At 38.6% G+C, this 57,671-nt stretch carries 56 protein-coding genes, 1 tRNA gene and 2 pseudogenes (1 of these 59 only partly in view); 33 read left to right on the forward strand and 26 right to left on the reverse strand.

Annotated features, from left to right (window positions below):
• From PSF86_RS16620 to PSF86_RS16635, 4 genes are all read right to left on the reverse strand, one after another.
• On the reverse strand, positions 1–839 hold the 5' portion of the coding sequence (locus PSF86_RS16620) for a cellulose synthase family protein (RefSeq protein WP_277901219.1). 643 nt of this gene lie to the left of the window's left edge; only the first 839 of its 1,482 coding nucleotides appear in the window; its start codon is at positions 837–839; its stop codon lies beyond the left edge, outside the window.
• Positions 840–1,529: a glycosyltransferase family 2 protein gene (locus PSF86_RS16625; RefSeq protein WP_277901220.1), complete on the reverse strand. Its 690-nt coding sequence runs from the start codon at positions 1,527–1,529 to the stop codon at positions 840–842.
• Positions 1,530–1,607: 78 nt separating this feature from the next.
• A complete protein-coding gene (locus PSF86_RS16630) occupies positions 1,608–3,206 on the reverse strand; it encodes a 4Fe-4S binding protein (protein ID WP_277901221.1) in 1,599 nt (532 codons plus the stop codon).
• A 12-nt stretch (positions 3,207–3,218) separates the two neighbouring features.
• A complete protein-coding gene (locus tag PSF86_RS16635) occupies positions 3,219–4,514 on the reverse strand; it encodes an NAD(P)/FAD-dependent oxidoreductase (protein WP_277901222.1) in 1,296 nt (431 codons plus the stop codon).
• A gap of 122 nt (positions 4,515–4,636) precedes the next feature.
• On the opposite strand from PSF86_RS16635, the gene PSF86_RS16640 reads away from it, so the two are divergent.
• Complete coding sequence (locus tag PSF86_RS16640; protein WP_277901223.1) at positions 4,637–5,653, forward strand: glycoside hydrolase family 113; 1,017 nt, start codon at positions 4,637–4,639, stop codon at positions 5,651–5,653.
• A gap of 4 nt (positions 5,654–5,657) precedes the next feature.
• On the opposite strand, the gene PSF86_RS16645 is transcribed toward PSF86_RS16640, so the two are convergent.
• The 8 genes from PSF86_RS16645 to PSF86_RS16680 all read right to left on the reverse strand — a co-directional run bounded on the left by PSF86_RS16645 (position 5,658) and on the right by PSF86_RS16680 (position 12,866).
• Positions 5,658–7,289: a sulfatase family protein gene (locus PSF86_RS16645; RefSeq protein ID WP_407933340.1), complete on the reverse strand. Its 1,632-nt coding sequence runs from the start codon at positions 7,287–7,289 to the stop codon at positions 5,658–5,660.
• 108 nt (positions 7,290–7,397) lie between these two features.
• The gene (locus tag PSF86_RS16650; RefSeq protein ID WP_277901224.1) at positions 7,398–7,940 is read right to left on the reverse strand and encodes a ClpP family protease; all 543 of its coding nucleotides are present in this window, start codon (positions 7,938–7,940) and stop codon (positions 7,398–7,400) included.
• A 98-nt stretch (positions 7,941–8,038) separates the two neighbouring features.
• Positions 8,039–8,923: a sterol desaturase family protein gene (locus PSF86_RS16655; RefSeq protein WP_277901225.1), complete on the reverse strand. Its 885-nt coding sequence runs from the start codon at positions 8,921–8,923 to the stop codon at positions 8,039–8,041.
• A 106-nt stretch (positions 8,924–9,029) separates the two neighbouring features.
• Positions 9,030–9,998 carry an arsenosugar biosynthesis arsenite methyltransferase ArsM gene (arsM, locus tag PSF86_RS16660; protein ID WP_277901226.1) on the reverse strand — a complete coding sequence of 323 codons (969 nt, stop codon included), beginning with the start codon at positions 9,996–9,998 and terminating at the stop codon, positions 9,030–9,032.
• Positions 9,995–10,810 carry a purine-nucleoside phosphorylase gene (locus PSF86_RS16665; protein ID WP_277901227.1) on the reverse strand — a complete coding sequence of 272 codons (816 nt, stop codon included), beginning with the start codon at positions 10,808–10,810 and terminating at the stop codon, positions 9,995–9,997. The genes arsM and PSF86_RS16665 overlap by 4 nt, the downstream gene beginning before the upstream one ends.
• Positions 10,811–10,814: 4 nt before the next feature.
• Positions 10,815–11,423 carry a TIGR04282 family arsenosugar biosynthesis glycosyltransferase gene (locus PSF86_RS16670; RefSeq protein ID WP_277901228.1) on the reverse strand — a complete coding sequence of 203 codons (609 nt, stop codon included), beginning with the start codon at positions 11,421–11,423 and terminating at the stop codon, positions 10,815–10,817.
• Between the two features lie 17 nt (positions 11,424–11,440).
• The gene (gene arsS, locus PSF86_RS16675; protein WP_277901229.1) at positions 11,441–12,496 is read right to left on the reverse strand and encodes an arsenosugar biosynthesis radical SAM (seleno)protein ArsS; all 1,056 of its coding nucleotides are present in this window, start codon (positions 12,494–12,496) and stop codon (positions 11,441–11,443) included.
• Positions 12,497–12,530: 34 nt separating this feature from the next.
• The gene (locus PSF86_RS16680) at positions 12,531–12,866 is read right to left on the reverse strand and encodes an arsenosugar biosynthesis-associated peroxidase-like protein (protein WP_277901230.1); all 336 of its coding nucleotides are present in this window, start codon (positions 12,864–12,866) and stop codon (positions 12,531–12,533) included.
• Between the two features lie 178 nt (positions 12,867–13,044).
• Here PSF86_RS16680 and PSF86_RS16685 point away from each other — a divergent pair, with 178 nt between their 5' ends.
• The 10 genes from PSF86_RS16685 to PSF86_RS16730 all read left to right on the forward strand — a co-directional run bounded on the left by PSF86_RS16685 (position 13,045) and on the right by PSF86_RS16730 (position 22,651).
• On the forward strand, positions 13,045–13,824 hold the full coding sequence (locus PSF86_RS16685) for an HAD-IIA family hydrolase (protein ID WP_277901231.1): 780 nt from the start codon (positions 13,045–13,047) through the stop codon (positions 13,822–13,824).
• Between the two features lie 62 nt (positions 13,825–13,886).
• Complete coding sequence (locus PSF86_RS16690; protein WP_277901232.1) at positions 13,887–15,212, forward strand: sugar porter family MFS transporter; 1,326 nt, start codon at positions 13,887–13,889, stop codon at positions 15,210–15,212.
• A gap of 134 nt (positions 15,213–15,346) precedes the next feature.
• Positions 15,347–15,586, forward strand: a complete 240-nt coding sequence (locus PSF86_RS16695; protein WP_277901233.1) for a MoaD/ThiS family protein — start codon at positions 15,347–15,349, stop codon at positions 15,584–15,586.
• A 73-nt stretch (positions 15,587–15,659) separates the two neighbouring features.
• The gene (moaA, locus tag PSF86_RS16700; protein ID WP_277901234.1) at positions 15,660–16,643 is read left to right on the forward strand and encodes a GTP 3',8-cyclase MoaA; all 984 of its coding nucleotides are present in this window, start codon (positions 15,660–15,662) and stop codon (positions 16,641–16,643) included.
• A 97-nt stretch (positions 16,644–16,740) separates the two neighbouring features.
• Entirely contained in the window at positions 16,741–17,211 is a 471-nt protein-coding gene (moaC, locus tag PSF86_RS16705; protein ID WP_277901235.1) for a cyclic pyranopterin monophosphate synthase MoaC, read from the forward strand.
• A complete protein-coding gene (locus tag PSF86_RS16710) occupies positions 17,144–18,859 on the forward strand; it encodes a ThiF family adenylyltransferase (protein ID WP_277901236.1) in 1,716 nt (571 codons plus the stop codon). Before moaC ends, PSF86_RS16710 begins: the two co-directional genes overlap by 68 nt.
• Positions 18,843–19,631, forward strand: a complete 789-nt coding sequence (locus PSF86_RS16715; protein ID WP_277901237.1) for a sulfite exporter TauE/SafE family protein — start codon at positions 18,843–18,845, stop codon at positions 19,629–19,631. The genes PSF86_RS16710 and PSF86_RS16715 overlap by 17 nt, the downstream gene beginning before the upstream one ends.
• A gap of 85 nt (positions 19,632–19,716) precedes the next feature.
• Positions 19,717–20,940, forward strand: coding sequence for a molybdopterin molybdotransferase MoeA (locus PSF86_RS16720; protein ID WP_338424039.1), 1,224 nt, complete (start codon positions 19,717–19,719; stop codon positions 20,938–20,940).
• A 12-nt stretch (positions 20,941–20,952) separates the two neighbouring features.
• Positions 20,953–21,972 carry an XdhC family protein gene (locus PSF86_RS16725; protein ID WP_277901238.1) on the forward strand — a complete coding sequence of 340 codons (1,020 nt, stop codon included), beginning with the start codon at positions 20,953–20,955 and terminating at the stop codon, positions 21,970–21,972.
• A gap of 70 nt (positions 21,973–22,042) precedes the next feature.
• A complete protein-coding gene (locus tag PSF86_RS16730) occupies positions 22,043–22,651 on the forward strand; it encodes a nucleotidyltransferase family protein (protein WP_277901239.1) in 609 nt (202 codons plus the stop codon).
• Positions 22,652–22,763: 112 nt separating this feature from the next.
• Here PSF86_RS16730 and PSF86_RS16735 read toward each other — a convergent pair whose 3' ends face one another.
• Both PSF86_RS16735 and PSF86_RS16740 read right to left on the reverse strand, forming a co-directional pair.
• Positions 22,764–23,063 carry a type II toxin-antitoxin system RelE/ParE family toxin gene (locus tag PSF86_RS16735; RefSeq protein WP_277901240.1) on the reverse strand — a complete coding sequence of 100 codons (300 nt, stop codon included), beginning with the start codon at positions 23,061–23,063 and terminating at the stop codon, positions 22,764–22,766.
• Positions 23,063–23,311, reverse strand: coding sequence for a type II toxin-antitoxin system ParD family antitoxin (locus PSF86_RS16740; protein ID WP_277901241.1), 249 nt, complete (start codon positions 23,309–23,311; stop codon positions 23,063–23,065). Before PSF86_RS16740 ends, PSF86_RS16735 begins: the two co-directional genes overlap by 1 nt.
• A gap of 300 nt (positions 23,312–23,611) precedes the next feature.
• On the opposite strand from PSF86_RS16740, the gene PSF86_RS16745 reads away from it, so the two are divergent.
• From PSF86_RS16745 to PSF86_RS16785, 9 genes are all read left to right on the forward strand, one after another.
• The gene (locus tag PSF86_RS16745) at positions 23,612–23,812 is read left to right on the forward strand and encodes a hypothetical protein (protein WP_277901242.1); all 201 of its coding nucleotides are present in this window, start codon (positions 23,612–23,614) and stop codon (positions 23,810–23,812) included.
• A gap of 58 nt (positions 23,813–23,870) precedes the next feature.
• The gene (locus tag PSF86_RS16750; RefSeq protein ID WP_277901243.1) at positions 23,871–24,167 is read left to right on the forward strand and encodes a phage integrase N-terminal SAM-like domain-containing protein; all 297 of its coding nucleotides are present in this window, start codon (positions 23,871–23,873) and stop codon (positions 24,165–24,167) included.
• A gap of 74 nt (positions 24,168–24,241) precedes the next feature.
• The gene (locus tag PSF86_RS16755) at positions 24,242–24,649 is read left to right on the forward strand and encodes a tyrosine-type recombinase/integrase (protein ID WP_277901244.1); all 408 of its coding nucleotides are present in this window, start codon (positions 24,242–24,244) and stop codon (positions 24,647–24,649) included.
• A gap of 233 nt (positions 24,650–24,882) precedes the next feature.
• Positions 24,883–25,791, forward strand: coding sequence for a J domain-containing protein (locus PSF86_RS16760; RefSeq protein ID WP_277901245.1), 909 nt, complete (start codon positions 24,883–24,885; stop codon positions 25,789–25,791).
• A 10-nt stretch (positions 25,792–25,801) separates the two neighbouring features.
• Complete coding sequence (locus PSF86_RS16765) at positions 25,802–26,092, forward strand: chaperone modulator CbpM (RefSeq protein ID WP_277901246.1); 291 nt, start codon at positions 25,802–25,804, stop codon at positions 26,090–26,092.
• A 186-nt stretch (positions 26,093–26,278) separates the two neighbouring features.
• Positions 26,279–27,079, forward strand: a complete 801-nt coding sequence (locus PSF86_RS16770) for a hypothetical protein (RefSeq protein ID WP_277901247.1) — start codon at positions 26,279–26,281, stop codon at positions 27,077–27,079.
• A gap of 44 nt (positions 27,080–27,123) precedes the next feature.
• A complete protein-coding gene (locus tag PSF86_RS16775) occupies positions 27,124–27,747 on the forward strand; it encodes a hypothetical protein (protein ID WP_277901248.1) in 624 nt (207 codons plus the stop codon).
• A gap of 73 nt (positions 27,748–27,820) precedes the next feature.
• The gene (locus PSF86_RS16780) at positions 27,821–28,864 is read left to right on the forward strand and encodes a hypothetical protein (RefSeq protein WP_277901249.1); all 1,044 of its coding nucleotides are present in this window, start codon (positions 27,821–27,823) and stop codon (positions 28,862–28,864) included.
• Positions 28,865–28,939: 75 nt separating this feature from the next.
• Positions 28,940–29,566: a hypothetical protein gene (locus PSF86_RS16785; protein WP_277901250.1), complete on the forward strand. Its 627-nt coding sequence runs from the start codon at positions 28,940–28,942 to the stop codon at positions 29,564–29,566.
• Positions 29,567–29,616: 50 nt separating this feature from the next.
• Here the strand turns inward: PSF86_RS16785 and PSF86_RS16790 are convergent, their stop codons facing one another.
• Positions 29,617–30,348, reverse strand: a complete 732-nt coding sequence (locus tag PSF86_RS16790; RefSeq protein WP_277901251.1) for an MIP/aquaporin family protein — start codon at positions 30,346–30,348, stop codon at positions 29,617–29,619.
• Between the two features lie 5 nt (positions 30,349–30,353).
• On the reverse strand, positions 30,354–31,847 hold the full coding sequence (gene glpK / locus PSF86_RS16795; protein ID WP_277901252.1) for a glycerol kinase GlpK: 1,494 nt from the start codon (positions 31,845–31,847) through the stop codon (positions 30,354–30,356).
• Between the two features lie 320 nt (positions 31,848–32,167).
• On the opposite strand from glpK, the gene PSF86_RS16800 reads away from it, so the two are divergent.
• The 3 genes from PSF86_RS16800 to PSF86_RS16810 are packed head-to-tail and all read left to right on the forward strand — an operon-like array spanning position 32,168 to position 36,598.
• Positions 32,168–33,229 carry an HAD family hydrolase gene (locus tag PSF86_RS16800; RefSeq protein WP_277901253.1) on the forward strand — a complete coding sequence of 354 codons (1,062 nt, stop codon included), beginning with the start codon at positions 32,168–32,170 and terminating at the stop codon, positions 33,227–33,229.
• A gap of 29 nt (positions 33,230–33,258) precedes the next feature.
• Positions 33,259–34,095, forward strand: a complete 837-nt coding sequence (locus PSF86_RS16805; protein WP_277901254.1) for a hypothetical protein — start codon at positions 33,259–33,261, stop codon at positions 34,093–34,095.
• A gap of 49 nt (positions 34,096–34,144) precedes the next feature.
• On the forward strand, positions 34,145–36,598 hold the full coding sequence (locus PSF86_RS16810; RefSeq protein ID WP_277901255.1) for an arylsulfatase: 2,454 nt from the start codon (positions 34,145–34,147) through the stop codon (positions 36,596–36,598).
• 122 nt (positions 36,599–36,720) lie between these two features.
• Here PSF86_RS16810 and PSF86_RS16815 read toward each other — a convergent pair.
• A tRNA-Phe gene (locus tag PSF86_RS16815) sits at positions 36,721–36,796 on the reverse strand.
• Between the two features lie 180 nt (positions 36,797–36,976).
• Between PSF86_RS16815 and PSF86_RS16820 the strand changes: the two genes are divergently transcribed.
• From PSF86_RS16820 to PSF86_RS16850, 7 genes are all read left to right on the forward strand, one after another.
• Positions 36,977–37,705, forward strand: a complete 729-nt coding sequence (locus tag PSF86_RS16820) for a type III pantothenate kinase (RefSeq protein WP_277901256.1) — start codon at positions 36,977–36,979, stop codon at positions 37,703–37,705.
• Positions 37,705–38,955, forward strand: a complete 1,251-nt coding sequence (gene bamG / locus PSF86_RS16825) for a BamG family beta-barrel-assembly machinery protein (RefSeq protein WP_277901257.1) — start codon at positions 37,705–37,707, stop codon at positions 38,953–38,955. Before PSF86_RS16820 ends, bamG begins: the two co-directional genes overlap by 1 nt.
• A gap of 41 nt (positions 38,956–38,996) precedes the next feature.
• Positions 38,997–40,364 carry a tetratricopeptide repeat protein gene (locus PSF86_RS16830; RefSeq protein WP_277901258.1) on the forward strand — a complete coding sequence of 456 codons (1,368 nt, stop codon included), beginning with the start codon at positions 38,997–38,999 and terminating at the stop codon, positions 40,362–40,364.
• A 1-nt stretch (position 40,365) separates the two neighbouring features.
• Positions 40,366–40,953, forward strand: coding sequence for an LPS export ABC transporter periplasmic protein LptC (gene lptC / locus PSF86_RS16835; RefSeq protein ID WP_277901259.1), 588 nt, complete (start codon positions 40,366–40,368; stop codon positions 40,951–40,953).
• A gap of 91 nt (positions 40,954–41,044) precedes the next feature.
• Complete coding sequence (locus PSF86_RS16840; protein ID WP_277901260.1) at positions 41,045–41,245, forward strand: hypothetical protein; 201 nt, start codon at positions 41,045–41,047, stop codon at positions 41,243–41,245.
• Positions 41,246–42,520 (forward strand): hemolysin family protein, encoded by a 1,275-nt coding sequence (locus PSF86_RS16845; RefSeq protein ID WP_277901261.1) that lies wholly within the window; start codon positions 41,246–41,248, stop codon positions 42,518–42,520. It abuts the gene before it with no gap.
• A 175-nt stretch (positions 42,521–42,695) separates the two neighbouring features.
• The gene (locus PSF86_RS16850; RefSeq protein WP_277901262.1) at positions 42,696–44,801 is read left to right on the forward strand and encodes a peptidylprolyl isomerase; all 2,106 of its coding nucleotides are present in this window, start codon (positions 42,696–42,698) and stop codon (positions 44,799–44,801) included.
• 152 nt (positions 44,802–44,953) lie between these two features.
• Here the strand turns inward: PSF86_RS16850 and PSF86_RS16855 are convergent, their stop codons facing one another.
• Both PSF86_RS16855 and PSF86_RS16860 read right to left on the reverse strand, forming a co-directional pair.
• Entirely contained in the window at positions 44,954–45,892 is a 939-nt protein-coding gene (locus PSF86_RS16855) for a GYDIA family GHMP kinase (RefSeq protein ID WP_277901263.1), read from the reverse strand.
• A complete protein-coding gene (locus PSF86_RS16860; RefSeq protein WP_277901264.1) occupies positions 45,870–47,210 on the reverse strand; it encodes a hydroxymethylglutaryl-CoA reductase, degradative in 1,341 nt (446 codons plus the stop codon). The genes PSF86_RS16855 and PSF86_RS16860 overlap by 23 nt, the downstream gene beginning before the upstream one ends.
• Positions 47,211–47,426: 216 nt before the next feature.
• On the opposite strand from PSF86_RS16860, the gene PSF86_RS16865 reads away from it, so the two are divergent.
• The 3 genes from PSF86_RS16865 (at position 47,427) to PSF86_RS16875 (ending at position 52,714) form a co-directional block, all read left to right on the forward strand.
• A complete protein-coding gene (locus tag PSF86_RS16865) occupies positions 47,427–49,634 on the forward strand; it encodes a S9 family peptidase (RefSeq protein ID WP_277901265.1) in 2,208 nt (735 codons plus the stop codon).
• A gap of 27 nt (positions 49,635–49,661) precedes the next feature.
• A complete protein-coding gene (locus PSF86_RS16870) occupies positions 49,662–51,053 on the forward strand; it encodes a peptide MFS transporter (protein ID WP_277901266.1) in 1,392 nt (463 codons plus the stop codon).
• Between the two features lie 80 nt (positions 51,054–51,133).
• Positions 51,134–52,714 (forward strand): peptide MFS transporter, encoded by a 1,581-nt coding sequence (locus PSF86_RS16875; protein ID WP_277901267.1) that lies wholly within the window; start codon positions 51,134–51,136, stop codon positions 52,712–52,714.
• Between the two features lie 20 nt (positions 52,715–52,734).
• On the opposite strand, the pseudogene PSF86_RS16880 reads toward PSF86_RS16875, so the two are convergent.
• From PSF86_RS16880 to surE, 7 genes and pseudogenes are all read right to left on the reverse strand, one after another.
• Positions 52,735–53,117, reverse strand: a pseudogene (locus PSF86_RS16880) (hypothetical protein).
• A gap of 157 nt (positions 53,118–53,274) precedes the next feature.
• Positions 53,275–53,493: a hypothetical protein gene (locus PSF86_RS16885; RefSeq protein WP_277901269.1), complete on the reverse strand. Its 219-nt coding sequence runs from the start codon at positions 53,491–53,493 to the stop codon at positions 53,275–53,277.
• Between the two features lie 8 nt (positions 53,494–53,501).
• Positions 53,502–54,400 (reverse strand): annotated as a pseudogene (locus PSF86_RS17920) (ComEC/Rec2 family competence protein); the annotation flags it as partial.
• Positions 54,401–54,796: 396 nt separating this feature from the next.
• Positions 54,797–55,315: a C40 family peptidase gene (locus PSF86_RS16900; protein WP_277901270.1), complete on the reverse strand. Its 519-nt coding sequence runs from the start codon at positions 55,313–55,315 to the stop codon at positions 54,797–54,799.
• Between the two features lie 24 nt (positions 55,316–55,339).
• Positions 55,340–56,452 carry a lipid-A-disaccharide synthase gene (gene lpxB / locus PSF86_RS16905; protein ID WP_277901271.1) on the reverse strand — a complete coding sequence of 371 codons (1,113 nt, stop codon included), beginning with the start codon at positions 56,450–56,452 and terminating at the stop codon, positions 55,340–55,342.
• A gap of 18 nt (positions 56,453–56,470) precedes the next feature.
• Complete coding sequence (locus tag PSF86_RS16910) at positions 56,471–56,752, reverse strand: hypothetical protein (RefSeq protein WP_277901272.1); 282 nt, start codon at positions 56,750–56,752, stop codon at positions 56,471–56,473.
• Positions 56,745–57,524 (reverse strand): 5'/3'-nucleotidase SurE, encoded by a 780-nt coding sequence (surE, locus tag PSF86_RS16915; RefSeq protein WP_277901273.1) that lies wholly within the window; start codon positions 57,522–57,524, stop codon positions 56,745–56,747. Before surE ends, PSF86_RS16910 begins: the two co-directional genes overlap by 8 nt.
• Positions 57,525–57,671: the final 147 nt, after the last annotated feature.

Here is a 57,671-nt window from a genome sequence, read left to right on the forward strand (position 1 = left end):
TGTTGTGTTCTGGCAGCACTAATTATTACTGGAAGTTCTGCCGGGGTTTCTACATCTTCTAGATATAAAAACTTCCAGTTTTTAAGCTGAGCCCGATAACTAAGGTCAAGATCTTCGGTAAGCGTATCGCTTTGCCAATTACCGGCATCTATGATACAGTTTTTTCGCCAAATCCCGGCCGTGCCGTTAAAATTTATAAAATGGTTCTTGGCACTTCGCCCCACTTGCTCAATAGTAAAATGTGCGTCCAGTGCAAAGGCCTGTATTTTGGTAAGCAGGGAATAATTTCGGTTAATGTGCCCCCATTTGGTTTGTACCACGCCAATTTTTTGGTTTTTAAAATAAGGGACTGTTTTTTTTAACCAATCTGCCTTCGGAAGAAAATCGGCGTCAAAAATGGCTATAAAGTCTCCTTTGGCAATGGCAAGCCCTTCTTTTAGGGCACCGGCCTTAAACCCAATCCTGTTGGCTCGGGTAATGTGTTTTATGTCGATCCCCCGGTGACGTAGCTCTTTTATTTTTTTTGAAGTTTTTTCAATGGATTCATCGGTAGAATCGTCCAAAACCTGTATTTCGAGTTTTTCCGCAGGATATTCAATTTCACTGATGTTCTCCAACAACCGCTCTACCACATAGGCTTCATTGTATATAGGAAGCTGTATGGTAACATTAGGGATTTGTTTTGCACCAGAAAAATCGAACTTGGGCATATTTTTTTTCTGCCTTCGGAATTTTAGATAATTCAGCAGTAAATTTAATTGCGTTATGCTATAAAACAGTATAAGCAAAAGTGCAATTATGTATATGGTCAATATAATATATGATGCAATTTCAATCATTTATTTTAAGCTGTATTTAAAAATCCATCCTAATATTTTTACTCCTGCCATAACAGTTCCTTTTACGGTTCCCGATACTTTGGATACCCCGATTCTGGCTTTGTATTTTACAGGAACTTCGGTATATGTGAAGTTCTTTTTTAAAGCTTTTAACTGCATTTCCACTGTCCAGCCATAAGTTTTGTCCTGCATTTCCAGAGCGAGCAATTTATGGTATTTAATAGCCCTGAAAGGGCCTAGATCGGTATACCGGGCATTAAAAAAAAGCTTCATTAAAAAGGTAGCCAACCAATTGCCGAACACCTGTTGGGGCGTCATGGCGTTTTTGGCCCTGAATTTTTTTATCCGGGCACCAATAACCAAATCTATATCGTCTTCAATAATTGGAGCAATTACTTTGGTTAGTTCTTCGGGATAATCAGCATAATCGCCATCCAGAAAAACAATAATATCGGGTGTTTTATCCTTTTTGGCAATATATTCCATTCCTCTTAAACAGGCATATCCGTAACCTTTTCTGTTTTCTTTTAAAACGGTAGCCCCTGCCTTTTTTGCTATGTTTTCGGTATTGTCGGTCGAGTTATTGTTAACAACAATAATTTCTTCAACCACGTTGGGAATTTCTTTTATAACCTGCGCAATTGACGCTTCTTCGTTATAGGCGGGGATAATTACTTTAATAGTATTCATTAAAATCATCTTAACAGTCGGGCAAAGGTATTGTCATATATATTAGTCGCAAAAAGGAGCTGTTTGTTTCTTTCTGTATTATTCATTTTGTTTGATGAGGTCCAACAGATCAACATCGTTGCCAAGCAACACGGCATCATTGTTAATTCGCCCTTTTTGGGCACCATTTTCCAGTTTTAAAACCCCACGTGGGCAAACGGCAGAACAAATACCGCATCCCACGCATGAAGCACGAACAATGTTTTGTCCTTTTTGGGCATAGGCCCTTACGTCAATGCCCATTTCGCAGTACGTAGAGCAATTTCCGCAGGAAATGCATTGCCCGCCGTTGGTGGTGATTCTAAATTTGGAAAACAAGCGTTGTTGCAACCCTAAAATAGCGGCCATTGGGCAGCCAAAACGGCACCAGACCCGATTCCCGAAAATAGGATAAAACCCTGTACCGATAACTCCTGAAAAAATAGAGCCGATTAAAAAGGCATAAGTACTCCTTAAAGTTTCGGGATTGAAAATAAAAACACTGTTTCCAAATACATAATGAATGCCAACCAAGCCTATTATAATGGTTAAATACCCAATGGCACCATACTGTGCATCTTTTTTAAGTTCTTCCCGTTTAAAAAACCATACCAATGCAAATAGAACGCCTAGAAACACGGCAACGCTTATCAGGAAAATATCTTTGTTTAGCCAGTATTTGTCGGCATCATAACTTAAATAACTGTGTATTACGGCAGTTGTCATTAAAACCGAGAAAACCAATACGCTATGCACCACCCAACGTTCCACTTTCCAGGCAAAAAGACTCTTGTCTGACAATTGCCTGAACGAATCTCCCGAAGTTTCGGCAAGTCCGCCACAACCGCAAACCCATGAGCAATACCATCTTTTTCCGTAGAAATAAGTAAGTATGGGCGTAATGATAAGGATGGAAACAATGCCAAGTACAAGCAGTGCCATCCCGATATCGCCGGAAGTTATAAAACCATCAATTCTATATTGGTCGAAATTATAATAATTAAGCGGCCAAATATTCTTTAAGTCGTAATAAGGAATATTGTATGCTTCATCGTTATTTAAGCGTGCCATTAATTCGGGGATGATAAACGCAAATGCCAATTGAAAAAACATGACGCTGATGGTCCTGATAATTTCGTATTGATTGTGTCTGTATTTCCAGATAAATTTAATTCCGAAGGCAAAAATAGAGGTGGTATAAAGTGTTCCGTATACAAACCATTGACTGGCCGGGTTCCCGCTTAAAAGCTTACTTAGCGGATCGAAAAGTGCAATCAAGCCTGTATTGGCACCGTTGTTGTTTAGTCCTAAAAACTGAGGGAAAAAATATAAAATTATGTAAAATCCGGTAAGGGAAATCCCCAAAACCCATGCGAGAAACCCCCGTGAGGAAATCGATTTAAACCAAACACCGTCATTTTTAATTCCGGCCGATTTATGAGCATAGGCCCCATAAGAAAACAATATAATTCCTAGTGTGATTGAAGTTAACGAAATGGTTAACCAAATGGATTTGTCTGGAAAACTAATATTGAAGATGGCAAGCAATAAAACCATTAAGCCAAACATGCCCATTAATACCGAAATTTTTTGAACAACTGATAAGGAAACAGGCGGTTCTCCTGCTAAAGACATATTGCGTTGTATTGTATTACTCATAATAAAGACGATTTAGGCAAGTTGTAATTGGTTCTTAAAATGTAATTGAATGTCTGAATAGTATGTATGGTAAAATTCAGGGTCGAAATGCGCCTTTTTTAAATTTTTAACGACAAAATCTATTTCTTTTTCTTGATGAATCCATTTGTTTAAAACTTCATGCCTCATTCTAATGCCAAATGTATTGATTCCAAGAACGGCGCGCGTGTTTTTATGGTAAGCAATATTGATGCATATATTCCCGTTGGGATGTTCCCAATAAAATTGTTTTTCGTATAGTTTTGGTTTTGCCCAGACCCAGCCATAGGTTTGGTATTCAATATCCAAAAATTTGGCAGAATTAAACCAAATGCCTGGCCGGTATGCGATTTTGTTGCCACAAATGGTTTGTGCAACCACTTCGCCCATCATACGCCCGGTGTACCAAACTGCTTCAATGGGTTTGCGCAAACCGGTGGGTTCCATTTGTTCGGCACAATCACCAATGGCATATACGTTTGGGATATTTGTCTCCAGGTATTTGTTTACTTTAACGCCTCTACCTGTTTCAATATCGCTGTTTTTTAAAAAAGCTACCGATGGCGATACACCTGCCGTTAATCCTACAAAATCACAGCTTATTTCTTCTCCTTTTGAGGTGATAATGCTTTTTACACGTCCATTTTCATTTGCTGAAATTTCTTTTAATTCGGTTTCCAGCTGCACATTTATATGATGCTTTCTCATATGGCGTGTAACCAAATCGGCTTCTCCTTTTGGTAGTACGTTTCCCCAAAATGCATGTTCCCTTACTAGAAAAGTTACGGGAATTTTTCTGGTAAGCAGCATTTCGGCAAGCTCAATTCCTATTAATCCGCCGCCAACAATAACAGCATGTTTACATAGTTTATTATTGGGCGCATTTTCTTCCAGAAGCTCCAAGTCCTGTTTAGAATACAATCCCTGAACCCCTTTAAGGTCTTGCCCCGCCCAACCAAATTTGTTGGGTTTGGAACCCGAAGCAATAATTAAATCGTCGTAGTTTAATGATGTTCCGTCTTGAAACAACAATTTTTTTTCTTGAGCAAGTACTTTGGTCACATACCCTTGTTTGAGGGCTATCCGGTTTTTTTCCCAAAACCAATTTTCATAAGGTTGCGTATGCTCAAACTTCATGTGCCCCATGTAAACATACATCAAAGCAGTTCTAGAAAAGAAATATTTAGATTCTGCCGATATAACAGTGATTTTATAATCGCTTAGCTTTCTAATGTGCCGTGCAGCAGTAATTCCGGCAATACCATTTCCAATAATTGCTATGTGTTTCATTCTTGGTTGTATGTAAAATATACGTCGTAATGCAAGATAAGAACTTATGCACGGATTCTAATTTAGAAGCATTTTAAATTGATTTATTCTTAATTTAACGAGATTTATTGTTGAAAATGAATATGATAAAAAGGTTAAAATTCCTCTTGATAAGTGCCGTTTTACTGATTATGGGGTGTAAAACAGATGTGGTTCCTATTGAAAAGAAGATTCATGGTATAAGTTTGGTGGCTTCAAAAGATTCATTATTGCTGCCGGAAGCATTGAAAATAAAAAATATACATGCCAATTATGTGTCGCTAATGCCGTTTGCTTTTTTAAAAAATATAAATCACCCAGAAATAGTATATAACAATGACAAACAATGGTTTGGAGAAACATCGGCAGGAATAAAACAACATAAAGAACTTTTAGATTCCTTGCATATCAAGGTGTTGTTGAAACCACAGCTTTGGGTGTGGAAAGGACAGTTTACCGGCCATATAAAAATGGATGGTGAAGCACAATGGATAGCACTGGAAGAACAATACCGAAATTATATTTTACACTTTGCCAAACTTGCCGAGCTGCTTCATATAGATGTTTTTTGTATAGGTACCGAGCTGCATGAGTTTGTGATAAACCGGCCTGAATTTTTTAAAAAACTGATACAGCAGATAAGAAACCTATATCATGGCAAGCTAACCTATGCCGAAAATTGGGATGTATACCAAGAAGTACCTTTTTGGGGAGAACTCGATTATATTGGTATTGATGCTTACTTTCCCGTATCCAATAAAAAAACACCTTCGTTGAAAACTTTAAAAGAAGGATGGAAGCCTTATAAACAAGCAATGGAAGAGTTTGCTGCCGATATCCAAAAACCAATCATTTTTACAGAATATGGCTATCGAAGCATTGATTTTGCGGGAAAAGAACCTTGGAACCATGAACCGTCTAATTTGCCCGCCAACTACCAAGCACAAAACAACTGCTTGATGGCACTTTATCAAACCATATGGAACGAGCCTTGGTTTGCCGGGGGATTTCTTTGGAAATGGTTTCCCAAAGGGGCAGCACACGTAAGCAATCAAAACCGGTTTACCATACAAAATAAGCCGGCGCAAGAATTGGTGAAAAATAGTATGGTGCCCAAATAACGGATTAAAACTCTTTTCGTCCTTCCAAATACTTTTTAATATATAAAGAATCCAGAGCAGTACTGTCTTTATACTTTCTTCGAAGCACTGTTAGTTTTTCTTTTAGTTCTTTAACAATATCTTGATAATCGGGGCTGTTGTATACATTGTTCAATTCATGCGGGTCGTTCAACCGGTCGTACAATTCCCATTCATCTACATCGTAATAAAAATGAATAAGTTTATATTTCTTGGTTACAATTCCGTAATGGCGTTTTACCATGTGCACCGCCGGGTATTCGTAATAATGATAATAAGCAGCATCACGGGACCAACCGGAACCATTGCCGTTTAAAATTGGCAGCATGCTTTCGCCCTGCATATCATTGGGTATTTGTATGCCGGCAATATCAAGGAAAGTAGGGGCAAAGTCTAAATTTTGCACCATATCATCATTTTGGCTTCCTGGTTTTACAACGTCCGGCCAGCGTACCATTAATGGGGTTTTAAAAGATTCTTCGTAAATAAAACGCTTGTCGAACCAACCATGTTCACCCAAGTAAAAACCTTGGTCGGAGGTATACACCACAATGGTATTTTCTGCCAGTCCTGTTTCATCTAAATAATCGAGTACCCTGCCCACATTGTCATCAACCGAAGCAATGGTGCCCAGATAATCCTGCATATATCGCTGATATTTCCACTTCATTTTTTCTTCGGCGGTCATTTTTGGCCAATGTTCTTCAAAATCTTTGTTGATGCTGTCTATTATGGGGTCGTATAAAGCTTTTTGTTCGGCGTTCATACGGTTGTAAGGATAGGTAAACCCTCCGGGAATAGGTTCCATTTCAGGCGTAACTTTTCCCATTCTTTCCAAGGTTTCCGGTCTTATTTTGCTGTCGTGCCCATAGCGCATGTGGTAAAGAATGTTCATCTCTGCGGTCTTGGCTGCCGTTCCTCTGTTTTTGTAATCGTCGAACAAAGTTTCGGGTTCGGTGAAGGTTTTTTTGGTGTATTCTTTAAATTTCTCTGGGCTGGGCCACCAAGGGCGGTGTGGCGCCTTATGGAGGTACATCAACATAAAAGGTTTGTTTTTGTCGCGTTCTTTGTCCAACCAGCTCAGCGTAAAATCGGTAATAATATCGGTAACATAACCAGTGACGGTGGTGTCTCCTTCTTTTGTTATAAATTTTGGGTTAATGTAGTTTCCCTGCCCGGGAAGTATTTTAAATTCGTCTATCCCCTTTGGGTTGTTTCCAAAATGTAGTTTCCCAAACATGGCAGTTTGATAACCTGTTTTTTGGAACAACTGTGGAAAAGTAACGTTGGTAGTATCAAACGGGAAGTAATTATCTACTTTTCCATTGATGTGGCTATGCTTTCCAGTAAGAATAACGGCTCTGGAAGGAGCGCAAATAGAATTGGTAACCGATGCATTGGTAAACAAGATCCCTTCTTTAGCTATGCGGTCTATATTGGGCGTCTCTATCAGCTTGTTGGAATAAGCGCTAATGGCTTGATACGCATGGTCATCGGCCATAATAAAAATAATGTTGGGGCGTTGACTGTCCTGTGCGGTATCTTGTTTGGTGGCTTCATCCTTACAGGCAATTACTGTCAATAAGGAAAGCAAAGGAAGGATGTTTTTTAAACGCATGATATGGTTTTGGTGTTTTTGGCAGTGGAAGATAGTTAAAAAGCTACTTGAAACAAAAAATGCCAACATCTAGTTGGCATTTTAATATATTAAATAAGGTCTAGCAAACTATTTTACAATTCCGTCTACAATTCCGTATTCAACCGATTCGCCGGCATCCATCCAGTAATCACGGTTAAAATCTTTCATTATTTTATCAAAAGGTTGCCCGCAATTGTCGGCAAGAATCTGTGCGCCGATCTCTTTGGTTTTAATAATCTCCTTTGCTTGTATTTCAATGTTAGATGCTTGCCCTTGCGCCCCTCCGCTTGGTTGATGGATCATTACACGGGCATACGGATATACAAACCGCTTTCCTTTCTCTCCGGCAGATAGCAGAATAGAGCCCATTGAAGCTGCTAAGCCTGTGCAAATGGTAGAAACCGGACTCTTAATCGACTTCATGGTGTCGTGAATGGCAAAACCAGAGGTTACATACCCACCCGGACTATTGATAATGAGTTTAATTTCTTTGTCACTCAAAGCATCAAGGTACAGTAGTCTATCGATAACGTGTTTAGCCGATTTATCATCTACTTGTCCCCATAAAAATACTTTACGTTCTTCTAGAAGCGTAGCGTCTATTTTATCCTGAATTTTATTTGTTGCCATGTTTTTCTTTTTTCCTTTTCAAAGGTACTTATATTTTTATATAAAATGAATGCGTTAAAAAGTAAAAGGGTAAAGGTTTATATAATTTTAAAAGAAAATCAACTTTCTTTTTTCTCATTTAATGGATATATTTCCTGTTGAATAAAATTTTTAGGAAAAGTTTCATCTCCATAAAAACCAAGCTCAATATCCCTACCATCAAAAGGAATGTAATTGGTTTTAAAAATATAATCCCAAATGCTGAGCGTAATCCCGAAATTTACCCCATAATTGTTTGGGATTTTTTTACTATGATGCCAGATATGCATTTTTGGATTGTTGAAGATATATTTAAACGGACCATAATCCCAACCGATATTAGCATGGTTTAAATGCCCGATGGTAATATTGAAAAAATGGACAATGGCCACGGCCTCTATATTAAAACCTCCAATAATGGCAATTGGAACGTATAGGATGGATTTGTATACCACGGGTTCCATCCAATGGTAACGGAAGTGCGCGGCAAAGCCCATTTCTTTTACCGAATGATGCGTTTTGTGAAAATTCCACAAAATGGGCACCTGGTGCAAAAGTATATGCGTGCCCCATTGCACAAAATCGGCAACAATAAAGAAGATAAACAAACTCAACCACCAAGGAAGTATGGACATATCTACAAGTTGGAAGCTTTGAACCGATAAGCCTGCCGTGCCCAACAAATCGTTAAAAAACATTTCGGCAGTGTTGGACAGGGCAATAAGCGCAATAAGGTTTAACAAAAAGAAATTAAAGAACAAATAGAAAGTGTCTAGCCAAAAATCTTTTCGAAAAATCTTTTGGTTTTTCCGCCACGGAAATAAAATTTCCAATCCCCATACCGCAAACGAAATTAGTAGAAGGCCGTAAAAGTAATTCTCCCAATGGAAACTGGTGATTTCGGAGACTAGGTAATTAAAGTATCCCGAATAGGAGTTTTTTATGATTTCCAAATATTTGTTCATATGTTACTTGAACAACTTGTTATGTTAAAGTTTCAAATATATACAAATGTCATGCTGGCACATAAGAATGATTATGTTTGAGATATGGTATATACATAATGTTTAATTAACAACATCCGCCGCCATCGTAATGCCATGTAGATGTTGAAATATATATATCATCTCTTCCTAAATTCTTTAAAGCATGGGCTGTTTTGTCGCACACGGCCAATGGCTGATTTTGAAGCAGCACATGTCCTTTTTTATCATCAAAATAATCGTCTTCACCAAAATAAATGGCGCTCTTTCCGGTAAAAATGCAAGGCCCGTCCTTGGGCATGGGGTCTTTAATGGCTGCCACTTCAATCGATTCAATAAAAATCAGTTCTTCTGTATGGTAATGTTTGGGGTCAAGGATCCGGTAAGGTTTTCTCGCACGGATTTCGATGGTTCCAAATCCTGCATCGGTAAGCATTTTTACATAATCGGCAATTGGCAAACTTCCGCTAAGGCATAAAGCACGTAACTTTTCGTCATTTCTCAATGTATCGTTCATGGGTTGCTCGCAAATGGGATCGCTCATAACCAAACGCCCGTGTGGCTTTAAAACACGATACATTTCTGCAATGGCTTTCTTTAGCTCGGTTTCCTTAAAAATATTGAACAGGCAATTTTGAGCAGCTACATCAATGCTGTTGTCTTCAACCGGAAGGTGGAGCGCATCTCCTTTTTTAAGGGCTACAAAATTACTTTTAAACCAATTGTTTTGAGCTTCGGCTTCTTTAAAATTTTTACGTGAAGCTTCCAGCATTTCATCAACCACATCAATACCAATAACGCCACTTTCCTGACGCGAGAAATAGGCAAACTGCAAGAGTTCCATGCCGCCGCCAACACCCACATAAAGAATTTTAGGATTGTTGACCAGGTCTTTGGAATGTACCGTGCTGCCGCAGCCATAATTCATTTCTTGCATGATTTTCGGGATTTTTAGCCCCGGGAGCTCCCAAACGGGGTTGGTGGTACAGCACAGACCTATATCTGAGGTAAGTGCGGCATCTCTGTATACATTTTTTGTGGTTTCTAAATAACTCATAACGATTTGATCAATTCTCTAAAAAGCGTAATCATTTTTGGTTCTGCTTCGCCTGCAATCCTAATAATTTCTTCAATATTTACAGGTTCAAGGTTATCGGGATCGCCTTCATCGGTAATTACGGAAATTGCAGCAATGGGAAGGCGTAAATGGTTGGCAACAATCACTTCGGGAACGGTGCTCATCCCAACGGCATCGGCACCGATAATTTTTAAATAACGGTATTCTGCCTTGGTTTCCAGTTGCGGTCCCACAACCGATGCATACACTCCTTTTTTAAGTGAAATGTTTTCTTTTTTGGCGGTTTCAATTAGCGTATTGCACATTTCAAGATCGTAAGGCTGGCTCATATCCACAAAGCGGTCGCCAAACCGTGCTACGTCTTTAAAGGTCAATGGAGAACCCCCTTGTAAATTAATATGATCTTCAATAAGCATCAAGTCGCCTTTTTTAAAATCTAAATTAATAGACCCGGCTGCATTTGATATTAAAAGCTTTTTAACTCCCAGAGCGTGCATGGCACGAATAGGATAGGTAATATCTATAAAATCGTAGCCTTCGTACAAATGAAAACGCCCCTGCATAACCACTACTTTTTTGCCTTCTAGTTCTCCATAAATAAGTTTGCCGCTATGAAACTCTACTGTAGCTAATGGAAAAAAAGGAATATGGTTGTAGTGCGCCGTTATTGGGTTTTTTATTTCATCCACCAGTTTCCCGAGCCCCGTGCCAAGTACAATACCTATTTCCGGATTATCGAAGCCTTTTGAAATTAAATATTCGGTGGTTTCCTGTAATTGCTTTTGCGTCATAATCTTAATTGTTTATAAATTCTTGGAATGCGGGATGTTCCTTGATATCGTTGTATTCATCGATATCGTTGAGTTCTTCCAGCAAAGCTACGTCAACTGTTTTTAAATCTTCTAAAGTATCTCTTAAAACCGAATTTGTTCCCCATTTTTTATGCTGAAACAGCTCGGCATGCATTTTTTTTAATCCCAAAAGGTAATAGCCGCCGTCTTGAGCCGGGCCAATAACTGCGTTGTGTGTGTTTAGCTTTTGAAAAGCTTCTTCAATGTGGTTTGGGGTAATGTCGAACATATCGCTGCCAATAATGACTGCATTTTTGTATCCCTTGCTAAAATTTTCTTTAAAGGCCTGCATCATCCGTTCGCCCAGGTCATTTCCTTTTTGAATTTTTTTACTGAAATATGCCGGGCTCCAAACAGCATCTTCAACAATATCCTCAGAATAATAAACTACTCTGTCGGCTTTGACCTTGGCAGTAACTTCTGCTGTTTTTTTTAGTAACAAAGTATAAATTTCCAAAGCTTTTTTGTTGCCTATTGTTTTGGCCAATCGCGTTTTTACTTTTCCCAGTCGTGGGTTTCGGGTAAAAATAATGAGAATGTTTTTCTCTTTCATTATAAATGTACTTGGTTTTAGGCAACTGTTCCCTGGCAACTACTTCCGGCTCCGGCGGTACAGCCATAACAATGTTGAGAAATAACGATGTCGCGGTTGTTCAGTAACGCTTCGTTGTATTTGCTAATATGCTGCACTTTGCTGTTTACTTTAAGGTCGAGCATTTGGTTAAAATCGCAATCGTACAGCCATCCGTCCCAACTTACAGAAATGGTATTGGTACACATTACATTGGCAACTGCCGAAGGATTGAAAGCTTCAACTAAAGAATACATGTAATCTTCATAATTATCAGAAGCGATTAAATATTCCAAAAACCTCGAAATGGGCAAATTGGTAATGGCGAATAAGTTGTGAAAATGTATACCGAACTCATCTACCAAAGCTTTTTTAAAGTCTTTTTCCATAGATGCTTGATCGGTGGGCAAAAAAGCACCCGCTGGGTTGTAAACCAAATCCAGCTTTAAATCGCTGTCGGGCATGCCATAACCAACGGAATTTAACCTTTTTAAAGCCTCAATGGATTTGTTAAAAACGCCTTCGCCACGTTGTTTATCGGTTTTTCCTTTGGTCCAATGCGGCATGGACGAAACTACATGAACATTATGTTTTTTAAAGAATTCCGGTAAATCATGGTATTTTTTATTGGCCTCGATAATGGTAAGGTTGCTACGCACAATAAAGTCTTTTATACCAACTTTGGAAGCTTCCTCGACAAACCAACGGAAATTGGGGTTCATTTCGGGAGCACCGCCGGTAAGATCGAGCGTGTGCGCTTTGGTGGTTTTTATAACATCCAGGCATTGCTGCATGGTTTCTTTGGTCATGATTTCCTTACGGTCCGGGCCTGCATCTACATGGCAATGCGAACATACCTGATTGCACATGTAACCCACGTTAATTTGAAGGACTTCCAATTGCTTTGGCCGTAATGCGGGCAACCCTGTCTTTTTAACCTTTTGCTTAAATGTGGGCAATTCTCCATTGGCAAAAATACCATTGGATAATATTTCGAGTTGTTTTTCGGTTTTTGCGAGTTCGTTTGCTCGTTTATGTAGCGACTGTGTCGACATGTTTTAACTTTTTAAAATAGGAAGCCGGTATTTTTTACATTGATAATTTTTCGTATTTGTTCATCATTTGTACGCCATGTACCAACGTAGCCCCACTTTCTATGGCGGCCCCGGCATGCACGGCCTCCATCATTTCTTCTTTGGTAATACCGCGTTGCAGGCCATCTTTGGTATATGCATCAATGCAATAGGGGCATTTTACCACATGTGCCACTGCCAAAGCAATTAACGATTTTTCCCTGGCAGTCAAGGCACCTTCTTCAAAAACTTTTCCGTAGTAATCAAAAAACTTATTTCCAAGTTCTTCGCTCCATTCGGTAATCTTTGTAAATTTTTTTAAATCGGAAGGATTATAATATGTTTTTTCCATAGTTTGAACGGTGTTAATAGTAATATGATAATTATGTTTTTTTATTGGACGTTTTAATTTGATTTTCTTACACAAGAAAATTATATGTCGTAATTTAGTTCCATAGGTCAACAACTCCGAAACATTTGATGCCGAAGCTTGTTGAGTAAAGGTATAAGAAATAAAAAAGATATAATAGATGAAGAAAGGATTTTTAATCGACATGGATGGCGTAATTTATGGCAACGACACGCTAATTCCCGGAGCAGATACGTTTATTAAAACTTTGCAAAAAGAAAAAATCCCCTTTTTGTTTATGACTAATAACAGTCAGCGTACGCCCTTGGATGCAGTCAATAAAGTTGCCCGCATGGGAATTAAAATTAAAGAGGAAAATGTGTATACCAGTGCTATGGCCACGGCATATTTCCTGTCGTTTATGAATCCTAACGGAACGGCATACGTGTTGGGCGAAGGTGGCTTGATTACCAGTTTGCACCAGCACGGCTATACCATGGTAAACCAAAATCCCGATTTTGTAGTGGTAGGCGAAGGGCGCAATTTTACATTGGAAATGGTAAACAATGCAGTAGATATGATCTTGTCTGGAGCTAAATTTATTGCAACCAACCTGGATCCGTCCCCAATGAAAAAAGGATGGGTGAACTTGGGGATTAAAGCCATTGTAACCATGATTGAAGAAGCAACAGGAAAAAAAGCCTTTTCGGTAGGAAAGCCAAGTCCGGTAATGATGCGCTCTGCACGAAAATATTTAGGCTTGGAAGCCCGGGAAACCATTATTATTGGAGATACCATGGATACCGATATTCTTGGCGGCGTGCAATTGGGGTATACCACCATTTTAACCCTTTCGGGGGTTTCTAAAAAAGAAGATCTAAACAATTATGCGTTCAAGCCGGATATGATTATCAATTCGGTTGCCGATCTCGATCTTGAAAAAGCCTTGCAGCTACAATAAAATTTCTATCTTTAGCGCTAATCAACCAAAAATGGAACATTCCGTTTAAATTAGAAGCACCTATGAACAAAGTTTTACAATGGGCCATCATCATTTCGCTTGGTGGCTTTTTGTTTGGATTCGATACCGCAGTAATCTCAGGAGCCGAACAAGCCATACAACAGGTATGGGAATTAAACGATTTAAAGCATGGGTTTGCCATTGCGGTAGCCTTGTATGGAACCCTGGTGGGGGCAATATTCGGGGGGATCCCTTCAGATAAAATAGGAAGGAGGAATACATTGCTTTGGATTGCGGTTTTGTTTTTAATATCGGCAATTGGGTCGGCTTTGGCACCCGAAGTATATTCGTTTATCGTTTTTAGGTTTTTAGGCGGTATTGCCGTTGGCGCATCTTCGGTAACAGCGCCCATTTATATTTCAGAAATTTCGCAGGCCAAGAACCGTGGTAAATTGGTAGCTTCGTTTCAGCTTAATTTAGTATTGGGTATTTTAATGGCCTATGTTTCAAATTACATCATTAGTTTGCTTAATTTGGAAAGCTCATGGCGTTGGATGCTCGGTGTCGAGGCTATTCCGGCATTGGTATTTGCCATTTTAATAAAAAAATTGCCACGCAGCCCGCGTTGGGTATTGGCAAAACACGGTGCCGAGGAAGAAGCTTTTAATACGTTGCAGACAATTAATGCCGAAAATTGCCATGAAGAATTATCAGCAATTAAAAAATCATTAAAAGACGATACAGAAACTGCTTCTGCCAAAAGTTTCTTCTCTAAAAAATATAGTTTTGTGATGTTGCTGGCATTCCTATTTGCCTTTTTCAATCAATTATCCGGAATCAATTCGGTTATTTATTATGCACCGCGAATTTTCAAGGATGCAGGACTGGGAGCCGAATCGTCTTTATTTTCAACGGTTGGTGTTGGAATTGTAAATTTGATTTTTACGTTGGTTGGAATGTACTTAATTGATAGGAGCGGGCGCAAAAAACTTATGTACATAGGCTCGGTAGGTTATATAGTTTCCCTGTTTTTTATTGGAAGGGCATTCGATTTGGAAAATACCGAAGGAGCTATCGTTCCCATGCTTACTTTTCTTTTTATCGCTTCGCATGCCATTGGGCAAGGTGCCGTTATTTGGGTGTTTATTTCAGAGATTTTCCCCAATAAGGTCCGCGCCTACGGAATGTCGCTAGGAAGTTCAACGCACTGGGTTTTTGCCGCTTTAATTACTAATTTCTTCCCTTACTTTACAGAAAGGGTGGGGCCGGCGGTTATATTTTACTTTTTTGCCGGGATGATGGTGCTGCAATTGCTTTTTGTTATCTTTTTAATGCTAGAAACCAAAGGGAAATCGTTGGAGGAATTATCAGATAATTTATTGAAGTAAAAATGTAAACTTCATAAAAAATAAAACAACATTTTAAAATAATACAATAGGAATGTTAAATAAGGTTTAATAGATTTTTAATTCCTTCGTTTTTAATTAACTTATGCTGATAAAACAAGAAAGCAGAAAGAAACATGCAAGTATTATTGTTTGGTATAACGAAAGAAATTATTGGTGAGGAGGTATTAAAAATTCCTTCGGATGCCGTAATTGGTAACGTAAGCGAGTTAAAATCGTTTTTAATGAAGAAGTATCCAGCGCTTGCTAATTTATCTTCCTTGGCCATTGCGGTAAACAGTCATTATGCCGAAGACGGAGCCTTGGTTACCATAGACGATGAGGTTGCCTTAATCCCGCCCGTAAGCGGAGGATAAAACAACGTTTGAAAATGGAAAGCTTTTAAAAATTGAATTTGTAGAATAGAAAACCAAAACCAGAAACAAACAAATGCTTATAGACAACCATAACAGGGTAATAAATTATCTGCGATTGGCAATTACCGATCGTTGTAACCTGCGTTGTAACTATTGCATGCCGGCAGAGGGGATCGATTTTGCCAAGCGGGACAATATATTTACCATGGACGAACTGTGCCGGTTAAGCAGTATTATGGTTTCACAAGGCATTACCAAAATCCGGTTAACTGGTGGGGAACCTTTTGTTCGCAAGGACATTATGGTGCTTTTTCGGCATTTGGCAAACTTGGAAGGTTTGGAAGAAATTTCGGTCACCACCAATGCCACATTGATTGGCCCGTACATAAAAGAGTTAAAATCTTTGGGAATTAAAGACATCAATGTGAGTTTGGATGCCATCCGAAAGGAAACTTTTGAACGGATTACCCGACGGAAACAATATGATGTTGTTTATGAAAACCTGATAAAATTAATTGAAGAAGATTTTAATGTCCGCATTAATTGCATTGTTTTGGAAGGGCAAAACGAAGAAGAAATCCTTCCGCTTATTGCATTGACCAAATATTACAATGTATCGGTTCGGTTTTTGGAGGAAATGCCGTTCAATGGGGGCTCAAAGCAATTTAGTTCCATTCAATGGGATTATAAAACGATTTACCGCTACATTGAACAACATTTTGATGAAATTAAAAAATTGGAATCGCCATCAACATCGACTTCCATGAATTATAAAATAGAAGATTACAAAGGTACATTTGGGTTAATCCCTTCATTTTCTCGTACTTTTTGCGGTAGTTGCAACCGCTTGCGTATTTCGGCCATTGGCGATGTTATTACCTGTTTGTACGGAAAGCCCAGAATGAACATCCGCGATATTTTACGTGGGGAAAATTCTGAAAAAAAAATAAAGGAACATATCTTGGCAGCCATAGGAAGCAGATCTAAAACCGGATTTGAAGAACAACAAAAATACAATGGGGTATTTAACAATTCCATGACTTCCATTGGAGGATAATAGATGTTGAAAGTTGTAAGGTTATAAAGTTAAAAGTTTGAAGGTTTTCAACCTTGCAGGAAACCAAAAACCAACGAACAACAACCAACGAATAGCAATGAACAAACTATCACATATAAACAAACACGGCGAAGCCACAATGGTAGACGTTTCTGGGAAAGATAAAACCGAGCGTATTGCAACGGCTTCGGGTCTGGTTGTTTTTCCTCAGGATGTTTTTAATCAACTGGAAGAGGCTCAATTTTCAAACAAAAAAGGAAGCATCATGCAAACTGCGGTTATCGCGGGAATTCAAGCGGTAAAAAAAACAGCAGACCTTATTCCGCTTTGTCATCAATTATCATTATCCAAAATTAATATTGACATTCAGCCTATAGAAAACACTTTGAGAATAATATGCACGGTAAAATGCAATGAGCGTACCGGAGTGGAAATGGAAGCATTAACGGGAGTTTCGGTCAGCACTTTGACCATTTACGATATGTGCAAAGCATTGTCGCATGACATCAAAATTACCAATATTCAATTGGAAAAAAAGTCTGGTGGAAAAAGTGACTTCAACCGGTAAGTTATACGGATTGGTCCTTGCCGGCGGAAAAAGCACCCGAATGGGAAAAGACAAAGGATTGCTCAATTATCACGGAAAACCACAAAGGGAATATCTTTATAATTTATTAAAAGTGTGCTGCAACAAGGTTTTCATGAGCGTAAGAAAGGAGCAGGCACAGGAATTTAGCCATGAAATAAACCTCATTGTGGATAAAAACCTATATCCGGGGCCTTTTAACGGTTTATTGAGCGCTCACCATTTGGACAAAAATGCTGCTTGGCTGGTTTTGGCATGCGATCTTCCTTTAATTGATGAAAAAGCAATAAAACAGCTTGTTTTATCACGAAATGCTACTAAATATGCAACCGCTTTTAAGTCTTCTAAACAATCATTTCCCGAACCTCTATGCGCTATTTGGGAGGCCGATGGATTAAAAAGAGCTGAAAACTATTTAGAAGAAGGAAAATTGGCTTCTCCAGTAAATTTCTTGCTGAATAATGATGTGGAAATTGTGAAACCAGTGCAAGAAGATGTACTTTTAAATGCAAATTCAGAAGAAGATTATCTGGAAATCATCAATAAACTGAAAAAATTGAAGGAAAATAGATACATACGGCAAACCATCTTAAAAAGTTTTGGAGAAGAAGCGCAAGAAAAGCTGAAACAATCTGCAGTTTTGGTTGTGGGTGCCGGCGGTCTCGGAATTCCGGTTTTGCAGTATCTCAATGCCATGGGCGTAGGTACTTTGGGAATTGTGGAAAACGATATTGTCGATCTTTCCAATCTTCAACGGCAAGTACTTTATGCTGAAGCCGATGTGGGCTTGCCTAAACTAGAGGTTGCCACAAAAAAACTGAAAGCCCAAAATATAGAAACCCAAATAAAAGGATACCCCACATACCTAAGCAACAAAAATGCATTGGAAATTATAAAGGATTATGACGTTGTGGTAGATGCAACCGATAATTTCCCTACGCGCTATTTAATTAACGATGTTTGTGTAATGCTAGAAAAACCCTTTGTTTATGGAGCATTGCACGAATTTGAAGGACAAGTGAGCGTTTTTAATTACCGGGGTGGCCCTACATACCGCTGTTTGTTCCCTACCATGCCCGGAAGGGGAGAAATGCCCGATTGTAACGAAAATGGGGTTTTGGGCATAATTCCCGGAATTATAGGAAACCTTCAGGCATTGGAAACCGTAAAAATTATAACGGGTATTGGAAGACCGCTTTCAGGAAAATTATTGATTTTTAACGGTCTTCAGCAACAATACCAGCAAATTATGTTCAAGGCGGTAAAAGAAAACCTGCACCGTACCCAATTGGAAACCAATTATGAAGAAGTTTTATGCGAAATGGATGATTTAATTTCGGTCATCGAGCTTCAAAATATGTTAAACAGCAATGCGGAGCTTCAAATTATAGATGTTCGTACTTCAGAAGAATTTAAAAACTTCAATATAGATTCTTCCTATAACATTCCGTTGCAGGAATTGAGCAGGCGAAAGCATGAAATAGATACTTCAAAAGAAGTGGTTCTGGTATGCCAATCCGGTATCCGAAGCGCAAAAGCCTGTAAATATTTAAAAGAACAGTTCAATAGAAATTTCCGTGAACTTGAAGGCGGGATTAATAAATATTTAAAAAATGCAATTAACATTTGATTCGTTACTTATTCTTTCGCTCAGTTTTTTTATCATAGCCGTGCTATATTCTTCGGTTGGTTTTGGCGGAGGAAGCAGTTACCTGGCATTACTTACCCTATTTTTCGCAAGCTTTTTTGTTATTCGTTCCATTGCCTTGGTATGTAATTTAATGGTGGTGTCGGGAAGCACGATTTTGTATTATAAAAAGGGGCATTTCGACATAAAAAAGTTTATTCCCTTTGTGGTAGCCAGTATTCCATTGGCTTATTTAGGGGCGTCTTTTAGGTTGAAAGAATATGTTTTTTTCATTATTTTAGGAATAGCATTAATGATTTCGGCCATATTGTTGGCCACACAAAGTTTAAAGGAAAAAAAACGCAAAACACGGCTTACGGCCAAGAAGTATCCCATTTGGGTAACCTATGCTCTAGGGGCCGGAATAGGTTTTTTGTCTGGCTTGGTAGGCATTGGTGGCGGAATTTTCCTAGCACCGATACTTAACCATATGCGATGGGATTTTTCAATTAAAATTGCAGCTTTGGCCAGCTTTTTTATTTTGGTGAATTCCATTTCTGGCATTGCAGGGCTCGTAACCAACCAGATGTTTATTTTTCCTTGGAAGGAAGGTTTAATATTGTTGGCGGTCGTATTTATTGGTGGGCAAATAGGAATTAGGATTAGTTTGAACAAATTAAGCGGAAGAGGCATTAAATTGCTGACCGCTGTTTTGGTGTTTATTGTAGGATTGCGCGTAATGTTGAATAACGGATTGGGATTGATAAACATATAAGTGCAGGTACGCGTGGCGGTCCGACCGTTTTTACAAGTAAACCTCTTGCATGGTTTTAAAATCATGTAGGTATAAAATGAAGAGAATGGATAAAAATACAGACAGCATGATTTCTTTTAAAGAGGCTTATAAAAAAGTTTTAGAGCAAAAAGAGTTCTACGGAACCGAAAAAGTGCTGTTTACCAGTAGCTTTGGCCGTGTTTTGGCAGAAGATATCCTGGCCGACAGGGATTTTCCTGCATTTAACAGGGCTACAAAAGACGGAATAGCAATACATTATTCGACAATCGAACAGCAACGCAATGCATTTCCCATTGAAGGAATCGTGGCTGCCGGAACCCAGCAAGCCAAACTGAAAGATGTATCGCATTGCTTGGAGATTATGACGGGCGCCGTTCTTCCCGAAAACACCGATACCGTCGTGATGTATGAAGATATAAATATTGGAAACGGAACGGCAACACTTCAAAAAGAAGTAAAAAAAGGTCAGAACATACATTGGCAAGGCAGCGATACAACCAAAGGAACCGTGGTAATAAAAAAAAATACTCAAATAACGGCAGCCGAAATAGGCATTTTGGCCGCTGTGGGAAAAGTGGAGGTGTTGGTGAAAAAACTTCCAAAAGTTACGTTGATATCAACCGGAAACGAATTGGTTGCGGTTCATGAAACACCGTTGCCGCACCAAATACGGGAATCCAACATGCTTTCGTTGCATGCCCTTTTGGAAGCCAATAAAATTACACCCCAACACTTCCATTTAAAAGATGATAAAGAAGCGGTTACAAATAGCTTGCGGGAATTGCTACATAGCAACGATGTACTTATTTTAAGCGGGGGTGTATCCAAAGGAAAATACGATTATATTCCGGAAGCCTTTGAAGCATTGAAGGTAGAAAAGGTATTTCACCGGGTAAAACAGCGTCCCGGGAAACCCTTTTGGTTTGGAGTGCATCCAAAAACAAAGACCGTTATTTTTTCTTTCCCGGGAAATCCAGTGTCTACCTTTGCCAATTATCATGTGTATTTTAAGGCATGGCTTGCGGCTTGCATGGAATTGTCAAAAAAAGCGATGAAAGTTGTTTTGGGCGAAGCGATTTCCAATGAGGTTCCGTTAACCGTTTTTAAAAATGTAAAGTTGAATGATGAAAATGGGAAAAAAGTAGCTTTTTTAGTCACAACAAATGGTTCTGGGGACTTAATGAGCTTGGCAGAAACCGACGGATTTATTCAGTTGCCACCGCAGGAAACGTTTGAAAAGGGAACGGTTGTTCGGTTTGTACCAACTCGAAATGAGTTCTATAAATAAAATAGCGCAATTATGATGCACGAGCTACAACATATCGTTACGTTTTATAAAAAAGCAAAAACCAAAGGCGAGCGTTGTGTACTGGCTACCGTTGTTGCCTTGGAAGGTTCTTCTTACCGAAAGCCCGGCGTACGTATGCTAATACATGAAAATGGAACCATGATAGGAGCCGTAAGTGGCGGATGCGTAGAAAAGGAAGTGCAAAGACAAAGTTTATCGGTTTTTAACGATGATATTCCAAAATTAATAACATATGATGGGCGTTACCGATTAGGGTGCGAAGGGATTTTGTATATTTTAATTGAACCTTTTGATGTTTCCAATGAATTTTTGAGTGCTTTTGATGAAGCTATAAACAAACGTAAAGCACTGCACTTGCATTCTTTTTTTGAAGCAAAGGACGGAGCGGATGTCCGATACGGTACTTTGGTAACTTTCCCGGGTGATGCCGTTTTTCCCTTTAACCAAAAACTTTCAAGGGTTTCGCCAGCTTCGCTCGATGTTTTTGTGCAAACATTAAAGCCATCGTTAAAATTACTTGTTATCGGAGCCGAGCATGATGCCGTTCAATTATGTGCAATGGCATCGTCATGCGGGTGGGAAATAACCATTGTAGCTCCCGAAACCGACCCGAAAACATTGGAAAACTTCCCCGGGGCCAAAGCTATTGTCAATACAAGGCCCGAAATATTCGATCCTGCCATAATAGATAATCAGACGGCGGTAGTATTAATGACACACAGCTACTCCAAAGATTTACAGTATTTATTAAAATTAACCAATAAAAAGCATAGGTATTTAGGGATTTTAGGTCCGTTAAGAAGAAGGGAAAAGTTGTTTAACGAACTTACCGAACACCAACCGGACATAGATCTCGATTTTTTTGAATCGGTTCACGGACCAGCAGGGGTTAACATAGGCGCAGAAACACCACAGGAAATAGCCGTTTCCATAATTGCCGAGATATTATCGGTTTTTAGGGAACAAAAAGTAATTCCGTTAAAAAACAAAAAAGGACGAATACATACATGATTAACAAACAACGACAAGGAACTAAAGAAACGACGCAAACACTGAGTAAAAAATAACGAACGGACCAAGAATGAAACCAAAAATAGCCATAATAATCCTTGCAGCAGGGGCTTCCAACAGGATGGGGGTTCCAAAACAATTATTGCCATGGAGAGACAGAACGTTGTTGGAGCATAGCATACGTATTGCAACTCCAATTTTTGAAGATGTATTTGTGGTGTTGGGCGCAAATGCCAAATTAATTGAGCAGCAAACAACCTTGAACGTCCCTATTTTAAAGCATGAAAACTGGAAAAATGGTTTGGGAAGTTCCATCGCTTTTGCGGTAAAAGAATTAAAGCATCATCATTTTGACGGGATTTTGTTTGTTTTGGGCGATCAACCTTTCGTTACGGGCAGGTATTTAAAAACACTTCAACATACATTTCAGCAGGAAAGTCAAAGTATTATTGCTTCTCAATTCAGGAAAAAACTTGGGGTGCCGGCAATTTTTCCGCAGAAATATTTTAATTTATTGGAAGAATTAAACGCAGATGAAGGCGCTAAGCAGATTATAAAGGAAAACGAGGACAACGTTATTGCCATTCCCGCGGGAGACTTTGTAATGGATATCGATACAAAACAAGATTACGAGAAGGCACATAAATTGTTTTTCGGGGAGGGAGGCAAAATGACATGAGTTTTGATATAAGTTTAAATTTTAAAGATTAATTTTTTCTTACATCTAACAATTTAACCACAGGTCCCGAAGGGTTTTGCAACGGTTACCATCTTTGTTAGCTACAGCCATTTTATTCATTCAGTCTAGATTCAATATCCATTCTCTGATGCAAAATTCTGATGATTTCAATCTCACTACTCTTTCGATTGATTTTATAAAAAATAAAGTGCGATTTTATTTGGGAATGGAAATATCCTTTTCTTATTTGACCGTAATCTTTTCCTGATTCTGGATTTTCAGCCAAATATTCAATTTCATCCATTATTAAGTTAAAATACCTGTCTGCCTGTTCTAGCGACCAATTTTCATAAGTGTAAAGCCATATATTCTCAATATCTTGATTCGCCTCTTGACTGATGTTATAATTCATTATTCAGCCAAATGTTTTTGATGAAGGCTTTTTAAGCGTTTTTCCCGGTCAAAATTTTCTACAAAACCTGATTTTTCTCCTTTTTTTAGCTCTTTGATAAGCTCAGCTCTTTTGGATTCTTCACGCTCAAACATTCTCAAAGCAGCCCTTACGACTTCACTTGCAGAAGAATATTTTCCTGTTTTTATTTGTCGGCTGATGAAATTGTCAAAATAATCTCCAAGTAAAATAGATGTGTTTTTAGCCATAATTCTAAAATTATTTATTACAAATATACCAACTATTGGTATAAAATCAAAATGATATTTTTTCGGATTTCGTTTGGGTTGGTTGCAGCTAACAGTCCGGGGCTTCTTGTTGTTTCGCCCTAAGGCGAAACAACAAGAAGCCCACAGAATCACACAAATATAGATAATATCCGTTTTTAATACAACACTTTTTTAATGGATATAAATAATCATGTTATCAGAAGGTTATAGCGTATTTTTAATTTTTATCATTCATTATTTTATATATTATATTCGTATATTTACTAAATAAAAAATATAATGGAGACTCGTCTATATCCATACCAATTTGGATATCATAGGGAAAAACCGGTTATTTTTGTCAAGTTCCCGTTTGACCTTAAGCTTAAAGATGCCTTGAGAAAACAATTCCCTTCGGCCAAGTGGAGCAATACCAATAAGGCTTGGTACTTGCCCGATTTACCGGCGGTAAGGACTGTTTTGGGGCCTTCCGAAAAATAACATAGGGCAAAAAAAGGAGTTGCAGATCCATCCTATTAACCGGGAGGCCTATGCAAAAATGAGAAACCAGTTGGAGCTCAAGGCATATAGCGCCAATACCATCCGGATGTATTTGAGCGAATTTGCACATCTGTTAAAACTCTTGAATGATTATCCGGTAAAAAGGCTTACTTCCCAATGTTTAAAAGATTATTTTCTGTATTGTTTAAAACAGGAAAAAATGTGCGAACGAAAAATGAACGGTAAAATAAATGCCATTAAATTTTACTTTGAACAAGTATTGCACCAGCCCAAAATGTTTTTTGACATTCCGCGCCCCAAAAAACCGTTAACATTACCCCAAAACACTAAATAAAAGTGAGATAAAACTCCTTTTTAAATAGGTGAAAAACCCCAAAACCTCTACTCATTCTAAAACTTTGTTACGGTATGGGGCTCCGGGTAAGCGAAGTTGTCCATTTAAAATTGGAAGACATAGATATTCGCGATCGTTATGTGCTTATAGCTTCTGCCAAAGTGAAGAAAGATCGCTACGTTCCGTTATCCGAGTCGGTTTTAGGGCTGTTCAATCAATACCGGAAAATATATAAGCCTGAAAAGTTTTTGTTTGAAGGCCAATATGGTGGGGCATACTCGAAAAGTAGTTTGCAGCATGTTTTTAGAAAAGCAGTGAAAGCTGCCGGCATTAGAAAAAAAATAGGCATACATGGGCTACGCCATAGCTATGCTTCCCATTTATTGAAAAGCGGTGCAGATATCCGGTTTATCCAGGAATTACTGGGGCATAATTTTGTCAGACCACTCAAATTTATACACATGTGGCACATAGTTCGCTAAAATCGGCGCAAAACCCCCTCGATTTTCTGTAGAATAAAAGGTAACGGATTTACTGCATGCTACAGATAAAAGGTAGCCAAAATTAAATGTTTTAAAAAAATTTTAGGCGAAAAGTAGTTTTATTTTTGGTTGGGTTCTTTAAATATAAACCGATTCATGTTTAATATAAAATACGTATTTTTAATAAGTGGAATTTGTAAAATTCGGTTGAAAAATATAGCTAAACGTTAAATATGGAATTTATTGATTACTACAAAGTACTCGACCTCGATAAAAGCGCTTCTACAGCCGATATAAAAAAAGCCTATAGAAAGTTAGCCAGAAAATACCACCCGGACTTAAACCCGAACAACAAAGAGGCCGAAATAAAATTTAAACAGCTTAATGAAGCCAATGAAGTATTGAGCGATCCCGAAAAACGAAAAAAATACGATCAATATGGAAAGGATTGGCAACATGCCGAAGAATTTGAAAAAGCCAAGCAACAACAACAATATAGCGGACGCCAACAATATTCCTCGGGCGATCCATTTACGTATTCAGGAGGCGCATCAGAAGAAGACTTTTCAGATTTTTTCGAATCGATGTTCGGGAGCAGGGGTTTTGGCAGGCAACAGCGGCAAACCAAGTTCCGCGGACAGGATTTTAACGCCGAGCTTCAATTGGACCTCCGCAGTGCATACACCACACATAAGCAAACACTTACCGTAAACGGAAAAAATATCAGGATTACCATTCCGGCAGGTATAGAAAACGGCCAGACCATAAAAATTAAAGGACATGGCGCACCGGGCGTAAACGGTGGCCCACATGGCGACCTCTACATAACTTTTTCTATAGCAAACAATACAGCCTTTAAACGGGAAGGCGCCAATTTGTACAAAACCGAAACCATAAACTTAACAACCGCCGTACTTGGCGGAGAGATTACCACCGAAACCTTTGATGGCAAGGTAAAGTTAAAAGTGGCCCCAGGAACCCAAAACGGCCAGCAGGTAAAATTAAAGGGAAAAGGATTTCCAGTTTATAAAAAGGAAGGCGCTTATGGCAATTTGTACATTTCTTATCAAATACAAATGCCAACCAAGCTTACCGATGAACAAAAAGAACTGTTTGAAAAATTAAAAAAAACAAATCTTTAAAATCATAACGATGGCATCAAAATATATCATATCAATATCCGAGTTTTGTAACAATTATGGTGTAGACGAAGTTTTTGTAATGCATTTTACCGAAGCAAAGTTAATTCATCTAAAAAAAGAAGGAGAAAAACAGTTTATACAAGAAGACGAATTGCCAAAATTGGAAAAAATGGTAAGGTTGTATCATGATTTGGGGATAAATCTGGAAGGTTTGGAAACCATAGCTCACCTTTTGGACCGAATTGATGAAATGAACAAGGAGCTACAATCCCTTAAAAATAGGTTACGGCTATATGAATAGTAATCTGCCAAAAACCATCACTTTTATTTCCCCATTTAAAAAACAACCATAACCTAAATATTGTATATTTGTTTTAACAAGAACATTTATTCTTCCCCTTTCCTATAAAAAACGGCAGGTTTGCCCATACAGGCAACTGTACGTGCTTAATGAAATTTATAGATAACCAATCAATTTAGTTTTACTATGAAAAAATTAAATCTATCACTATTGGCGGTATTATTTTTTTCCATGGGAATGGGTTTTGCACAAGACGCAGACAAACAGGCAAGTGCCGCACAGGCCAACAACCCCTTGGCAAATATGACGGCACTTAACTTTCAAAATTATTATGTCCCAAAATTATCCAATGCCCCAGACGAGGCTTATATGAATACAAGTTGGGTTAGGTTTGCCAAACCCTTTGCAGGAGGTAAATTTTTGTTGCGGGTATCTTCGGCATTAAGTACCATTGCAATGCCAAATATGGCCACGGGAGTTGTTAATTCAACTAGTGGTCTGGGAGACACCAATGCATTTGTTTCATATAGTTTTGTGTCCAATGCAACAACTACGGTCGGGGCTGGGCCTATGGTAACGGCACCCACCGCCACCGATGAAGTACTGGGCACCGGGAAATGGCAAGGTGGTTTTGCCATCGTGGCCTTTATTGCAAAATCTCCTGTTTTTCAATTTGGAGGGCTCGTAACATGGCAGGCTTCTTTTGCCGGACAAAGCGATAGGCAAGATACCAATGGCGCGGCAATTCAACCTTTTTATTTCTGGCAACTTGGTAAAGGCACTTATTTAAGGGGTGCACCCATATGGTATTTCGATTTTAAAAGTAATGCTTATAGCGTGCCAATGGGCTTAGGTATCGGGAAAGTGGTTAATGTTGGTAAAACAATGGTAAACTGCTTTGTTGAACCGCAATATTCTATGCTTACAAGTGGTACACAGCCACAGTTTCAGTTATTTGCTGGTATAAATTTACAGTTTATGGAGTAAATGAAGGACTTGAAGGATTACATTACAAGTTAAACAAGCTTTTCATGAAAATATTTAACAGGTCTACAAATGCAGTTATTATAGGCGGGGTGTTTTTTTTAACGCCATTGCTTATTTTAATAATATTAATTAGTCATGCCCTTAAACTGTTATTTCCCATTGGGAGAAAATTGGTAGACCTGCTTTCCATACATTCGCTGTTTGGCGCGGCAACTGTAACTATAATTACCGTTTTTATTTTGCTGTTAATATGCTACATAAGCGGGTTTTTGGTACAAAAAGGCTTGGTGAACGATTGGGGGCAGAAAATGGAAGATAGACTGTTTTTACTTTTCCCCAGCATGCAAATGTTAAAATACCGTTTGTTGGGCGATAAGCCAAAGGCAAAGCATAAAAGAAGCGAAAACTGGAAAGCAATATTGCTACAAGAAGAATTGTATTACCGCGTTGCGTTTATTACAGAAACCAAAGATAATTATTACAGCATATTTATTCCCGATGCCCCAAAATTGGATGCCGGGGAAGTAAGGTTTTTTTTAATTAAAAATTGCAGGTATATCCCTATTTCCATGAAGGAAGCCATGAAAGCACTCAACAGTTTTGGTAGAGATGCCAACTTTGGTGGGGAACTATTGGAAAAGCCTGATAAAACAATCGAAAAAACCTAGTTAGATAGTATAACCTTAGTTTAAAACAGTATTAGCGATATACAAAAAATACCATATATTGAAAATAAACCGAATGAAAGTCCCAAAATCAACAAAAACTTTAAACAACATACTAATTATATGTAGCCTTTTTCTGTCACACGGTCTTTTGGCTCAGGATGTAGCCATTAAAAAGAAGGACCAAGCACATATAGACAGTTTAAAAAGCACGCCATACCCTTATTTTTTGCCTATTTATGGAGACCGCGTTCAAAAATTGGGGCACGATTTGCCATTGCCTTTTGGTATTATGGTAAATTATGTGGGTCAGGAAACAAGGTTGGACATCACTAATATGCAACTTAGCTTTGACGGTAGCGAGTTTGTTCCCATGGAGTTCATTCAGTTTGATACGGTAAAAAACACGGCGCATGTGGTAAACGTTAGGGCAGATGCGTGGATATTTCCATTTTGGAATGTATATGCACTTTATGCGCGGACCCAAAGCAGTAATAATATTGAACTGATATCTCCTTTTGAATTTGAAATCCCTACAGAACCAACGGCAGATACTTATGGAATGGGAACCGTATTGGCCTACGGATCTGGAAATTATTTTGCTGTGGCAAACTTCAATGCAGCTTGGTCGCATATAAGTTCGTTAAACGAGCCCGTTTTTGGTACTGTAACCTCATTCAGGGTTGGGCGCAGTTTTGGCTTCAGGAAGCGTTATCACAATATCAATTTAAGCATTGGGTTACAGCATCAATATTTGGCAAGGAATTCAACGGGTTCATTACCCTTAAAAGATGTTTTTTCGAGGTTCGACCAAGCAAAACTTCAGGAAATCAAAGACGAAATAGGCGATGCTGCTCATAATTGGTACGACGACTTACGGCCTTCGCAAAAAATTATAGTTGATAAATTGGTGACCGAAATAGATAATTGGCTGGCAGGAAGGACGCCAGGCGATGCCAAATTGGGCTATCGTTTTGACAAAGAACCACTGGGAAGTGTTTCCCTTCAATTGGGGGTGCAGTACAATCATGGTAAAAGTTGGTGGTACCGAATGGAAACCGGTATAGGACGCGGGCGGGTCCAAATCTTGCTATCGGCTAATTACCGATTCGGACTTTAAGGGAATAATTAAGAATTGAAATACAGATAAAAATGAATATTAAATCAAGACGCTATGAAAAAAATATGTTTTATTATGATGTTTCTGTTAGGTATAGGAGCCGTCTTTGCACAAGATTTTAATGTGACAGTTTACGGAAGTTATGTTTTCGATGATAGCTTCGACTCGTATTACGATTACAATGCATATTACAACGGAAAAATTAAAGGAGGCTTGCAATGGGGGATAGGTGGTGAATACAAACCAAGCCCTTATATGGGGGTAGAGTTAACATATTTCCGCCAAGATACCGATTCGCCTACCACCTACCAAACGCTTTATTCCAATGGGGTGCAAAGAACTAACTTCGATTTGGGCATTAATTATTTAATGTTGGGCGGGAATAGATATTTTAGCAGTCCTAATGCGCCTTTTCAGGGTTTTGGAGGGTTAATGGCTGGAGTTATGTTTGCCAACTTGCATAATCCGGACCTCGATAGGGACTCTGATGTTACTAAATTTAGCTGGGGCGCAAAACTCGGAGGTATTTATTGGATGAGCGATTATGTGGGGATAAAGCTCCAAGCACAATTATTATCGGCTGTACAAGCTGCCGGGGGCGGGTTTTATTTTAGTGCATATGGTCCGCAAACGGGCGTGACTACCTATTCGACCATTTACCAATTTAGTTTGGGCGGCGGACTCGTTTTTAGTTTGAATTAAAATTGAAATTAATATAACTGAAAAAGCTACTTTGTGCAGCTTTTTTCATTTTATTTCAGAAGTAAAAAAAGAATTGCTGCTAAAACAGCTCCTGTAATTGGGCCCACAATGGGAATCCATGCATAATGCCAATTGCTTGATCCTTTTCGGTCAACGGGAATAATAAAATGGACAATTCGTGGCCCTAAATCACGAGCCGGATTTATGGCATAACCTGTTGTGCCGCCAAGCGATAAGCCAATAACCCATACCAAAAAAGCAACGGGAACGGCACCTAAAGAACCCATGCCGATTGGAGTTTGGGCATGATCCCCCATAGTGGGGTCGGTGAAATAGAAAATAGCAAAAATCAACACAAAAGTTCCAATAACTTCACTTAACATATTAGAAAATGTATTTTGGATGGCCGGGGAAGTACAAAAAGTTGCAAGCTTGGTTGCCGGGTCTTCGGTTTCGTCATAATGGTTTTTATACATAAGCCATACGGTAAAACTTCCCAGTATGGCGCCAATAAGCTGGGCTGTAATATAAACGGGAACCAGGGCCCAAGAAAACTTTCCGGCAACGGCTAGCCCAATTGTTACGGCTGGGTTTAAGTGTGCGCCGCTGTATGGGGACGCAATGACAACGCCTATAAAAACGGCCAAGGCCCAACCCGTGGTAATAACGATCCATCCGGATCCATGGCCTTTTGTTTTGTTTAAAATAACATTGGCTACCACTCCATTTCCTAGGAGGATAAGCATAAAAGTTCCTATAATTTCTGCTGTAAATACCGACATATTTATTAAGATTGTTTAGACCAAGCATTCGTGGCACGAATTGCCTTTTGCCATTCTATGAGTTGCTCTTCAATTTTTTTATTTAACTGCGGAAGGTATTGTTTGTCTACGGTCCACTTTTGTTTAATTTCTTCCATGTTCTTCCAATAGCCAACCCCTAGGCCGGCCAAGTATGCGGCCCCAAGTGCAGTTACTTCGGTGGTGCCGGGTTTTACTATTTTGGTATTTAATATATCCGATTGGAATTGCATTAAAAAATTATTGGTCGTAGCACCACCATCTACCCGAAGTTCTCTAATGGAAATTTCTGCATCGGCTTCCATGGCCTTGAGCACGTCGTATGTTTGAAAAGCTATACTTTCCAGAGAAGCCCTCACGATGTGGTTTAGATTTGTGCCCCGGGTAATGCCTACCATTGTTCCCCTTGCATGCTGGTTCCAATAAGGTGCTCCCAAACCGGTAAATGCAGGAACAAAATAAACGCCATCTGTGCTATCGACACTCGTTGCCATTTTTTCTGATTGTGAAGCCGATTTAAGAATACCCAGTCCGTCACGGAGCCATTGCACAACAGCTCCCGCAATAAAAATACTTCCTTCAAGTGCATAATTAATTTGGCCCTCAATTTTCCAGGCAATGGTAGTAACGAGCCTGTTTTTGGATACAATGGGCTTTTCGCCAATGTTCATCAGCATAAAACATCCGGTGCCATAGGTGTTTTTTACCATACCGGATTTGGTGCACATTTGTCCAAACAAAGCTGCATGTTGGTCGCCGGCAATGCCACTAATGAGGATTTTCTTTGCAAATAAGGCCCCCGATGTTTCTGTAATGTTTCCACTGGAATCGCATACTTCGGGCAACATAGATTTTGGAATATCAAAGAGTTCCAATAATTCGTCGTCCCAATTCAACGTATGGATGTTGTATAAAAGCGTTCTGGAAGCGTTGGTAACGTCGGTAATATGTTTTTCGCCATTGGTAAGGTTCCAAACCAACCAAGAGTCTACAGTGCCAAAAATAAGGTCGTTTTTATTTGCCATCGCTCTGGCTCCTTCAACATGGTCTAATATCCATTTTACCTTCGTGGCCACAAAATAGGCATCTATAACCAGACCTGTTTTTTTTCTTATGATATCTTCCCAACCTTCTTCTATAAGTTGATCACAATAACCGGAAGTTCTTCTGTCCTGCCAAACAATGGCATTGTAAATAGGTTCGCCCGTTTTTTTGTTCCAGACAATAGTGGTTTCACGTTGGTTGGTAATTCCAATTGCCGCAATTTCATTGCTAGTAATTTTAGCTTTAGACACAGCTTCGGCGGCAACAGCAATTTGAGAGGACCAAATTTCATCCGGATGGTGCTCTACCCAACCCGGTTTTGGGAAGATTTGGGTGAATTCTTTTTGTGCAGTTGCTTTTGAGTTTCCTTTTTCATCAAAAACAATGGCACGGGAGCTAGTGGTCCCTTGGTCGAACGCTAAAATATATTGTGACATTGGCGGTGTTTTAATTTAAGTTTTGGCATTAGCGCTTGTCAATTTCGTAAAAAAATATTATTTAAATAACGATTCGAAAAAAATATGTTTACAAATTCAACGACTTTGTGTTGGGATTACAATTTTAATAGTATCTTTAATAAGTGTAAACAAGTAAATTACAAACAAATAGATGCTTTAACTTTTATTTTTTTGTAAATGATAAATTTCCCCCTCCTGCGAGATTCCCCTCAAGCTTCAATAAAAAGCAATGCTTCATTATGTAAATTTTAATGAAAGTATTGAAAGATTGTAAAATATATTTTTCAAATAAAAGAGCTATGAAAATTGAAATTAAACCACTAAAAGTTTACTTGTTGGGGCTTATGGTAGTGCTTGGCACTCTATTGTCATGTCAAACCAAAACAGAAACTAAAACAGACACAGAAACAATACCTGTTTCTAAACCTATTGCGGCGGCCGATCCCTTGCCGTCCTGGAATAACGGGAAAACAAAAAAAGCCATTATGGATTATGTAGAAGAAGTAACCAATGAGAATAGCGAACGTTTTATTCCGAAGGTAGACCGAATTGCCACTTTTGATAACGATGGCACTTTATGGTCGGAAAAACCCATTTATTTTCAATTCTTTTTTGCCATCGATAGGGTTAAGGCCATGGCAGCCGACCATCCGGAGTGGAAAAACAAGCAACCTTTTAAAGCAGTTTTAGAAAATGATATGCCAACATTGATGAAACAAGGAGAAAAAGGACTTCTTGAAATAATTATGGCAACACATGCAGGGGTGTCTACCGATGAGTTCGAGGCAATAGTGAAAGACTGGATTGCTACGGCGCAACATCCTGAAAAAAAGAAACCTTATACCGATCTGGTATACCAACCAATGCTGGAACTTTTAAACTATTTAAGGATGAACGATTTTAAAACCTTTATAGTTTCTGGCGGCGGAATTGAATTTATGCGCCCATGGGCAGAAGAAGTTTATGGGATACCAAAAAATCAAGTTATAGGAAGCAGTATCCAGACCCAATACTTCTATAATGATGGCAAACCGATAATAAAAAGATTGGCAAAAATAGACTTAATAGACGATAAAGAAGGAAAGCCTGTAGGGATAAACAGATACATAGGCCGTAAACCAGTGTTTGCAGGTGGAAACTCCGATGGCGATCTGCAAATGTTAAGATGGACTGATGCTAATGAATACAAAAGCTTCAAATTATATGTGCATCATACCGATTCCATAAGAGAATGGTCTTACGATAGAAAATCGCCCGTTGGAACATTCGATAAGGCACTTGACGAAGCTAACGAAAAAGGGTGGACCATAGCCAGTATGAAAGACGACTGGAAAGTTATATATCCTTATGAGGTTAAATAACCCAAACCATATATTAACATCTTCGGCCAATGTACATAGCTATTAAAACATACATTACTTGCATCTTGCTAATTATGGTATCACCGTTCATGTTTTCGCAGGAAGACAATAATGAACAAGAAGTCACAGGGAATCAAGATGGTAAAACTTCTGTAGAACTATCACAACAGGTAATTAACCCGACCACTTTGGCATGGCAACTTCAGTTGGAAGAGTTTGTGATTTTTGACACCGAAAATACCGATGGGATAGCACAAAACTTTAGGTTAAGGGGAATAATCCCATTAGAAAAAGGAGCTCTTATTCCACTGCCCCAGCTTATTAGGGTTATTGCTTTTTTGAATACCGCTCCCAATGGAGTTACTGGTTTAGGCGATATTACTTTAAACCAATTCTTTATTATTATGAAAGAGCAATGGGGGCAATTTGGTGCGGGGTGGAATTTAACTGTTCCAACTGCTACCGCACCCGAATTAGGCTCTCCTCAATTACAAATTGGCCCGGCATTTACTGTTACTTTTACCGATTTAGGGAACTGGCAAATGTATTGGATTTGGGAAAATTTCTTTTCCATAAGTAAAAACGATGAATTTGGTTCTAACAACTTTGCAGTTTTACAACCCAATATTTTCTATACGTGGCCCAATGGGGTATATGCAGGGATGGAGCCCGAATGGCAAATAGATTACCAAACCGGAAAGGTTGCCATTCCTATGAATTTTAGAATCGGGTACATCTGGTCTGGAAAATTAAAATACAACGCCTATATCGAACCTGAAATTATGGCTTACCGATCAGATGATTATGCAAGAAACCTTACCAATTGGGGCATGCGACTCGGTTTTAGATGGTATATCCCTATGTGAAAATTTATTGTAAACTTAAAAATGTATCCAACTATAAAATTATATAATTATGAAAAGAACACTAAAAATTGGTTTTGTTTCCTGTCTTGTGCTTTTATGTTTAGCTTTATGTACATATAGCTGCAAACAGTCTGATCCTGATGCTCAAGACATAGGACAATCATCATCTGCAACAGACGATGGTTTTAAAGGTAAAATAGAATTGGACATTCGGGATTCAAAATCCGATTGGGCTGCTTACACACCTAAATCTGCTCCTAAGGGAGCTCCCAATATTTTATTTGTATTGTACGACGATACCGGGCTGGGAGCTTGGTCGCCATATGGAGGGCGTATTAATATGCCAACACTGGATAGGTTAGCTGCAAATGGATTAACCTATACGCAATGGCATACCACAGCCTTGTGTTCGCCTACACGCTCTACTATTCTTACCGGTAGAAATCATCATTTAAACGGGATGGCATCTATTACCGAAACAGCCGATGGTTACCCGGGGTCCAATGGGCGTGTCCCGGATGATTGTGCTCCTTTTGCACAAATACTAAGAGACAATGGTTGGAGTACTTTTTGGATTGGTAAAAACCACAATGTTCCCGAGCAAGATATAGCTCCGGGAGGAAGTCGTTCAGAATGGCCTACACAAAACGGTTTTGATCGTTTTTATGGTTTTCTTGGAGGTGAAACCAACAACTGGTACCCCGACTTGGTTGAAGACAATCATTTTATAGATCAACCTTATTCACCAGAAGAAGGTTATCACTTGTCTAAAGACTTAGCCGATCAAGCTATTAAAATGTTACGTGACAAAAATGCTACCAATCCATCAAAACCGTTCTACATGTGGTTTAACCCAGGGGCAAATCATGCACCGCACCATTCTCCAGCTGCATATACTGCTAAATATAAAGGAAAGTTTGACGATGGTTATGATGCTTACCGCCATTGGGTGGTAAAGCGTATGAAAGAAAAAGGAATTATCCCTGAAGATACAGGCATGGCCGACTTTAACCCACTGCCGGAAGATGTAGCAAATCCAGGAGATTATGTGCGTCCATGGGATGAATTGAATGCAGATGAAAAGAAACTATTTTCAAAAATGGCCGAAGTATATGCCGGGTTCTCCGAATATACCGATGCACAAATAGGGCGAATTATTGATTATTTGGAAGAAACCGGGCAGTTAGAAAACACTATTGTGCTTTATGCTGCAGATAACGGTGCTTCGGGTGAAGGAAGCCCTAATGGATCGGTGAACGAAAACAAATTTTTTAACGGATATCCCGATGAGTTATCAGAAAACATGAAGTATTTAGATGTTCTGGGTAGTCCAGATACATATAACCATTTCCCAACAGGGTGGGCAGCTGCCTTTTCGGCACCTTTTAAAATGTTTAAACGTTATTCGCAATATGCTGGGGGAACCAACGATCCTTTGGTGATTTCTTGGCCAAAAGGGATTAAAGCAAAAGGAGAACTTCGTCATCAATACCATCACTCGGTAGATATTGTGCCTACTTTGTTAGAGGTATGCGGCATTGAGTTTCCAGAAGAATACAATGGTACAAAACAAACTCCATTATCTGGAATATCTATGGCATATACTTTTGATGCAGCACCTAACGACCCGACACATAAAGAAGTACAATATTATGCCATGCTAGGTACTCGCGGTATATGGAAAGATGGCTGGAAAGCTGCTGCGGTACATGCACCTATTAGTGGTAAAGGAAATTTTGACAAAGATCAATGGGAATTATATCATGTTGCCGAAGATAGATCGGAAACCAATGATTTGGCAGAAGAAAACCCTGAAAAATTACAAGAGTTAATCGACGAATGGTTTAAACAAGCAGAGATTAATAAGGTGCTGCCACTGGACGATCGTAGTGCTGCCGAATTATTAACTATTGAAAGACCTTCGCAAGAAGAAAAGAAAGACCGCTATGTATATTATCCTAATACGGCGCCTGTACCCGAAGGCGTTGCTGTAAATGTTAGAGGTAGAAGCTACAAAATATTGGCTAATGTAGAAATAACCGATCCCAATGTAGAAGGGGTGTTGTTTGCCCATGGTTCTCGTTTTGGTGGGCATTCCCTCTTTATAAAAGACAAAAAGCTGTACTACGTATATAATTTCTTAGGTATAAAACCCGAACAAGTATTTACCTCTAGCACGACACTGAAGCCGGGCAAATATACATTAGGGATGGAGTTCACTCATGAAAAAGCAGGAGAGAACGGAGAATCGCTAGGAAATACAAAGCTCTATATAAACGAAGATGTGGTAGCAGAAGGGGCTATGCGGACCCAGCCGGCTAAATTTACCTTATCGGGAGACGGGTTGTGCGTTGGTTACGATAGTGGAGATAATGTAAGTAACCTATACGAATCGCCAGGCGAATTTGAAGGAGGCACCATTCAAGGCGTGGGAGTTACGGTAGAAGGAACACCTTATGTGAATCTTGAAGCTGAAGCTAAGAGAATAATGATGGGGCAATAAAATTGCTAACCAACTTACATAAAGTAATAGGAGGCTAAAAAGATATTCTTAGCCTCCTATTTTTATTATTTTAATAAACCATACAAACCAAAAAACCCGAACAAATTTGTTCGGGTTTTTAGTGGTGGTGCCTCCAGGAATCGAACCAGGGACACAAGGATTTTCAGTCCTTTGCTCTACCAACTGAGCTAAGGCACCAGTTAATATCAAATCGCAACCTAAAACTTTTGTTTCTTTGCTTTACCTTCCAATAGCTGTCGGGATGGGCAGAAATGCCAGTTGCTTGATTGCGGGTGCAAATATAGATGCAAATTTAATATTTGCAAAACAATTTTTAAAAAAATCGGTTTCGTAAATTTACAACTTTAAAATTTAACAATGAATTTAATAATCGATGTAGGGAACTCGTTTGTCAAAATAGCTGTTTTCAAAGAAGATAGGTTGCTGGTGGTGGAAAAATCATCAGAAGGAACTTTTATAAATAAAATTTCAAAACTGTTCCAAAGTTACCCTTCCGTAAAGCAAATCATGGTTTCTTCCGTAGGGAAACTGTCGCATTTGCAAACAAAGGCATTGTCGGTATTTGCCCCGGTATCGGTGCTAGGTACCAACACCAAAGTACCGTTTAAAAATGCATATGCCACGCCCAATACCTTAGGAATGGACAGGGTAGCGCTCATAGCGGCCGCTTACTACAAATACAAAGGCGAAAACTGCCTTGTTATAGATGCCGGAAGCTGTATTACCTACGATTTTATTGATAAAAAAGGAGTGTACCATGGCGGTGCCATTGCCCCCGGGTTGCATATGAGATTAAAGGCAATGCATACTTTTACGGCCAATTTACCACTTATAGATTCATTAGAATTTACCGACTTTATAGGAGACTCCACTAAAGGCTGTATGATTTCTGGCGCAGTGAATGGTTCTGTTAACGAAATTGAAGCTACAATCCTACAATATCAAGAAAGATTTAAAGATTTAACAGTTATTTTAACAGGTGGAGATAGTCATTTTTTGTCTAAAAGATTAAAAAGTAGCATATTTGCCCATCCGAATTTCCTCTTAGAGGGAATTAATTATATTTTAGAACTCAACAAACACTAATGATTAAACAGATTTTTATTGTAGCTGTATTGTTTATTTGTAGTTACAGTTTTGCACAGGAAGGAAGTGTGTCCCCTTATTCTTTTTACGGAACCGGCGATCAACGTTTTAAAGGGACGGCAGAAAACCGGTCAATGGGAGGGATTAGTGTTTATACTGATAGTATCCATTTAAACGTAATGAACCCCGCATCTTTGGGAAAATTGCGCTTAACCACTTTCTCGGTTGCCGGAAGTTACAACTCGTCGAGCCTAAAAACTGTAGATGCCAGTGAAAGTGCATCCGATGTAACTTTTGATTATTTGGTGCTGGGTATTCCGCTGGGGAACAATATGGGGATGAGCTTTGGGCTAATACCATATACTTCCGTAGGTTATAAAGTGCAATCTATAGACGAAACGGCATCGCCTGCCAAATCTAGCCTCTACGATGGAGAAGGAGGCCTTAACAAGGCACATTTGGCTTTTGGATATAACTTTTTGAAAAATTTCAGTATCGGGGCCAAGGCAAATTTTAACTTTGGAAAGGTTACAAATACAGCCGTTTATCAATATGAAGGCATACAATATGGAAGCAGAATTAGAAATGAATCGGAATATAGTGGATTTGATTTTAATTTTTCCTTAAATTACGGCGCAGAATTAACAGATGCTTTAAGCTTAAAGTCTTTAATAGGTTATACCCCAGCCACAAAAATTACTTCAAGTAATTCAAGAATAGTAACCACTGTTCCTGCTAGTGTAAATGGGTTTTATGAAGTCGATTTAGCAAAGTATGGGCTTAATTCCACGTATTTGCATTTACCCGAGTCGTATACCGTTGGTTTAGGAGTGGGTAAAAAATACACTTGGTTTATAGGTGGTGAATTTGAATATATAAACAGTAGCGAGTTTAAAAACGATTTTGTAAACCCTGTTAACGGTGCCTATGAAGATGGAGAAAGATTCTCCGCCGGAGCATTTTGGACGCCCGATTACGATTCTTTTACAAGTTACTGGAAAAGAATAACTTATAGGATTGGTGTTAGAAATGAAAAAACCGGCTTATTGGTAAATAATGTCCCCGTGCACGACTTTGGCATGTCTTTTGGATTAGGTTTGCCAATGAATGGTTTCTCCAATGCCAATGTAGGTGTTGAGTTTGGGAAAAAAGGAAGCACTTATTTAGGTCGCGTGGAAGAAAACTATTTTAATGTTTTTATAAGTTTGTCGTTAAACGACAGATGGTTTAGACCAAATTACATAAGATAAAAAATAAAAAAAATAATACGTTAACCTATAAAATTAAATAAATGAGAAAGAAGATTTCAATACTGGTTGGTGTTCTAGGGGTTGCTTTTGCTACTTTCGGGCAGGCTCAAAACCCGGAATGTCCACAAAACCTATCGATTTTTGCAGAACACGCGAAAGTAAAGAATTACGATGCCGCTTACGAACCATGGAAAATGGTATACGAAAATTGTCCAACACTGCACTATGCAACATATTTGTACGGAGAGCGAATCTTGAAAGATAAGCTGGAAAAAGATCCGGCAAACAAAGATACATACATCGCCATGTTGGAAGATCTGTATGCAACATCATATAAAAACTTTCCTAAAAGATATACCGAAACAGGTAGCTTGATAGATCTTGCCTTGTTAAAATATGATAACAAAATAGGTACAGATCAAGAGATATACGACCTTTTGGATAAAGCATTTAAAAACAATCCAGAAGAATTTAAAAACCCTAAGGCATTATACCTGTACTTCTCTACATTGGTAGACATGAATGCCGCCGGGAAAAAAGACCTTCAGGAAGTATTTGATACCTACGACGCCGTAACAGGTAAAATTGCAGAGGAAAACCAAGAGCTTGGAGAAACTATTGTAAAATACGTAGAAAAAGAAGACGCGGGTACCTTGACAAGTAAGGAGAAAAAAGTGCTTGATGCCGCAAGGAAAAATGGTGAAAACTACGAAAAAATAAGTGGTAGTATCGATGCCAAGCTAGGTAAATTGGCAGATTGCGATAACTTAATCCCTCTGTACCAAAAGAATTTCGAAGCCCACAAAACCGATGCCAATTGGTTAAAGAGCGCCGCAGGAAGAATGGATTCGAAAGACTGTACAGGCGATCCACTTTTCGTAAAACTAGTAGAAGCGCTTGACAAAATAGAGCCATCGGCAAGTTCAAAATACTATTTGGGTTCTTTGTATGAAGAACAAGGAAATAGTTCAAAGGCATTGGAGTTTTACAAGCAGTCTGTAGATTTGGAAACAGACCCTATCAAGAAATCAAAAAAACTCACGAACATTGCTAATAAAGCAGCCAAAAAAGGACAAAAGTCTACTGCTAGACAATATTGTAACGAGGCGTTGCAGTTAAACCCTGCAAATGGTACGCCTTACTTAATCTTGGCCGGGCTATATGCAAACAGCGCCAACGATTGTGGTAGTACTTCTTTTGAGAAGAGGGCCATTTACTGGAAAGCAGCGCAAGTTGCCAGAAAAGCAGGCCAGGTAGACCCATCGTTAAGTAGCAAAGCCGCTCAAACTGCCGCAAGTTACGAAGGTAGGGCACCAAGCAAGCAAGATATCTTTAGCTCTGGTATGGCCGGAAAAACAATCCAGTTTAGCTGTTGGGTTGGTGGAAGTGTAAAAGTTCCTAGCTTATAAGATGCAACAAAAGTTAAAATATAGATTATTGAACATTGTCACAGTTATTGCTGTGACAATGTTTTTTTCATGTGAAGGTAATTTAAAAGAAGTGCAAAAAATGACCGCACAGAATAAGATGCCTGTTGGCGTTGCTGAAGATTTTGTGCTAAAATATACCGATTCCACTAAATTAAAAGCAGTGGTAAGCGGACCTTTATATGAAGATTATACCAATCAAACCTTTCCGTTTCAGGAATTTCCCAAAGGGGTCCATGTGGTTTTTTACGACGATTCCAACCAAAAAAGCACCATAACGGCCAAATATGCAATTTTTTATTCCAAGTCCGATCTTGTAGACATGAAAGGAGATGTGGTGCTAAAAACCTATGACGGGAAACAATTATTGGCCGACCAGTTGTTCTGGGACCAAAAAAACCAATGGATTTTTACCGAAGGCCCTTATACATTTAATAGCCCCGACTTGAACATGACGGGCATAGGCATAGATTTCAACAAAGAGTTCACGGTGGTAAATTCTCATGGAAACTCGGGAACGGCAGTTGTTAAAGAAGAAACCAAAACCGAAGAAGCCCCAAAAACCGAATAGTTTCTTTAATTACTTAAGGGGCAAAACACACATATATCCAACTTTTCTTTATTTTTGAACAAAGAAATTCTATTTTCTATTATTTACAGTTATGAATACCAAGTATTTTAAGATTTTTGAGATTGCTTATCTTATCGTTGCCGTTATTTCTATTGTTGAAGTTGTTCAGGTTTGGGGAACAAACCGAAACAGGGCATACCTTTTTCTGTTTTTTGCAATAGTTTCCCTGGGGATGTTTTTCTTTAGAAGGTATTACCGCAAAAAATTCAGCGATAGGCAAAATAAAGAATAAATGGAAATGGCCATTTTAATCATAATCGTCTCGCTCTTACTCTCTGCTTTCTTTTCGGGGATGGAAATAGCCTATGTTTCATCCAATAAAATTCATATAGAAATAGAGAAAAAGCAAGATGGCCTCTTGGCAAAAGTCCTTGCAAAACTTACTAAAAAGCCTTCAAAATTTATTGCGACCATGTTGGTGGGCAATAATATCGCTTTAGTGGTTTACGGTATCTACATGGGGGACCTGCTGATTGATTATATTTACCCGTCGTATGTTGGCGCAGAAAGCCTCCCCTTCGATGTAATATTGGTCCAAACGGTTATTTCAACACTCATTATATTAATTACCGCCGAGTTTTTGCCAAAAGTTTTTTTTCAGATTTATGCAAACAGCCTGCTTAAATTCTTTGCGGTGCCGGCATACTTTTTTTACATAATTTTCTCATTTATATCATCGTTTGTTATCTGGATTTCAGACATTGTCCTTAAAGTATTTTTTAAATCGAAAGGGGACGATGTGCAACTGGCTTTTAGCAAAGTAGAATTAGGCGATTATATTTCAGAACAAATGGAATCCGTAGACGAAGAAGACGATGTAGATTCCGAAATTCAGCTTTTTCAAAACGCCCTGGAGTTTTCAGAAGTAAAAGCAAGGGAAGTAATGGTGCCCCGAACAGAAATAACAGCAGTAGAACTGCACGAATCGCCCAAAGGGCTTGGCAAACTTTTTACCGAAACCGGCTATTCAAAAATACTGGTGTATAAAGATACCGTAGACGATATTATAGGGTATGTGCATTCCTTCGATTTGTTTAAAAAACCACAGGGGATCAAAAATGTAATGATGCCCGTTGAATATGTGCCCGAAACAATGCTGATAAGTGATGTGCTCGAAGTGCTAACAAAAAAACGAAAAAGCATAGCGGTAGTTTTAGATGAATATGGCGGGACATCCGGGATTATGACCGTCGAGGATATTGTGGAAGAGCTTTTTGGGGAAATTGAAGACGAACACGATAGCATTGTCTTGCAGGAAGAACAAATAAGCGAAACCGAATTTAAGTTTTCGGCAAGGCTGGAAGTAGATTATTTAAACGAAGAATACAAACTTGACCTTCCCGAAGAAGAAAATTACGAAACGCTGGGAGGACTTATCGTTAACAGGATCGGGGAAATCCCGGCAAAAGGAGAAGTGGTAACGATTGATAATTACCAATTTACCGTACTGGAAGTTGGTAGCACCAAAATAGATTTGTTGCACCTCAAAGTGTTGGAAGAAGAATAAAAATCATCAGGTTGAATTAAAATGGGAAAAGCCAGTCAAGGCATTTTGGATTATTGATGAAACATAATTTTCCGATATATCAAACAAAAAGCGCAATAATTGCACCTTCAGGTTTTTATTATTCCAAAAAAGTGGTATTTTCGCCCACATTAATTTTATAAAATAGTATTGATAAATGGCAATTCTAGAAAAAATTAGAAGTCGGTCTTTATTTCTTATCCTTGTAATTGGATTGGCTTTATTTGCATTTGTTATTTCCGGTATTTTTAGTAAAAATTCCGGTACCGGAAAATCAACTGTTGGAGAGGTAAATGGAGAACCTATTTTACGTCAGGATTTTGCGTACAAGGTGGAGAACATGTCGAGAAGATATGGCGCAAATGCTACTACGGTTCAAGTGGTAAATCAGGTTTGGAACCAGGAAGTGAGAGGAATTGTGCTTGGTCAACAATACGAAGATCTTGGGATAAATATTGAAAAAGACCAAATATTGGAAGTAGTAAAAGCAAATCCAGCTTTTGCTTCAGACCCAACGTTTCAAAACGAAGCCGGGGTTTTCGACGAAGGTAAATTCATAGAATTTATAGCCAACCTAAAGGCAAACAATCCAGCAGGGTATCAGCAATGGAAAATGCAGGAAGATGCCCTTATCAATGCATCAAAAGAACAATCTTACTTTAACCTTATCAAAGCGGGAGTAGGTTCTACTTTAAAAGAAGGAGAACTTGCCTATCACTTGGAAACCGATAAGGTAGATGTAAAATATGTAAAAATACCTTACACATCCATTCCTGACAGTACCGTAAATGTTTCCGATAGTGAAATAGAATCGTATGTCAAAAAACATGAAAATGAGTTCAAGCAGGAATCTTCAAGAGACGTTCGTTATGTGTATTTTGAAGAAAAAGCATCTGATGATGACGTTAAGGAAATAGAAAACGACCTTTCCAAGCTTTTAAAGAATTCTATTGTTTATAACGAAGCAACAAAGGCTGACGATACAGTAGCCGGGTTTAAAACAACAACAGATTTAAGGGATTTTGTAAATAGAAATTCCGACATTAAGTTCGACACTACATATGTTACCAAAGCACAGCTTCCGGCAGCATTTGCAGATACCCTTTATAACCTTCCGGTGGGTGGGGTTTTTGGCCCGTATAAAGACGGCAATTTCTATAAACTTAGCAGAATGGTCCATAAAAAAGAAGGTGGATCTGTAAAAGCCAGTCATATTTTAATTTCATACGATGGGGCAGGTGCCCAGCCAAAAGAATCTAGAACAAAAGAAGAGGCAAAAGCAAAAGCCGATGAGATTTTGGCTAAAGTAAAGGCCAACCCAGATGATTTTGCCGCACTGGCCAGGGATAATTCTGAAGACCCCGGTTCTGCTTCCAAAGGTGGAACATACGATAATATTCCAGAAGGGCAAATGGTTCCGGCTTTCAACGATTATATTTTTGATAATCCTATAGGCTCTATTGGTGTAGTTGAAACCCAATTTGGATACCACGTTATTAAAATAGACGACAAATACGATGTGGTTCAAATAGCTACCATAGCTAGAGAAATTGAACCTTCAGAGAATACAATAAACGATTTGTTTACCGCAACCACCAAGTTTCAAATGGCGGCTGTTTCCGGAGATTTTCAAGAAGAGGCAAAATCTTCAAATTATACGGTTCGTCCGGTAAACCAAGTAAAGGCGCTCGACGAGAACATTCCTGGAATTGGTAACCAACGAGGCATTGTGCAATGGGCTTTCAATGCCGATACCGAAGTAGGCGATGTTAAGCGATTTAACACACCAAACGGGTACGCTGTAATACAACTTACCGGAAAAAGAAAAGAAGGCCTGGCCACAGCAAAAGATGCTTCGGCAAGGGTATTGCCAATATTAAGAAAGCAAAAGAAGGCGGCCATGATAATGGAACAAAATGCAGGTAAATCCATAGACGAACTTGCCAAAAGCAATAATGTTAATGTTTCTGGAGCCACGGGGCTTACCATGAAAACGCCAACCATTTCTGGAGCCGGAAGGGAGCCAAAGGTTGTTGGGGTAGCCATGGGATTGTCTGAAGGCGAAAACTCATCGCTTATCGAGGGAGAAAACGGCGTGTTTATGGTGTCGGTTACCAAAAAAGAAATTGCACCTTCTTTGGATAACTATGCAACGTATGCCAATTCCCAGAAAACATTAAATAGAAACAGGGCAAATTTTGCAGCGTACAATGCTTTAAAAGATGCCGCAGATATTGAAGACGAAAGAGCCGATATTTATTAATAATCGAACTTAGGTTAATAGAACATACTTAAGCTAACTCAAATAAATTAAGTAGAGAGGGCTCCCTTACCGGGGAGCTTTTTTTGTTGCAAAAAAGCTGTGAGTTTAGTTGCGAATTTAGCTTAACATGCATTACTATATCGAAACGCATGTTAACTCAATATTATTTCCTGATAAGTAAATATGGTGTTATATCCTTTATTCTTAAAGTAAGGGCAAACATTTTCTTTATTGCCGGTAACCAACATAAAATCCCCGCCCCAAGCGCCTAAACTTTTTATGGCGCCCTTGTAATCTTTAAATAAACGTTGTTTTATGGGCGGTAAATTAATGAGGTCTCCAATTATATTTTCGTGTTCTTTAAGTAATTCTTCAAAAAGGGAAAGCGTTTGTGCTTGCTGTATTTTTTTGGTGAGCTCAGAAATAGCTTTTACCGAAGCACTTTTTTTGCCGGCTTTAGTGACCTTTTTATAGTGTTCAATTCCTTCCCGGCTGTTTTGCTTTTTGTTTAGATGAACAAAAAAAAGATGCTCCTTAAAAGGTGAGTTAAATTCAACCGGGATTATTTGGGGGTGTTTGTTGGCAACTTTGTAATTAATGGCAGTATTGTTTTGTGCGCATGCTATATCGTAACCACTGCCCGAAAAACTGTTCCACAACAATGCAAAGGCATCAACTTGTGCCCAAGATGCAATATTGTTGATCAATGTAGAAGATGATCCCAAACCCCAATTTTGTGGAAATTCAAGTTTTGTAACGGCTTCGATCCCTTCGGCATTTTTTAAAAAGCCGGGGTTGAGCTTTATGGCTTCGGTAAGGATGGCAATCAGGGTTTTTGCTTTTTGGGGGTCGCTGGTTTCAACAATGCAGTTTACAGAGAATCCCTTCAACTTAAAAAAATCTATTTTAGCCGAAAACCAAACATTGTCTTTATGGTCAAGGGCTTTCCAGGACAGTAGGTCGTGGTTGGTTTCCACGACGGTTAATGTTTGCCCGGACCTGCACGGTAAAGCCAAGCTTAATGCCCCATCCAGTACCACATATTCGCCTGTTATTAATAATTTCCCGTTACTTCGGTATTGATGAGTCATTCTTGCTTCTTAAAGAATTAAATTCATTAATCACATTGCTGTGAGTAATGGTTTTGTCTTTATAAAATTTAATGAAATATTTTTTTTCTTCTTCTGAAGCGCCTAATTGATTAAGAATGTTCAAAAGATGCATTTTCATGTGTCCTTTTTGTATGCCTTCGGTAATGAGAGAACGAACTGCGGCAAAGTTTTGTGCGAGTCCAGCAACGGCCACGATTTTCATTAATTCCTTGGCAGAAGGGTTTTCCAGTATTTCCAGGGATAGCTTTACGAGTGGATGTAAATTTGTGAGCCCGCCAACGGTGCCCAACGCCAAGGGTATTTCAATCCAAAAATAAAAAGTGTCCCCGTCAACACGGGCATTGGTCAAACTTTGGTAGGAGCCATTTTTACTTGCATAGGCATGCACGCCTGCCTCAACCGCCCTAAAATCGTTTCCGGTTGCCAAAACAACGGCATCAATGCCGTTCATGATGCCTTTATTGTGCGTAACTGCCCGATGCGGGTCTGCATTGGCAATAGCAAAGGCACGGACAAATTTTTCGGCAAATTGTTTAGGTGGCATGTCCTTGTCTTCATTTAGATCTTCAATTTTACAGCTTACTTCTGCCCGTACCGTGCAATTTGGTACGTAATTAGACAAGATGCTCATTACTATCTGGATGTCTTTTTCTTCCGAAGTAAAACCGTCAAAATTTTGAGCTTCTTTTTTAAAAGTTTTGGCAATTGTTTCCAGACAGGAGTTGATAAAATTAGCCCCCATAGCGTCAAGCGTTTCAAAAGAGCAATGCAACTGGTAATAATTATCGAGCTTGTTGGTTTTGTCCCGAAGTTCTATAGAGGTTATCCCGCCACCGCGTTTTTGCATGTTCTCCGTAATGCTATTGGTGGCTTTAAAAAGCTTGGGCTGTATGCTGTTGAAGAAATCATTCAGTTTGGCAAAAGCCCCGGAATACATAAAATGTACTTGTCCAATTTTTTCGGTGCCCAAAACATTGGCTTTAAAACCGCCTCTTTTTTGCCAATATTTAGCTGCTTTTCCTGCCGCCGCTACTACCGAACTTTCTTCAATTGCCATGGGAATGGTATGGTATTGGCCATTAATTAAAAAGTTGGGGGCAATGCCCAACGGAAGGTAAAAATTAGTAATGGTATTTTCTATAAACTCATCGTGAAGCACCTGTAATTGCTCGTTGGTGTTCCAATATTGTTTAATGGTTTTTATGCCTTCTTCTTTGTTTAAAAAGTGTTGGTCGGCTAACCAGGTAATCTTTTCTTCTTTAGAAAGTTTAGAAAATCCGTTTACGGGTAATGTCATTTTGTTGTTTGCTAATTTACCGCAAATATAAGGATTAAGAACAAAGGCTTGTTTTACCGTCCACAATAAAGAATGGGGAATTGATGAGGAAACGAAGTGCTTTTATCTTTAAAAGTTTTCAATTTAAGCCACAGGGCAATGTTTAACGCTAAAAGTTGCGGAATTTGTGAAATTTTTAGTAAACTTGACGGTTTTTTAATCAATACATAACAGTTAATGAAGAGACATTATACGTTTATCCTACTTTTTGTTGGTTTGATATCCCTCACAACCGCTCAAAATCAGAAAATTACATTAGAAGAAATATGGGGAGGTGCATTTCGTACTGAAGGCATGGACGTGCTGCATTCCATGAAAAACGGGAAGCAGTACACGGTTTTAAACTTCGATCGAACCGCCAAAAGTTCTTCCATAGATAAATATAATTACCAAACGTTGGAAAAGGTAGAGACAATTGTTTCTTCTTCAAACTTGGATGGAATCGACAATTTTTCATCCTATACATTTAGTAAGGACGAGTCCAAATTAATCCTCGCTACCAATGTTGAACCTATCTTTAGGAGATCGAGGCTAGGGAAATATTATGTATATGATATTGCATCGAAAGAATTAAAACTTATTTCTGAAGATAAAATCCAGGAACCTACTTTTTCTCCCGATGCTTCTAAAGTGGCTTATGTTTTTAAAAACAATATCTACATAAAAGACCTAAAAAACAATACAACAGTACAGGTAACCACCGATGGCGAAAAAAATAAAATCATAAATGGCGTAACCGATTGGGTTTATGAGGAAGAATTTTCCCTGGTAAGGGCTTTCGATTGGAATAAAACCGGAACGCATTTGACATTTATCCGCTTTGACGAAAGTAAGGTGCCGGAATTTTCCATGGATATATATGGCGAGACCTTATATCCTACAGAGCAAGTTTTTAAGTACCCAAAAGCTGGCGAGGATAATTCGGAAGTTAGCTTGTTTACCTACGAGCTGGGTTCGAAAAAGACCCAAAAAGTCGATCTTGGAGAGGCTTATTACATTCCTAGAATTCAGTGGACCAATAACGAAGACGTATTGAGCGTACAGGTAATGAACCGTCATCAAAACGATATAAAACTGTATTTCCACAATCTTAAAAAAGGGACAAATGTAGTGTTGCACGAAACCGATAAAGCTTATATAGATATTACCGATAACCTAACTTTTTTAAACGACAATAGCTTTATATGGACAAGCGAGAAAGATGGGTTTAATCATATTTATCATTACAGCAAAGAAGGAAAACTTCTCAACCAAGTAACCAAAGGGCCTTGGGAAGTAACCAATTATTACGGGTACGATGAGAAAACCAACCGCGTATTTTATCAGTCTGTAGAAAACGGCTCTATTAACAGGGACGTATATGCTGTCAAGCTTAACGGAAAAGATAAAGAAAGGTTGTCTAGCGAAGAAGGAACCAATAACGCTACTTTTAGTGCAGATTTTAGTTACTACATAAATTCGTTTTCTAGTGCGTCCATGCCAAACCGGTATACGTTGAACGACAGCAAAAACGGAAAGGAAATAAAGGAGATTGTTAATAATGATGCATTGTTAAAGAAAGTCTCTAGCTATGAAATATCGCCCAAAGAGTTTACGACCATTAATATTAATGGGAACGAATTGAATATGTGGATGATAAAACCCAAGGATTTCGACCCAAACAAAGAGTATCCATTGTTCATGTATCAATATTCGGGGCCGGGTTCCCAACAAGTGTCAAACCGTTGGATGGGCGCTAATGATTATTGGTACCAAATGCTAGCAGAAAAAGGTTACGTAATTGCCTGTGTAGATGGTAGGGGAACAGGGTTTAAAGGAGCCGATTTTAAGAAAGTAACCTATAAAGAACTTGGAAAATACGAAGTTGAAGACCAAATAGCCGCCGCAAAGAAATTGGGAGAATTGCCTTATATCGATGCAAATAGAATTGGTATTTGGGGATGGAGTTATGGTGGCTTTATGAGCACAAACTCAATTTTAAAAGGAAACGATGTGTTTAGTATGGCAATAGCCGTAGCTCCTGTTACCAGCTGGAGATTTTACGATACGGTTTATACGGAAAGGTACATGCAAACACCACAGGAAAATGCAAGCGGTTACGATGAGAATTCTCCGCTAAGTTACCCCGAACTGTTAAAAGGCGATTATTTATTAATTCATGGCTCTGGCGATGATAACGTACATGTGCAAAATACCATGAGAATGGCCGAAGCATTGATACAGGCCAATAAGCAATTCGACTGGGCTATTTATCCAGACAATAATCATGGAATATATGGTGGAAATACCAGACTACAGTTGTATACCAAAATGACTAACTTTATAGACGAACACTTGGGAGATAAAGCTGGAGATGTTCAGGGATCTGAAAAGATCAAAAAATAATTTTTAATCTTTAAAAAACCTTAACTAATGCCAACAGTAACTCAAGACCCTAGCAAAAGTGAATTATTTGGGCACCCTAAAGGGCTGTATATCCTCTTTTTTACAGAATTATGGGAGCGCTTTTCATATTATGGCATGCGCGCCCTTTTTACCTTATTTTTAGTAGCCGAGACCACGTCAAATAATCCAGGATTTGGCTGGACAAATAATGAAGCATTGGCTCTTTATGGGTGGTATACCATGCTTGTATATATGTCGTCCATTCCGGGAGGCTGGATTGCCGACAGATTTCTGGGGCAAAAGAAAACAGTAATGCTCGGCGGGCTGTTGCTCTGTATTGGGCATGCCGTTTTGGCCTTAAACTCCGAGGCTTCGTTTTATGTGGGTTGCCTTTTTATTATTTTAGGCGTAGGAGGCCTTAAGCCCAATATTTCTTCAATGGTTGGTGGACTGTACAAACCGAAAGATGAAAGAAGAGACCTGGGGTTCTATATTTTTTATATGGGAATTAATATTGGCGGTTTTATTGCCCCGATTATCTGTGGATATATAGGCGAAAAAATAAATTGGCATTATGGCTTCGGGTTGGCGGCAATTGGTATGTTGATAGGGCAGATAGTATATATATGGGGGCAAAAATACCTTAAAAATGTAGGAAACCTTATTTCTGATAAAAATGAAGCCGATCGGGAAATTTTAAACAAACCACTTACTAAAATAGAAAAGGATAGAGTAGTGGTATTGTTGCTTTCGTTTTTATTAATTATTTTGTTCTGGGCGGCATTTGAGCAAGCAGGCGGGTTAATGAACCTCTATGCAAAGCAAAATACAGACAGGAATTTTTTCGGACTTTTTACTGTTCCGGCATCTGTCTTTCAATCTGTTAACTCCTTTTTTATCATTACCTTGGCTACGGCTGTAGGAGCATTTTGGTTAAAATGGCGTAAAAAAGGCCATGAAGCTTCATCTTTGTTTAAAATAGCCATTGGGATAATAATAATGGCTTTGGGCTTTGGTTTTATGAGCGCCGCTGCCGTAGAAACTGAAGCAACAGGTTCATCGGCAATGTATTGGTTAATCTTGGCATATCTTTTTCATTCTATTGGGGAATTGTGTGCTTCACCGGTATCTTTATCTTTTATTACCAAATTGGCACCTCTAAAATATGCTTCAATTATTATGGGCCTTTATTGGGCAGCTACAGGTTTAGGTAATAAATTGGCAGGATATATTGGCCAAAGTGCCCAGCATTTAGGTGAATTTGAGATCTTTACCGGAATTACAGTTATCTGGTCTTTAATCGGTCTCGTTGTTATACTTTTAATGAAACCCCTAAAGCGCCTTACTCATGGTGCAGAAGATAATGAAGGTAAAATACAAGACGAAATAGCAAACGAATTGGAAACTTCAACATCATAGACAATTACATAACCAACCTTTTAATTACTTATAAACCATTCATATTAAAAAAATAGATTTAGTAATTAATAATTAAAAGCATGAATTTAACATTGTGGATTTTAACGGTAGGTTGGATATTTGTATTACTATGGGTTCCTTTTATTATTTATACAAATAGAAAAACGCATCCAAAGGCATTATTTGTACTTTTTTTTGCTGAAATGTGGGAACGTTTTTCCTATTATGGTATGCGTGCCCTTTTGGTATTGTACATGACCAAGGTTTTATTTGTTGACTTGGCACAAAGTGCTGCTGAAATTAAATCGTATGCCATATATGGGTCTTATACGGCCATGGTATACCTTCTTCCGGTATTGGGCGGCTTGGTAGCCGATAAATATTTAGGCTTTAGGAGAACGATTATTTGGGGCGGGTTTTTAATGGTTTTGGGTCATTTTACGCTTGGAATTCAGGGTATCGGTGATTTAGAAGGTAACATGCCATTGTTTTTTGGCGCTTTGGCCTTAATTATAGTTGGAAATGGGTTTTTTAAACCAAATGTGAGTTCGTTCCTTGGAAAATTCTACGAAACGGACGACCCCCGTAAAGACGGTGCCTTCTCCATTTTTTATATGGGCGTGAATATTGGGTCTTTTTTATCAATGCTAACTTGTGGTTATGTCGGTCAAAATATAAACTGGCATTATGGATTTGGTTTGGCTGGAATTGGTATGTTGATTGGCCTAACGGTTTTTTGGATATTCTCCAGGGGTTTTGGCGAAAAGGGATTGCAACCAAAAGAGGTACAGGAAGGCAAAGTAAAGTTGTTTGGTATAAAACCGGACCTTCCGGTAATAGTTTTATCCCTTGCGGCAATTCCAATATGTGCATTGATGCTTAACCTAAATGAAGTAATGTCGACCATATTACTGGTTATTTCATTGTTAATAGTTGGATATTTACTTTATCATGCCTTAACGGCAAAAGACAAGGCTACCGGGCAAAGGTTATTGGTGGTTATTGTCCTGTTCTTTTTCCATGCGGTATTTTGGGCATTGTTCGAACAGGCCGGGGGTTCCATAACCTTGTTCACGGAAAAAAATGTAGACAGGTTTATAATGGGTACAGAATTGCCCGCTTCCATATTTCAAAGTTTCAACCCATTGTTCATTATACTTTTAGCGCCTTTATTTTCTTACATGTGGTTGCGTTTAAACAAGGCAGGAAAAGAACCTAGCACGCCCATGAAATTTGTATTGGGGCTGGCACAATTGGCTTTGGGTTTTGCAATAATTGTAATTGGCGCGAAGTACTTTGCAAATAGCGAAGGCTTGGTTTCGGTGGCATTTATAGCATTTATGTATTTGTTCCATACCATGGGAGAGCTTTCTTTATCGCCCGTTGGCCTCTCTATGGTTACTAAACTGTCGCCCGGAAAAGTGGTTGGTTTTGTAATGGGGGCTTGGTTTTTGTCCATGTCCATCGGGAATAAAATGGCCGGATGGATTGGCACTTTGACTGCTTCAGAAAGTATAGACGAAGGTGCGCATCCAATGGAAACTTTAGGTATTTATGCCAATACGTACTTAATATGGGGCGTTAGTGTAGTTGCCGGGGCCGCATTAATATTGTTTCTGTTAATTCCGTTGCTTAGAAAATGGATGCACGGGATACATTAAATTAATTAAAAGTTAAATAACTATTCTATAACACAAGCTCCCATTTCACCGGTGTAGTGAAATGGGAGCTTTTCTTTTTTACAGCTGGCTTTCCATAATGCAATCAGGAATTTATAATTGCTTCCGTCTACAATAATTCTTTTTGGTTTGTTTTTTTAATAAAACGTTCCAGGTTTATTTTAGGTAAATTAACAAGCAATACAATGTCGGGGTGTAGGTTTTTGTAATTAACTTCGGTGCTATCTATTATAAGAATATCGTAATTTTTAAACGAAAAATTCTTTTTGAAAGGTACATATGCAATATTATCTATATTTTCTCCAATGCAAAAATCTTTTATAGTCGAATTTGTTTTATAGAGCGTGTCATTAATCAATAACCTCCTTCCATGTTTGTACCCCATAATGAGTTTCTGGATTTATGAAAAATAACCAAGCGTTCGTTTTTTAAAGTTTGATGGTCTTCATATAAAAAAGTAACTATTAATAACAAACTACTGCCTATTGTAACCAAGAAAATATGCTGTTTTCTGTTCTTTAACCATGAAACAAAAGCAATTATCAATATATATATATATATATATATATATATGATGCTGCCATTTTGTAGAAATTAAACGGTATTTCCTTAAATACAAATGCTTCATGGCCGGCAACCCACCCAATAAAACTGTTCATCAAGCCAATCAACTCAAAAAATATCTTGCCCAAAAAATACGGTAATGAGTTACTCCCGGCCAAAATAATTACAATAATTCCCAGTCCTAAAATGGTTCCCATAAAGGGAATTAAAACAATGTTGCTAAGAAAAGACTCGGAAACTGATGAAAATAATACAGCGAAAGCGGAAGTACACTTAATTGAGCGGTAAAGGAAACCGTAATAAGTTTCCAGAAATAATTTGTAATTCTATGCTTTGGGCTCCAATATTTTTTCATGAGAGGCTGTATACACACAATTCCAAAAACCGCGATATAACTAAGCTGGAAACCTACATCAAAAATAAAGGCAGGCCAAAATAACAACAATATAAGCATAGAACTTATAATAGCATAATAAATATTGCTGCCCTTTTTTAGTAGTTGAAGCACGTAAGAAATAAACGAAAACATGGTAACAACCCGTACAACCGATGCACTTAAACCGGTAAGTACTGTAAAGACCATAAACAGGCCAATATCAAGACAAGGCTTGCTACCCTTCCGTGCTTTGTGTGTTTTAGCGGTGCAAGCAGAAACTGTAAAATCAATAAAATAATACCAATATGCAGTCCTGAAATTGCCAGTAAATGGATTGCACCTGCCGATGCGTAATCTTGGTAGGTTTGGCTATTTATTTCGTCTCGTTGTCCAAGCAATAAGGCGTTTAAAATGGCTGTTTCTGTTTTGTATGGATATGTCTTAAGCACTTTATTGATATCGTCCCGTAGTTTTCCGGCTATTCCCTGTACTGTTTTTATGGATGTAGATTTCAAGGAAATGTCTTCAATGCCAAGCTTTAATTGGCTGTATATCCCTTGATGGGCCAAATAGTCCTTGTAATTAAATTGATGCGGGTTTAAAGGCGGGGTAATTTCTGTTAGGCTATTGGTTGTCTGGTATAGATAATCAATCTTTGGAGGCTTAAACCCGGTATTGCTACTGTCTTTATATGTGTTAAGCTGTACTTTCCCCATACAGGGTACTTCATTATTTTTTAATAAGTATTATGCTTTGTATCTGTAACTATAATTAGTTGATTTAAGTTTTTTATATATCCTAAAGCTTATGGTATCCCCATTTTTATAATGATGATTGTAATATTTAGGATTTTCCGGGGTATGTATTTTTGCATTGATGCATCCAAGGATGAAAAAAATAAACAAAATAAATATTCCGAAATAATGACTGGTTGCTATTTTTGATTTTAACCGGAAAACTATGAGCAATGCACGGCATGCAGCAAGAATAATAAAAATGTTCCTTAAACTAACAGGAAATGTAAAACCACAATAAATCCCTCCGATTAATGGAACGATTAATTTGGTAATGGGATAGTTCAATATTTTCACATTACCAATACACTAAAATAAAAAGAAAATAACCTACAATATTCTTCGAGCTTGGTTAAATGCGTAATTCCAGTAACCTTCGTTTAAGGAAGAAACCAGCACGCCCCTTGAAGTAGTAGAATGGATAAAGTGGATGTCGTTGCCTTTTACCTGAACCACAAGCCCCACATGATTTATTTTTCGTTTGTTTTTGCTTGTGGTAAAAAATAACAGATCGCCTTCTTCCACATCTTTGATTTTAATTTTTTTCCCCTGTGTAGCCATCATGTACGAAGTGCGTTGCATGGAAATGTCATTTTCTAGGAAAGAAGTATATATCAAGCCCGAACAATCCATTCCGCGTTTGGTAGTCCCGCCGTATTTATATGGAGTACCGTTAAAAGACAAGGCCGTTTTTATAATGGCATCGGCTTCTTTGTTTGTTTGTTTTCTTTTTGTAGCTGATGTATCTTCAGTAACCGGCCGTTCTCCTTTTACCGATACCTTTTTTTTTGATGAACCACAACTTATTATGATGAATGATATAAAAAGCAGCCAAAGTATTTTTTTCATGTATTCATTAGGGTTTGTTGCAAATTAAGAAATTTTATCATAAATAAGTTGAGCAGCTTTCATACTTGCGCCTTTTCCTCCCAATTTTTTTTCTAGCTCAAAATAATCAAGAAAAATACGTTCCCTAATTTCGGGGGTGAGAATTTTATGGAGCTCGGTTTTAAGATTTTTAGTGGTTAGGTCGTTTTGAATCAATTCCTTCACTACTTCCTTGTCCATAATTAAATTGACCAACGAAATGTACTTCAACGTGATGATGCGCTTGGCAATTTGGTAGCTTATCCAATTGCCTTTGTAACAAACAACTTCGGGGACTTTAAAAAGGGCGGTTTCCAAGGTAGCGGTGCCGCTGGTAACAAGGGCGGCTTTGGATACGCTCAATAGGTCGTAGGTTTTTCCCGTTACAAAATTAACATTGGCCTTGCCAATAAACTGTTCGTAGAATTGATATTCCTGACTTGGGGCCCCGGCAATAACAAACTGGTAATCGGTAAAGTCGTCTACCACACTTAACATGGTTGATAGCATATTGGTAATTTCTTGTTTTCTGCTTCCTGGCAGCAATGCGATAATTTCCCTTTTGTCGAGTCCGTTTTCTTCTCTAAATGTTTCCGGGAGTACCTGTTTCCTGCTGGAAATGGCATCTAACAACGGGTGACCAACAAAATTGACCCGGTATTGGTGTTTTGTTTCGTAAAAATCTTTTTCAAAGGGAAGAATTACAAACATTTCGTCTATATCCCTCTTTATGGCTTCTATCCGGCCTTCCCTAGAGGCCCATATTTGTGGGGAAACATAATAAAATGTCCTATAGTTGTGCTGTTTTGCCCATTTGGCAATTTTTAGGTTGAAGCCCGAATAATCAATAAAAATAATGACATCCGGATTGAAGTTTTCAATATCCTGCTTGCAATATTTTATGTTTGAAAAAATAGTGCGCAAATTCATAATAACTTCAAAAAAACCCATAAAGGATTGTTCCTTGTAGTGTTTTACCAGCTCCATGCCGGCTTGTTGCATAAGGTCTCCGCCCCACCCGCGAAAAGTAGCTTCTTTGTCTTTTGTAGAAAGTGCTTTTATAAGGTTGGAGGCATGTAAATCTCCCGATGCTTCTCCAGCTATTATATAATATTTCACGTATGCACGATTTTTATATTAAAAAATTTTTATCATTAATATAATAAAAGCAGTTAAAAAAGTGGCAATAAGGACACCTTTGGCCCTTAAATCCCTTTTCAGCTTTATAAACCCAAAAAAGGCCACTAGGTTTAGCAATGCTCCCAAAGCCAATAAACTTCCCAAATGTCCTTGTTCGCGGGCTACTTTTATACTGTCTTCAATACTTAAATCAGAGAAGATAAGAATGTATAGCAAAGTTCCAAGCACATTGGCAATGATACCGACAAAAAATCCTATTAAAACTTCTTTTCTAGTCATTTAAACTCCAGGTATTTAGATCTTGAATAGCGTGATGTGCGGTTAGGTCGAATTGAACGGGAACCACCGAGACATAGCCATTTGCCAAAGCCCACTCGTCGGTGTCTTCGCCTTTGTCCTGATTTGCAAATTTTCCGGTCAGCCAATAATAATCCCTTCCCATGGGGTTCGTACGCTTGTCAAATTCTTCTACCCATCGGGCACGGGCTTGTCTGCAAATCTTGATGCCCTTGATTTTATCATCCTTTAATTTGGGAAAATTTACATTGAGGACCACCCCTTTTGGGATACCATTTTTTAAGGCACTTTTGGTAATGGTCTTGGCGTACTCTTTAACAGCGTCAAAATTTGCTTCCCAAGAATAATCGCAAAGGGAAAAACCAATGGCTGGAATTCCTTCGATGCCTGCTTCGACTGCTGCGCTCATGGTCCCGGAATAAATAACATTGATGGACGAGTTGGACCCATGATTGATGCCGCTAACACATATGTCGGGCTTTTTGTTTAAAATTTCATTAACCGCCAACTTTACACAATCTGCCGGGGTGCCGCTGCAACTGTATTCAAGTTGTACGTCTTCTTCATTAATGGTAATCGGGCTACAATAAAGCGTTGAATTTACTGTAATTGCATGCCCCATACCACTTTGTGGGCTGTCTGGGGCCACCACGATTACTTCGCCAATTTCGTTCATAACACTAATAAGCGCTCTAATTCCGGGCGCCGTAATCCCATCGTCGTTGGTTACAAGTATTAAAGGTTTATTTTCCATTTTGGGTTTTGGTATTTTACAGTGCTAAAATAATCAATTTAAATATTAAAATAATTTATAGAAACGTTTAACAAAATATTAGGCGGAAGTACATACCATGGCACGATTTTTTCGTTAATTTAGTCGTTTAAAAATAATAAGGAAAGA

This window comes from Galbibacter pacificus, from assembly GCF_029603165.1.
GTDB classification, from domain to species: domain Bacteria; phylum Bacteroidota; class Bacteroidia; order Flavobacteriales; family Flavobacteriaceae; genus Galbibacter; species Galbibacter pacificus.

Coding starts and splice junctions, on each gene's coding strand:
- PSF86_RS16910 (WP_277901272.1), bottom strand. CDS start 56,752: ATGACTAGAAAAGAAGTTTTAATAGGATTTTTTGTCGGTATCATTGCC.
- PSF86_RS16800 (WP_277901253.1), top strand. CDS start 32,168: ATGAAAATTGAAATTAAACCACTAAAAGTTTACTTGTTGGGGCTTATG.
- PSF86_RS16735 (WP_277901240.1), bottom strand. CDS start 23,063: ATGAATTATAACATCAGTCAAGAGGCGAATCAAGATATTGAGAATATA.
- PSF86_RS16730 (WP_277901239.1), top strand. CDS start 22,043: ATGAAACCAAAAATAGCCATAATAATCCTTGCAGCAGGGGCTTCCAAC.
- PSF86_RS16690 (WP_277901232.1), top strand. CDS start 13,887: ATGAACAAAGTTTTACAATGGGCCATCATCATTTCGCTTGGTGGCTTT.
- lptC (WP_277901259.1), top strand. CDS start 40,366: ATGCAACAAAAGTTAAAATATAGATTATTGAACATTGTCACAGTTATT.
- PSF86_RS16770 (WP_277901247.1), top strand. CDS start 26,279: ATGAAAAAATTAAATCTATCACTATTGGCGGTATTATTTTTTTCCATG.
- PSF86_RS16785 (WP_277901250.1), top strand. CDS start 28,940: ATGATGTTTCTGTTAGGTATAGGAGCCGTCTTTGCACAAGATTTTAAT.
- PSF86_RS16650 (WP_277901224.1), bottom strand. CDS start 7,940: ATGGCAACAAATAAAATTCAGGATAAAATAGACGCTACGCTTCTAGAA.
- glpK (WP_277901252.1), bottom strand. CDS start 31,847: ATGTCACAATATATTTTAGCGTTCGACCAAGGGACCACTAGCTCCCGT.
- PSF86_RS16900 (WP_277901270.1), bottom strand. CDS start 55,315: ATGAAAAAAATACTTTGGCTGCTTTTTATATCATTCATCATAATAAGT.
- PSF86_RS16840 (WP_277901260.1), top strand. CDS start 41,045: ATGAATACCAAGTATTTTAAGATTTTTGAGATTGCTTATCTTATCGTT.
- PSF86_RS16740 (WP_277901241.1), bottom strand. CDS start 23,311: ATGGCTAAAAACACATCTATTTTACTTGGAGATTATTTTGACAATTTC.
- PSF86_RS16630 (WP_277901221.1), bottom strand. CDS start 3,206: ATGAGTAATACAATACAACGCAATATGTCTTTAGCAGGAGAACCGCCT.
- PSF86_RS16725 (WP_277901238.1), top strand. CDS start 20,953: ATGATGCACGAGCTACAACATATCGTTACGTTTTATAAAAAAGCAAAA.
- PSF86_RS16875 (WP_277901267.1), top strand. CDS start 51,134: ATGAATTTAACATTGTGGATTTTAACGGTAGGTTGGATATTTGTATTA.
- PSF86_RS16710 (WP_277901236.1), top strand. CDS start 17,144: ATGACATCAAAATTACCAATATTCAATTGGAAAAAAAGTCTGGTGGAA.
- PSF86_RS16640 (WP_277901223.1), top strand. CDS start 4,637: ATGATAAAAAGGTTAAAATTCCTCTTGATAAGTGCCGTTTTACTGATT.
- PSF86_RS16850 (WP_277901262.1), top strand. CDS start 42,696: ATGGCAATTCTAGAAAAAATTAGAAGTCGGTCTTTATTTCTTATCCTT.
- PSF86_RS16635 (WP_277901222.1), bottom strand. CDS start 4,514: ATGAAACACATAGCAATTATTGGAAATGGTATTGCCGGAATTACTGCT.
- PSF86_RS16865 (WP_277901265.1), top strand. CDS start 47,427: ATGAAGAGACATTATACGTTTATCCTACTTTTTGTTGGTTTGATATCC.
- arsS (WP_277901229.1), bottom strand. CDS start 12,496: ATGTCGACACAGTCGCTACATAAACGAGCAAACGAACTCGCAAAAACC.
- PSF86_RS16685 (WP_277901231.1), top strand. CDS start 13,045: ATGAAGAAAGGATTTTTAATCGACATGGATGGCGTAATTTATGGCAAC.
- PSF86_RS16750 (WP_277901243.1), top strand. CDS start 23,871: ATGAGAAACCAGTTGGAGCTCAAGGCATATAGCGCCAATACCATCCGG.
- PSF86_RS16780 (WP_277901249.1), top strand. CDS start 27,821: ATGAAAGTCCCAAAATCAACAAAAACTTTAAACAACATACTAATTATA.
- bamG (WP_277901257.1), top strand. CDS start 37,705: ATGATTAAACAGATTTTTATTGTAGCTGTATTGTTTATTTGTAGTTAC.
- PSF86_RS16745 (WP_277901242.1), top strand. CDS start 23,612: ATGGAGACTCGTCTATATCCATACCAATTTGGATATCATAGGGAAAAA.
- PSF86_RS16820 (WP_277901256.1), top strand. CDS start 36,977: ATGAATTTAATAATCGATGTAGGGAACTCGTTTGTCAAAATAGCTGTT.
- PSF86_RS16655 (WP_277901225.1), bottom strand. CDS start 8,923: ATGAACAAATATTTGGAAATCATAAAAAACTCCTATTCGGGATACTTT.
- PSF86_RS16855 (WP_277901263.1), bottom strand. CDS start 45,892: ATGACTCATCAATACCGAAGTAACGGGAAATTATTAATAACAGGCGAA.
- PSF86_RS16680 (WP_277901230.1), bottom strand. CDS start 12,866: ATGGAAAAAACATATTATAATCCTTCCGATTTAAAAAAATTTACAAAG.
- PSF86_RS16830 (WP_277901258.1), top strand. CDS start 38,997: ATGAGAAAGAAGATTTCAATACTGGTTGGTGTTCTAGGGGTTGCTTTT.
- PSF86_RS16860 (WP_277901264.1), bottom strand. CDS start 47,210: ATGACATTACCCGTAAACGGATTTTCTAAACTTTCTAAAGAAGAAAAG.
- PSF86_RS16695 (WP_277901233.1), top strand. CDS start 15,347: ATGCAAGTATTATTGTTTGGTATAACGAAAGAAATTATTGGTGAGGAG.
- PSF86_RS16715 (WP_277901237.1), top strand. CDS start 18,843: ATGCAATTAACATTTGATTCGTTACTTATTCTTTCGCTCAGTTTTTTT.
- PSF86_RS16845 (WP_277901261.1), top strand. CDS start 41,246: ATGGAAATGGCCATTTTAATCATAATCGTCTCGCTCTTACTCTCTGCT.
- PSF86_RS16885 (WP_277901269.1), bottom strand. CDS start 53,493: ATGGGAACCATTTTAGGACTGGGAATTATTGTAATTATTTTGGCCGGG.
- PSF86_RS16790 (WP_277901251.1), bottom strand. CDS start 30,348: ATGTCGGTATTTACAGCAGAAATTATAGGAACTTTTATGCTTATCCTC.
- PSF86_RS16870 (WP_277901266.1), top strand. CDS start 49,662: ATGCCAACAGTAACTCAAGACCCTAGCAAAAGTGAATTATTTGGGCAC.
- PSF86_RS16765 (WP_277901246.1), top strand. CDS start 25,802: ATGGCATCAAAATATATCATATCAATATCCGAGTTTTGTAACAATTAT.
- arsM (WP_277901226.1), bottom strand. CDS start 9,998: ATGAGTTATTTAGAAACCACAAAAAATGTATACAGAGATGCCGCACTT.
- PSF86_RS16625 (WP_277901220.1), bottom strand. CDS start 1,529: ATGAATACTATTAAAGTAATTATCCCCGCCTATAACGAAGAAGCGTCA.
- PSF86_RS16810 (WP_277901255.1), top strand. CDS start 34,145: ATGAAAAGAACACTAAAAATTGGTTTTGTTTCCTGTCTTGTGCTTTTA.
- PSF86_RS16775 (WP_277901248.1), top strand. CDS start 27,124: ATGAAAATATTTAACAGGTCTACAAATGCAGTTATTATAGGCGGGGTG.
- PSF86_RS16665 (WP_277901227.1), bottom strand. CDS start 10,810: ATGACGCAAAAGCAATTACAGGAAACCACCGAATATTTAATTTCAAAA.
- surE (WP_277901273.1), bottom strand. CDS start 57,524: ATGGAAAATAAACCTTTAATACTTGTAACCAACGACGATGGGATTACG.
- PSF86_RS16645 (WP_407933340.1), bottom strand. CDS start 7,289: ATGCGTTTAAAAAACATCCTTCCTTTGCTTTCCTTATTGACAGTAATT.
- PSF86_RS16670 (WP_277901228.1), bottom strand. CDS start 11,423: ATGAAAGAGAAAAACATTCTCATTATTTTTACCCGAAACCCACGACTG.
- PSF86_RS16760 (WP_277901245.1), top strand. CDS start 24,883: ATGGAATTTATTGATTACTACAAAGTACTCGACCTCGATAAAAGCGCT.
- moaA (WP_277901234.1), top strand. CDS start 15,660: ATGCTTATAGACAACCATAACAGGGTAATAAATTATCTGCGATTGGCA.
- moaC (WP_277901235.1), top strand. CDS start 16,741: ATGAACAAACTATCACATATAAACAAACACGGCGAAGCCACAATGGTA.
- PSF86_RS16755 (WP_277901244.1), top strand. CDS start 24,242: ATGGGGCTCCGGGTAAGCGAAGTTGTCCATTTAAAATTGGAAGACATA.
- PSF86_RS16805 (WP_277901254.1), top strand. CDS start 33,259: ATGTACATAGCTATTAAAACATACATTACTTGCATCTTGCTAATTATG.
- PSF86_RS16720 (WP_338424039.1), top strand. CDS start 19,717: ATGGATAAAAATACAGACAGCATGATTTCTTTTAAAGAGGCTTATAAA.